Here is a 56,717-nt window from a genome sequence, read left to right as displayed (position 1 = left end):
CCGAAGTAGGTCCGCCAGATGGAGGTCGGGCGTAAAGGGTGTCCTGCCATGTTTTCTAGTTATTCAGGTGCGAGCGCCCTGAGCGGAAGTGCGGGGCACTGCTGACGCAAGCGTAATGGAAAAAGTGGCTCCCTGGCCCTTTTCGCTGCGAACGGCGACCTGGCCGCCCATGCGCTCGACCAGTTGCTTGACGATGTACAGCCCCAGTCCAGTGCCTTCCATGCATCCGGCCGTGGCGTTGACGCGTTTGAACGGTTTGAAAATCTGGGCGACTTCGTTGGCGCTGAGGCCCGGGCCTTCGTCGGTGAACTCGATGACCACCTGATGGCCCTCGGTGTGGGCCGACACGCTCAGATTGCCGCCTGGGCGGTTGTACTTGCAACCATTGCTCAGCAAATTGATGAACACCTGTTGCAAGCGTTGCGGGTCAGCCATGACCCACAGGGACGGGGTGGGCAAACGGTCAACAAAGTGCACCCCCAGCAGTTGCCGCGCGCTCTCGGTCATGGTCATGCTGGTGTGCATGGCCTGGGTGACATCGACGGGCTGAGGGCTCATGCGAATCTCACCGGCTTCCACTTTGGTCAAGTCCAGTACGTCTTCGATCAATGCCAGCAGCTGTTGCCCGGCCGTCAGAATCATGGCGACCTGTTGTGCCTGATGAGGGGGCAGCGGGGTGTGGCGGTCGAGTTCCAGTAGCTGGGCAAAACCGAGAATGGCATTGAGGGGGGTGCGCAGCTCGTGACTCAACCGCGAGAGAAACTCCCGTTGGGCGGCCGCAACCTGCTCGGCGGCATCGCGCTGCATCACCGATTGCGCTTGCCGCAGTTCATCGGTGATGTCTCTCACCACGCCGACCAGATTGGGTTCTCCCCTGTGTGTGTAGACTTCCTGCCGTCCGATCAGTTCGATGTCGCGCGCTTGACCGTCAGGTCGCAACACGCGATGGATGTCCCGGATGGTTTGGCCGGTTTCCGTCGCCCTGTTCAGCGCTGCTTCGACTTTGGGGCGGTCCTCTGCCAGCAGGCAGCGTTCCAGCTCATCGTGGGTGGTCACGCAGGCACTGGGCCCCATGCCGTACATCTGCGCCGCTTTTTCGTCCAGCGTGATGCGGTCTTGGCGAGTGGCCCGCTCAAACAGGCCCAGCCCGGCGATCTGGGCAGCCAGTTCCCAGCGGCGGGTGGCAGTGGCCAGGGCGCGTTCGTGGCGCACTTGCTTGCGCAGGGTTCTGCGAACCAGTACCAGACTGCCAGCCGTGAGGACCGCCGCCGACAGCAAGATGGCCGCAATCAACATCATTTCCGTGAAGCGTCCGGCTTCATCCAGGTGGAGCCGAAAGCGTTGCTCCGCTTGATTGAACTGCAGGTTCAGTTCACGCAATTGAGTCAGGTGGGCTGCCAGGGTCTGGCCATCGGCGCCACGCTCGACTTGCTTGTGAATGTCTTGGCCCAGGGCGCGCAGGCGATCGATCAGTTGATCGCCCTCCATCCAGGCGCTGATGGTGCGCTGAAACAGCGGCATGCTGCCGAAGTGTCGGAACAAGATGATCATGCCGGTGATGTCGTCAGGGTGGCTGCCGCCGGCTATGAACAGTTGGCGAATCAGATCCGTGTCCGGGTGGGGTTTGTAGAGCTCTTCACGCGCGCGTCGGCTGCCCAGTGGTGCCTGCAGCGAGGCTTCGAATCGTTGGAAGTCAGCCTGATCGCGTGACAAGGCGTAATGGCCGAGGTGGGTCAGGGCATTGCTGCATGATTTTGACCAGGCGCTCTCGCCCGTGCCATAACCTCGAATGGATCCCAGCACTTTCACGCTGATGGCAGCCAGCGCGGCCACCACACACGCCATCACCAGCGTGGGCGCCAGAACGCTCCAGTAAAGTCGTCTCGGATGGGGCCGAGCCTTCTCGGTCAACATGTATGGGTTTTCCCGGGGCAACGAATCGGAGGGGATCACAGCACCATTTAGGCACAGCTTTGGTGCTTTGCCACTGATGGGCAACCCGGGGTGAGCCTGCGCAGCTGACTCAAGTCAACACGGCGTGGGGGCAGTCGGGGGCAGTGGGGCCGGGCTGTTGGCGTGCGGCTCGAATGGCGGCTTGCAAGGGGGGAATCAGCTCGGCCATTTCCTCTGAGTCATGCCCCAGGCCGCGGACCACGCACACCGCAGCCGGCCGACACCTTGCGGCTTCGGCTACATCGGCTGGGGTCAGCAAGCCGCCAATCGCCACCACCGGGCTCGGGCTGTGCTCGACCCACCACAGCAGATTGTGGGTGCCTTGCGGGCGCCAGGGCATGTCTTTCGTGCTGGTGGGTTTGATGGGGCCGCAAGCGATCAAACTGGCGCCACAACCTGCGGCTCGGGCCAGCTCCCACAGACTGTGGGAGCTCAATCCGAGCACCAGCTGCGGGCCGGCTGCCTGCAGACGATCAAGTTGCTGGGGTGTCAAACCGAGCAAATCTTCTTGCCCCAGGTGCAGTCCGTTATGGGGGGGCGTGGCGTTGGCCAGGGCTGATTCCCAGTGGTCGTTGACGAACAGCAAGGCGCCATGCTTTTGTGCGGCTTGTTGGCTGCGCATCAGGTGTTCGGCCAGCGTAGCGGCAGGCTTGTGCCGCAATTGAATGCAGCGCAAGCCCAGTTCCAGGGCCGCCTCCAACTGGTCTGCTGTCGACACAATGCCGTAGAGGCCATCTTCCGGCGGGACAAAGGGCAGGAATGGTTGAGAGTGGGTCATCCGCCAGGGCCAACGCGAGCCGATGCCTAGCCACGGCAGGGGGGCACCAGGCTGATCCGGTGTGCCCGCCCAGCCGCGTTGCGCCAGCACGGGGCCTCGCCCCTGGCCGGCCGCCCGGGCGCAGGTCAGTGCATGGTGGGTCACCATGCGGGCCAGTACGGCAGCATCGGCTTCCACGTGATGGCAGGCCAGCGCTGCCGCCATGGCCGCGGCAAAGGTGCAACCGCTGCCGTGCGTGTGACGGGTGTTGACGCGTGGGGCGGTGAGCCAGCCGTGGGCATGCGGTGTGTGCAGCCAATCCACACAATGCAGTTGGGTGGCGCCGGCTTGCACGGGCGCATCGCCGCCAGTGATGACGACGCTGCGGGCACCCATTTCGAGCAGCGACAGCGCCAGAGAAGGCACCTCATCGTCGCCATCGTGGCGGGCGCGATGGCCCAGGAGCCGCCGTGCTTCGGCGCGATTCGGGGTCAGTACCGTGGCGCGAGGAATGAGCCATTGGCGGTAGGCCGCCACAATGGCCTCATCACTGAACGGGGCTCCGCCTGAGGTCGCTCCCAAGACGGGGTCTACCACCAGCGCGAGCTGGCGATGCGGGTCTTGTCCTGCGGGGGTACGAGCCCGCAGTCGGTCTACCCACTCCGCGACCAGCATGATGGCGGCGACACTGCCGAGCAGACCGGTTTTGATGGCACGCGGCGGCAGGTCGTCAGTCAGCGCCTGTAGTTGCGCCTCCAGTTGCGCCACAGGTACCGGGAACACCGAGTCGACCCCCTGAGAGTGCTGGGCCGTCAGGGCGGCGGTGATGGGGCATAGATGCACGCCCAGGGCATCGGCGGCGCGTTGGTCTGCACTCAGGCCGGCACCTCCGGCGGTATCGAGTCCGGCAATGCTCCAGACGATGGGGGGCGAGCGACGCATGGGGTGGCTTGGCATGAAGACGGGGTTACAACAAGACGAAAGGTTGGCCTGACACCGGTGTGGTGGCAATGGCCACATCGCTGGTGGCCATCAGACCACTGCGGTGACCCAAACGACCGCCTTCAACGGCATGGCGGAAAGCGCTCGCCATGCCGACCGGGTCGCCAGACTGGGATACTGCCGAATTCAACAGCACCGCGTCCATCCCCAACTCCATCGCTGCGGCAGCGTGCGATGGGGCGCCCAGGCCGGCGTCGACGATCAGCGTCAGGCCCGGCAAGCGGGCGCGCAATGTGCGCAAGGCCCACGGGTTCAGCAATCCCAGGCCTGAGCCGATGGGGGCGGCCCAAGGCATCAAAATGCGGCAGCCGGCATCGACCAGTCGTTGGGCGCTGACCAGGTCGTCGGTGCAGTAGGGCAGCACTTCAAAGCCGTCGCGCACCAGCTGGCGTGCGGCATCGACCAGTTCGAAGGGATCTGGCTGCAGGGTTTGTTCATCACCGACCACCTCCAGCTTGATCCAATGGGTGTCGAGCAACTCCCGCGCCATGTGGGCCAAGGTGATGGCCTCGCGCGCGCTGCGGCAGCCTGCGGTGTTCGGTAGCAGATGGCTGCCACATTGGCGCGCGGTGTCTCTGATGATCTGGACAAACCCGTTGTCCCCGCCGCCCGGCACGGCCAGCGTGCGTTTGAGCCCGAGCGTGAGCACCTGACTGCCAGAGGCTTCGATGGCGCGTTGCAGCACCTCCGGAGAGGGGTAGCCTGCCGTGCCCAGCAGAAAGCGGCTGTGCAGCTCCGCGTCACCAATGCGCCAGGTGTCAGACGCAGCGGAGGAGGGGGAGGTGGGATTCATGACATCAGCCTCCGGTAATGGGTGAAAAGCACAGCACGGTGTCCCCGTCGACCAGTCTGTGTTGCGCGCGCGCGTGCCGTGGCACGAATTGGCCGTTCACCGCCGTTGCCACGCTTTGGGCGGAGCCAGTGCTCGTGGCCAGCAAAGCCGCGATCGCCGTCTCCAGGGTGGCCCCGGCCGGTAGCGTCAGCGGGCCGTGGTCGGTTTGAATCGTGATCTTGTCATTCATGGGAAGGTTGCTCGCGATGGGCAAAGAATCCGGTTGCCTTCAGGTCTGCCAGGCGTGACTCGCCAGGGCTTCGTCCAGCAGGGAAGGTGCCAGCAGCCAGCCATGTCGGTACAAGCCATTGATGCGAATCAGTCCACGCTCGGCATGGATTTCGGGGCGGTTGTGTGGCAGCGCCGGTCGCAGATTGACGTCCATTCGCAAAATGCGCGCCTCTGCCAACCCCGGCACGATGCTGTGCGCCGCCGCCATCAGCTCCACGGCGGATCGCAAGGACACGGGGGAACGGTCTTCGCTTTCGATCTCACTGGCGCCCACCATCACCACATCGCCAGGTCGAGGCACCAGGTAGACACGATGGCGTGGGTGGAGCAAGCGAATGGGGCGGTGCAGTTTCACCTCTGGCGCATGCAGCCAGATCACCTCCCCCCGAACGCCTCTGACTGGCGCGTCGGGCCGGGCGCCAGCGCCCCGCAGATCCCACACCCAATCAAATCGGTGTTCGGTGGCGACGTCGCTTTCGTTCACACTGGTCAGCATGCCGGGGGCCACCTGGGTGACCTTCTGCCCCCATTGCCACTGCACTTGGGGGGCGCTGGCTTGCATCGCCTTCATCGTGCCGACGGTGCAAATGGCCCCTTCGCCAGGCAACAGCCAGGCATGCAAGGGGCCTTGGTGTCCATGCAGTGCGGGCTCCAGCTCGCGCAGTTGCGCTGGGTTCAGGGGTTGAGCCTGTTGTGGCCACTGGCGTGCCCCGGCCTCAATGCGTGCGAGCACGCGCTGTGCGGCCCCGAGATCCGATCCATGGGCCACGAGCAAGCTGCCGGCTCGATCGAAATGCGGCTGCCGCGGCCCCTCCTTGGCGAGTGTGGCCACGATGTCTGCCCAGCGTTCGATCGAATGCCAGCCGCGTTGCGCTACATCGGGTTCGGCTGCATCGAGTTCGGCCAGGGGGCTGAGCATGCCAGCGGCGGTGAAGCCGGCGGCGCCTTGTCCATTGAATGGCGGCTGTGCGTCGGCTGCCGGATCGAACACCGTTACCGTGTGGCCTTGACGCGCCAAGGTCCATGCTGCGAGCCGGCCCAGCAAGCCCGCGCCGGCAATGCCCACCCGGCGCGGTGTGCTGGCGAGAGGGGCGCTCATGGCATCAGGCTCCCTTACGGTCAGCGTGAATCGGGATGTAGAGCTCACCGCCTACCTGCTTGAACTCTTGCGACTTGGCGCTCATGCCTCGGGTGAGGGCTTCGCCCTCGCCCACCCCCTGTGAGGCGGCGAAGTCGCGCACCTCCTGCGTGATCTTCATCGAGCAGAACTTCGGGCCGCACATGGAGCAGAAGTGCGCCACCTTGGCGGAGTCCTTGGGCAGCGTCTCATCGTGGAAGTCGCGCGCCGTTTCGGGGTCCAGACCCAGGTTGAACTGGTCTTGCCAGCGGAAGTCAAAACGGGCTTGCGACAAGGCGTCGTCACGCGCACGAGCGCCAGGATGGCCCTTGGCGATGTCAGCGGCATGCGCCGCAATCTTGTAGGCAATGAGGCCTTGCTTCACATCGTCGCGATTCGGCAAGCCCAGGTGTTCCTTGGGTGTCACGTAGCACAGCATGGCCGTGCCCATCCAGCCGATCATGGCTGCACCGATGGCCGACGCAATGTGGTCATAGCCGGGCGCGATGTCAATCGTCAGCGGGCCCAGCGTGTAGAACGGCGCCTCGTGGCAGTGCTTGAGCTGCTCATCCATATTGGCCTGAATCATGTGCATGGGCACATGGCCTGGGCCTTCGATCATGGTCTGCACATCGTGCTTCCACGCGATCTGGGTCAACTCACCGAGGGTCTTCAACTCGGCAAACTGGGCTTCGTCGTTGGCATCGCTCAATGAGCCCGGGCGCAAACCATCGCCCAGCGAGAAGCTCACGTCATACGCCTTCATGATCTCGCAGATCTCTTCGAAGTGCGTGTACAGGAAGTTCTCTTGGTGATGGGCAATGCACCACTTGGCCAGAATGGAGCCGCCCCGTGACACGATGCCTGTGCGGCGATTGGCCGTGAGGTGAATGAAGGGCAAACGCACGCCGGCGTGGATGGTGAAGTAGTCCACGCCTTGCTCGGCTTGTTCAATCAGCGTGTCGCGGAAGATGGCCCAAGTCAGGTCTTCGGCCACACCGCCCACCTTTTCCAGCGCCTGGTAGATGGGCACCGTGCCGATGGGCACGGGGCTGTTGCGCACGATCCAGTCGCGTGTGGTGTGAATGTGCTTGCCGGTCGACAGGTCCATCACCGTGTCGCCGCCCCAGCGGATGGACCACACCAGCTTTTCCACTTCCTCTTCAATGCTGGATGTGACCGCCGAGTTGCCGATGTTGGCGTTGATCTTGACCAGGAAGTTACGGCCAATGGCCATCGGCTCCAACTCGGTGTGGTTGATGTTGGCCGGGATGATGGCGCGGCCGCGAGCCACTTCGTCACGCACAAACTCGGGCGTGATCTCGCGCGGGATCATCGCGCCCATGGGGTTGCCGCGCAGCCGGGCTTCGCGTTCTGCATCGACGCCGTACTTGCTGCGCCAGTCTTCGGCCAGGTCGAGTCGGCGCTGGTTTTCGCGCAGGGCCACGAACTCCATCTCAGGGGTGATGATGCCTTTGCGCGCGTAATGCATCTGCGTCACGTTGTGGCCAGCCTTGGCGCGACGTGGTTGACGTTGCAAGCCTTGGGCGGCTTCCCGCAGCGCGGCCATGCGGGCATCGTGCGCTTCGCCGGCCTTCAGGCCATCATCGACCGCCTGGATGGCGCGCCCCGCGTACAGCTCCGTATCGCCCCGAGCGATCACGGCCGCTTCGCGAACCGGTGGCAAGCCGCGCGTGACATCGATGGCCACGTTGGGGTCGGTGTAGGGGCCCGAGCAGTCATACAGCGTCACGGTTTCGCCATTGGTCAGGGTCACCTCGCGCATGGGCACGCGCACGCCTTCGTGGCTGCCTTGTACATACACCTTGCGCGAGGCGGGTAGGGGCTCGCGGGTCAGGCGGGTGAGCTCATTGAGTGACTGCAAGGCCTGCAGCGACACGGCGGGATCGGGTGCGTTCATGGGTGGCTCTCCTGGGCAGCAAGTGTGAAAACACATGCTCCGAGGGGCGACCCGTGGCCGAGCGAGGGCAACTGAGACGAGGGCAGGGGGTCTTCATGCGGGCGGTGCAGCACGCATGAAGGGCTGCACCTGCCAGAGATGCCACGAGGGGCCAAGACAGGACGGCTCTTCTTTCGCCGGTATGAACCGGATCAAGTTCAACGGGTTCGGAATGATTCCATCTCAGCGTACTGGCCCAAGCATTTCAACTTGGGCAGCCACACCCCGGAGCAGGCTATCAGTGTAGCGCCAAGCGGGGACAGACTCAATCCGATCACATGATCGGGTCAATGGTCGAGCGAGGCGCGTACCGGTGTGGTGCGCACGTCGACTCGCTCCGAGGTGGCCTTGTCACCCAAGTTGAACACGGCCTTAAGCGATTCGAAACTGGTCGAGACTTCGGCTGTGGACGGGCTGAACAAAGCCAGCGCAAAGGCCAGGGGGGCAATGGCAAACAGCGGTCGCATGACAGGGCGGTCTGGCGTCTGAGCCTGAGGTTGGAGTGAATAGACGTCAGTGTAGGGCGGGGCGGCTGTTGCTGGTTATCCCTAGTACGGGGGACGAGTGGCCCTCGTTCGTGGGGGTTAGCCGGGGCGCTTCACCACGTGCACGCGATGGTCTTTCAGTGTGCTTGGGGAGGCTTGACCGCATTGTCCGCATCCGGCACTGCATGATGCTGCCGAGGCCCTGGTGCTGGATGTGCCGCAGGTGGGCGCTTCAGGTGCGCCTTGCACAAGCCCCTTCAGGCTGGGCCACCAGCGGCGGGCCAGATAGGCTGCGGCCAGCAAGCCGATGCCCACAGCGATGAGGTCCTGGGCGAATGCCGACATGGTGAGCCTCCTGCCGAGTCAGCTGGCCCATGCCAGGCGAGCCAGGTGAAAAACCACCCAGCTGGCGGCGTAGGCCAGTACAAACAGATAGCCGGTCATCAACAGCGGCATCTTCCAGCCGTTGGTTTCGCGGCGAACCACAATCAGGGTCGACAGACACTGGGGTGCGAACACATACCAGGTCATCAGCGACAAGGCGGTGGGCAGCGACCACGCTTGCTGGATCAGGGTGCTCAGGGCTCCTGTCAGCTCGTCGCCGGTCTGAGACAGGGCATACACGGTACCCAGGGCGCTCACGGCCACCTCGCGTGCCGCCATGCCTGGCACCAGCGCAATGCAGATCTGCCAGTTGAACCCGATGGGTTCAAAAATGACTTGCAGCGCACGGCCAGCCATGCCCGCCAGGCTGTATTCAATCGCAGCGTGTGTGCTTCCTTCCGGTGGGGCGGGAAAGTTCGACAGGAACCACAACACGATCATCAGAGCCAGGATGATCGTGCCCACGCGTTGCACGAAGGTGCGGGCGCGTTCCCACAGGCCCAAAGCCAGATTGCCCAGGTGGGGCCAATGGTAGTCAGGCAGTTCCATCAGCAAAGGCTGACCACCCTGGTGTTTGAAGAACCGCTTGAGCACCAAGGCCACCAGCATGGCCGACACGATGCCGGCGGCATACAGCGCAAACAGCACCAGCCCTTGCAAATTGAACAGGCCCGCTACAGTGCGATCCGGAATGAAGGCGGCAATCAGCAGCGCGTACACCGGCAGGCGGGCTGAGCAGGTCATCAGTGGCGCGATCAGAATCGTGACCAGTCGGTCGCGTGGGTCTGCAATCGTGCGGGTGGCCATGATGCCGGGCACGGCGCAGGCAAAGCTTGACAGTAAGGGAATGAAGGCGCGGCCCGACAGGCCGACCCCGCCCATGACGCGGTCGAGCAGGAAGGCGGCGCGCGGCAGGTAGCCAGAATCTTCCAGGGCCAGGATGAAGCCGAACAGAATCAGGATCTGGGGCAGGAACACCAGCACGCTGCCGGCACCGCTGATCACCCCATCGACCAGCAGGCTGCGTAGCATGCCGTCAGGCATGTGCGCTTGCACCCAGGCGCCGGCGGCGCTGACGCTGCCATCAATCCAGTCCATGGGGGCTGCCGCCCAACTGAACACCGCCTGGAACACCAGGAACATCAGCACGGCCAGGATGATCGGGCCGAACACCGGGTGCAGAGCGTAACGGTCGAGTCGTGCGGTATGGGTGCGCACATGGTCGGGTGTCTTGACGCAGGTGGCGAGCAAATGGCCCACGCGCTGGTGGGTGGTCTCGACCGGGGTTTGCGCAATGCGCTCCATCGGGCGTGGGGCGGTTGGGGCAGGCAGGTTTGCCCAATCCAACTGGTCGAGTTGCGCCAGCAGGGCTTCTTCGCCGCCTGCTCGAACCGCAATGGCTTCCACCACCGGAATGCCCAGTTCGGCCTGCAGTTTGGGCAGATCAATGTGAATGCCACGCTTGTGGGCCTGGTCCATCATGTTGATGACCAGCACCATGGGGACGCCCAGGGTTTGGATTTCCAGCACCATGCGCAGGTTCAGGCGCAGGTTGGTGGCATCGACCACACAGACCAAGCCAACCGGGGCGCTCTCGCCTGGTCGAGTTCCTGCGATCACATCTCGGGTGATCGCCTCGTCGGGTGTGGCGGCCAGCAGGCTGTAGGCGCCAGGCAAATCCAGCACGCGCCAGGCTTGGCCAGCGGGCGAAATGAATTGGCCTTCTTTGCGCTCAACGGTCACGCCTGCGTAGTTGCCCACCTTCTGGCGAGCCCCTGTGAGGCGATTGAACAGGGCTGTCTTGCCGCAGTTGGGGTTGCCCACCAAGGCGATCAGAGGGGGATTCGACACAGTGGGGGTCGCGACCGACATGGCGCGCTCCTTGGAATGCTGGGTAAGGCGGGCGGTCAGGCGGGAATCACTTCGATCAGGGAGGATTCGAGTTTGCGCATGGCGAAGGTGCTGGTGCCCACGCGAACAGCCAGGGGGCCCTTGCCGGCGAAGATGCGGCGCAAGACCTGCACCTTCTCGCCGGGCACGAAGCCCAGCTCCATCAGACGCCGCCGCAGGGCGCCACCATCGTGGGCGCCAGGGCGAATGCCCTGAATCGTGGCCAGGGTGCGCACGGGCAGCTTGTCCAGCGTGGTGGACGAGGCCGAGGCTGGAGCGTGATGGGCGTGGTGCGATTTCATGAGCCCATTCTAAGACTAAATGCGAATAATTCGCAATGAGGCTCCTTTGACATATGTCACGAATCGTCCAGCCTGTCCCGCAAGTGTGGGGAGGGGGCCTGAGCTTGGGAAGAACCCTCCTCTTGTGGGGGAGGACTTCTCAACATTCACTTTTAGACCCCTCTGCAAGTGCTTATTTTTGAACGACTTTTTGTCGCAGATTTGGCTTCGGAAACGCGTCTAAGTCCTTGATTTCATTGAAGATTTTTTCACTTTGAAGCTTGTTTTGGGGGTGTAGTTCGGTTAAAGTGGGAATTAGTGCACTTTCGTGGAGTTTTGTGGTGAATCTGGTCTTTCAAGGGGCTTCAGCGCTGACGCTGGACGCAAAGGGGCGGATGGCCGTTCCTGCGCGCCATCGCGACGCTTTGCAGGCTCTTTGTGAGGGGCAGCTCACCATCACCAAGCATCCCGACGGCTGCCTCATGGTGTTCCCGCGTCCGTCGTGGGAGGCGTTCCGTGACAAGGTCGCGGCGCTGCCCATGTCGGCTTCTGGTTGGAAGCGGATCTTTCTGGGTAACGCCATGGATGTCGAAATCGATGGCTCGGCTCGTGTGCTGGTCTCGCCGGAGTTGCGTGCCGCAGCGGGTATTTCCAAAGATGTGATGCTGCTCGGGATGGGCAGTCACTTCGAGTTGTGGGATGCAGAGCGCTATGCGGCGCACGAGGCCGAGGTCATGGCGCAGGCCATGCCCGACGCGCTGCAGGACTTCACTTTCTGACGCCATGGAGTCCACATGCACACCTTGGCAGCATCGAACTGTCCTGCTGCACGAGGCAGTCGATGCCCTGTGGGATCCGGAGACGGGGCCGGCGCCTGCGGGTGTCTATGTGGACGCTACCTTTGGTCGCGGCGGGCATTCCCGTCTGATTTTGTCCAAACTGGGCCCTCAGGCCAGGTTGTTGGCTTTGGATCGGGATCCGGAAGCCATTGCCCATGCCACCCAGGGGCCGCAAGCCATTCTCGATCCTCGTTTTCAGATCAAGCATGCGGCGTTCTCGTCTTGGGCGCAGGTGGTGTCCGATCTGGGTTGGGGGCCGGTGCAGGGCCTGTTGATGGACATCGGGGTGTCGTCGCCTCAGATCGACAACCCTCAGCGGGGCTTCAGCTTCCGCTTCGATGCGCCTCTGGACATGCGGATGGACACGACGCAGGGCGAGAGTGCGGCGGACTTTCTGGCGCGAGCAACACAAGATGAATTGGCAGACGTCATCCAGACCTATGGCGAGGAGCGGTTTGCTCGCCCCATTGCAAAGGCGCTTGTCGCTCGCCGCGATGCCGGACAACCAGTACGCACCACTGGCGAGTTGTCAGAAGTCGTGGCTCGTTCAGTCAAGACACGCGAAGCTGGTCAGGATCCCGCAACCCGCACCTTTCAGGCTCTTCGGATTCACGTCAACCGCGAGTTGGGCGAGCTCGAAGATGCCCTCGAGGCGGCCCTGAAAATGCTCGCGCCCGGCGGTCGTCTGGCGGTCATCAGTTTCCACTCGCTGGAAGACCGCATCGTCAAAACTTTCATCGCGCGCCACAGCCGCGAGGAATTTGACCGCCGTGTGCCGTTTGCTGCGCCCAAGCCTTTGCTGTTGAAGTCCATTGGGCGCATCAAGCCTTCCGACGAAGAGGTGGCGGGCAACCCTCGTTCACGTTCTGCTGTGCTGCGCGTGGCCGAGCGCACCGATGTGCCTTGGTCTGCCGAGTTGGCGCGTGCAGCCGAGCCTGCCCGCAAGGGCAAGGGGGGGCGTCGCTGATGTCTCGCCTCAATGTGTTCCTGGCCATCATCCTCCTGCTGAGCAGCTTCTGGCTGATTCGCTCCAGCAACGAGGCGCGGCATCTTTTTGTCGACCTCGAAAAGGCTCAGTCGCACTCGCATGAGTTGCAGATTGAGTACGAGCGCCTGCAGGTTGAAAAGCGCGCTCAGGCCACACCTTTGCGTGTAGAGAAGCTGGCGCGCGAAAAGCTGCGCATGTTCAGCAACACCCCCTCGGTGACGCATTACGTCACCGGGGCATCGGCGCCTGGGGTGGGCGCGTCTGAGGTGGCGCCATGAGCCGCGTGGGAGACTTCGTGCGGCGCCTGCGCGGCAAGCCCCGCCGTCAGGCGCCGGGTGCCATGCCCACGGTGCGCTATGCGACCAGCCCGTTGCTGGCCTCGCGCACGCCACCCTGGCGAGTGAAGTTCCTGATCGGCATGATCGGCCTGGGCTTTGCTGTGCTCATCGGGCGGGCGGCCTGGATTCAGATCATCCACAACGACTTCTACCTCAAACAGGGGGCCAGTCGTTATGAGCGTCGCATCGAGCTGCCTGCTGCTCGGGGGCGCATCACCGATCGCCATGGCGAATTGCTCGCGTCCAGTGTGCCTGCACCGTCGCTGTGGGCCATTCCCAAGGACATGGATGCCTCTGATGCCGAGCTGCGCAAGCTGGCCAAGCTGTTGGCCATGCCGTTGTCTGATCTGAAGAAGCGTCTGGCCAGCAACCCGAACTTCGTCTGGCTGCGTCGTCAGGTTGATGATGATGTGGCTCAGCAAGTGGCTGCCCTCAAGATCGATGGGGTCTACGAGCTGCGCGAGTCCAAGCGCCAGTATCCCGAAGGGGAAGCCGCGGCTCACGTGGTGGGTTTCACCAACATCGAAGACCAGGGGCAAGAGGGCATTGAGTTGGCTTATCAAAAGCAGCTGGCTGGTCACGATGGCGTGCGCCACGTCATCAAGGACCGCCTGGGTCGCGTGGTGGAATCGGTGGGCGACCTGGTGCCGGCCGAAGATGGGCAGCCCGTCAACCTGTCCATTGACGCCAAGATTCAGTTCTATGCATACCAGTGCATTCGCGATGCCGTGGCTGAGCACAAGGCCAAGGCTGGCAGTGTTGTGGTGCTGGATGCCTTGACGGGTGAAGTGCTGGCGCTGGCCAATGTGCCCAGCTACACACCAGCTGACCGTCGCAACTTGACCGGCGCGCAGTTGCGCAACCGGGCGCTGACGGACACCTTCGAGCCTGGTTCCACCATGAAACCGCTGGTGGTGTCGATTGCCTTGGAAACCGGGCGAGTCAAGCCCAGCACCATCATCTCGACGGCGCCGGGCCGTCTGACTGTGGATGGCTCCACCATCACCGATTCGCACCCGCATGGCGACCTGACAGTGGAAGAGGTCATTCAGAAGTCCAGCAACGTGGGCACCGCCAAGCTGGCCTTGCAGATGCAGCCTCGCGAAATGTGGGACATGTTCACGGCCGTGGGCTTGGGGCAGAAGCCCCAGTTGGGTTTTCCGGGTGTCGTGACGGGCCGCCTGCGTCCCTACAAGAGCTGGCGCCGCATTGAGCAGGTCACCATGAGCTATGGCTACGGCTTGTCCGCCAGCTTGTTCCAATTGGCCCAGGCTTACACCATCTTTGCCACGGATGGCACCCTCACGCCGGTGACCATGCTCAAGCGAGGTGGGCTGGAAGAGCTCGATGGCGGTTCGCCCAATGTGAAGGCAACCAAGGCCGCGCTGCGTGCGGCTGAGTCGGGCGAGGCCAATCGCTATGCAGCAGGTGACCCTGTGCCAGTTCTGGGGCACCGAGTGATTTCGCCTGAAACAGCGCGCGCGGTTCGCAAGATGTTATCGATGGTCACAGGCCCTGGCGGCACCGCTCCCAAGGCGCAGGCCGTGGGTTATAGCGTCGGCGGCAAAACCGGCACGGCCCACAAGCAAGAGGGGCGTGGCTATTCCGGCAACAAGTACCGTGCTTGGTTCGTGGGCATCGCCCCCATCAACAAGCCACGCATCGTCGTGGCCGTGATGGTCGACGAGCCTGGCAACGGCGTGTACTACGGCGGTGAGGTGGCAGCGCCCGTGTTCAGCAAAGTCGTGCAGCAGACGCTCAATCGTCTGGGGGTGCTGCCCGACCTGGCTGTGCAGCCCAAGATCGTTCAAGCCGAGTTGGAGAGCTTCTGATGTCGCATCCTGCTCGCACCCCCCTCATGTTGAACTCAGTGGCTGAGGCCTTGGCCTGGTTGCGTCAACAAGGTGTGTCCACCCTGACCGTAGACAGCCGAGCCATTGCCTCCCGTGCGGCAGAGGGCGTGGGTTTCATTGCCTGGCCAGGTGCGGCCCGTGATGGCCGTGGCTATGTGCAGCAAGCCCTGCATGATGGCGCGCGAGCCTGTCTGGTCGAGGCCGATGGCGTGGAGGCGTTTGGCTTCACCGATGCGCGCATCGCGGCGCTCAAGGGCTTGAAGGCGGCCAGCGCCGAAATCGCTCATGGCTTTTTTGAGGAGCCCAGCGCGGCGCTGCAAGTGGTGGCCGTCACGGGGACCAATGGCAAGACATCCACCTCATGGTGGACAGCCCAGGCCCTGACAGCCTTGGGTCGTCCTTGTGGGGTGATTGGCACCCTCGGGGTGGGGCGTGTCGACCACGGCGAGGTTCAGTCCACCGGTTTGACCACGCCCGATCCGGTCACCTTGCACGCCACATTCCGCCAGTTTGTGAACCAGGGGTTGCAGGCTGCGGCCATCGAGGCGTCGTCGATTGGCATTGAAGAAATGCGTCTGCATGCCACCCATCTGGCTGTGGCTCAGTTCACCAACTTCACGCAAGATCACCTCGATTACCACGGTGACATGGAGTCTTACTGGCTGGCCAAGCGTGAACTGTTCAACTGGCCCGGTTTGCGCGCCGCGGTCATCAATCTGGATGACCCCATGGGGGCAGTCTTGCGCGACCATGTGCAAGCCCGCGGGCTCGATGTCTGGACCTATGGCGTGGCCCAAACTGGGCGCCTGCAGGCCGTTCAGGTGCGGTATGAAGGCCATGGTGTCGCGTTCACCGTGGTTGAGCGCGATCTGGCTGGTCAGGTTGATTTGGCGCGGGCCAATATGGTGGCCCCGGTGATTGGCACATTCAACGTGTCGAACCTGTTGGGCGTTGTCGGTGCCTTGCGTGCGCTGGGCGTGTCGTTGGCCGACGCGGCTCACGCCTGTCGAAGCCTCACAGCCGTTCCGGGACGCATGGAAGTCGTGGTGGCCAAAGCGGTTGAGGCTGATGCGCCGTTGGTGGTGGTCGATTACGCACACACGCCCGATGCCCTGCAAAAAGCGTTGGAAGCCCTGCGCCCGGTGGTGCTGTCGCGTCAAGGTCGCTTGTGGTGCGTGTTTGGCTGTGGTGGCAACCGCGATCCCATCAAGCGTCCGCTCATGGGCGCGGTGGCCGATCAGTATGCCGATCAGGTGGTGCTGACCAGTGACAACCCCCGCGACGAAGTGCCGGCCTACATTCTTTCGCAAATTCTGGCGGGCGTGGCTCGTCGAGATGGTGTGGATGTGTTTGAAGACCGCCGGGCGGCCATCGAGCACGCCCTGCAAGACGCCGATGCCTGCGACGTGGTTCTGATTGCTGGCAAGGGCCACGAGTCGAACCAGGAAGTCTCTGGTGTGAAGTATCCGTTCTCTGACATCGAAGAAGCCCGCCGGGTGCTGGCTCTGCGTGCCGCGGCCAGCGGTTCTGTATCGCAAGGGGAGTCCGCATGAGCGCCCAGACCATGATGACCTTGGGCCTGGCCCGTGATCTGCTGGCGGGCTCGCAACTGCAGGGCGATGCGTCAACGCCCGTGATGCGCGTGCATACCGACACCCGCACCCTGCAGGCGGGCGACTTGTTCCTGGCTTTGCGTGGTGAGCGCTTTGACGCTCACGATTTCCTGCCCCAAGCGGCTCAAGCTGGTGCCGTGGCCGTGCTGATTGAAAACGGTGCCGAGTGCGATGGCCTGCCTGTCATCCGTGTCAGTGACACCCGCGCCGCACTTGGCCGACTGGCTGCGGGCTGGCGCGCTCGTTTCGATCTGCCATTGATTGCCGTGACGGGTAGCAATGGCAAGACGACGGTGACGCAGATGATCGCCGCCATCTTGCGGGCCTGGCAAGCCAGCCTGAACCGCCCGGACGGCGCCTTGGCCACCCAGGGCAATTTCAACAACGACATCGGCGTGCCCTTGACCCTGTTGCGCTTGCGCGAGGGGGTGCACCACTGCGCGGTGGTGGAGTTGGGCATGAACCACCCGGGTGAAATTGCCGAGCTGGCCGCGCTGGCTGCACCCACTGTGGCACTGGTCAACAACGCACAGCGCGAGCATCAGGAATTCATGCACACGGTCGAAGCCGTCGCGCGCGAGAACGGCGCGGTGTTGCAAGCCTTGTCACGCGAGGGCACCGCGGTGTTTCCTGCCGATGATGAATACACCCCGGTCTGGCGCGAAATGGCGCAAGGTTGCCGTGTGATGGACTTTGGTCTCGATGCCTCTGCCGCCGTGACCGCGTCGGCGCAATGGCAGGCCCAGCCGCAACCCCATTGGGCGCTGGCTTTGCGCACCCCCGTGGGCGAGGCGCAAGTCAATCTGCACATGGCGGGCATGCACAACGTGCGCAATGCCTTGGCGGCCACAGCCAGCGCCTTGGCTGCCGGCGTGCCACTGGATGCCGTGGTGGCGGGGCTGAATGCGTTCGAGCCGGTGAAGGGGCGGTCGCAGTTGCGCGCCATCGAGCGCGCAGGCCGTGCGGTCACCCTGGTCGACGACAGCTACAACGCCAACCCCGATTCCGTGCGCGCCGCCATCGACATGCTGGCGGGCTTGCCTGGGCCGCGCTGGCTGATCCTGGGGGACATGGGCGAAGTGGGCAACCAAGGTCCCGCCTTCCATGCGGAGGTTGGCGCCTACGCCCGTGAGCGTGGGGTCGAACACGTCTGGACCGCGGGCAGCCTGTGCCGTCACACCGCTGCCGCTTATGGCGCTGACGCGCACGCATTCGACAGTGCGGCCGACATCGTGGCCGCTCTACAGCATCAAGCCGGGCCTGACGCGGTCGCGTCGATCCTGGTCAAAGGTTCTCGATTCATGAAGATGGAACAAGTCGTCAACGTACTGGCCGGAGGCGCGCATGCTGCTTAGTCTGGCGCAATGGCTTCAGGCCATGAACCCCGAGTGGGGCTTCCTGCGGGTCTTTCAATACCTGACCTTCCGTTCGGTCATGGCCGCCATGACGGCTTTGCTGATCGGCTTGGCCTTGGGGCCCTATGTGATTCGCCGCCTGACCGAGTTGAAGATTGGTCAACCCATTCGCGAGTACGCGATGCAGTCGCACTTGACCAAGCGCGGCACGCCCACCATGGGCGGCGCCTTGATTCTGCTGGCCATTGCCATATCGACTCTGTTGTGGTTTGACTGGTCCAACCGTTTCGTCTGGATCGTCATGATCGTGACCACTGGTTTTGGTGCCATTGGTTGGGTGGATGACTGGCGCAAGGTCGTCAACAAAGACCCCGAGGGCATGCCCTCGCGCGAGAAGTACTTCTGGCAATCGGTCATTGGCCTGCTGGCTGCGCTGTACCTCGCGTTCAGCGTGTCCGAAACCAACAACCTGCGTGTGCTGGAGTTGTTCTTCCGCTGGATTGCCTCGGGCTTCTCGAACGACCTGCCGCCCAAGGCGGACTTGATCGTGCCCTTCTTCAAGACCGTGAGCTACCCATTGGGTGTGTGGGGCTTCATTGCCTTGAGCTACATCGTCATCGTGGGCACCAGCAATGCGGTGAACCTGACCGATGGTCTCGATGGCCTGGCCATCATGCCGGTGGTGATGGTGGGGGCAGTCATGGGCCTGTTCTGCTACGTGACGGGCAACGCCATCTTTGCCAAGTACCTGATCCTGCCCCACATCCCGGGTGCGGGTGAGTTGATGGTGTTCTGTGCTGCGATGTGCGGAGCCGGACTCGCCTTCCTGTGGTTCAACGCCTACCCCGCTGAAGTGTTCATGGGCGACGTCGGCGCCTTGGCTTTGGGTGGGGCGCTGGGCACCATTGCGGTCATCGTGCGTCAGGAAATCGTGCTGTCGATCATGGGCGGTGTGTTCGTGCTCGAAGCCCTGTCGGTGATGCTGCAGGTGAGCTACTTCAAGTACACGAAGAAGAAGTTCGGCGAGGGCCGTCGCATCCTGTTGATGGCGCCGCTGCACCACCACTTTGAAAAGTCGGGCTGGAAGGAAACGCAGGTCGTGGTTCGCTTTTGGATCATCACCATGCTGCTGTGCCTGATTGGTTTGTCGTCTCTCAAGTTGCGTTGATCGACCATGCATTACCTACGTGACCTCACCGTGCTGATCCTGGGTCTGGGCGACTCGGGTCTGGCCATGGCGCGCTGGAGCGCGCGCTGTGGGGCACAGGTACGCGTGGCCGATACCCGTGAACAGCCGCCTCAGGCCGCCACACTGAAGCAGGATGTACCTGCGGCCACCTTGCATCACGGACTGGAAGTGGCCTTGCTCGATGGCGTGAACCTGGTGCTCAAGAGCCCGGGCCTGATGCCCAATGCGCCTGATGTGGCCGCCTTGCTGGAGGCTGCCGCCGAACGGGGCATTCCTGTGCGCGGCGAGTTGTCGCTGTTCGCCACTGCGCTGGTCGACCTGAAGGCCGATCTGCGCTATGCCCCCAAAGTGCTCGCCATCACCGGCACCAATGGCAAGACCACGACCACCTCGCTGACCGCGCAACTGGTGGAACGCTGCGGCAAGCGCGTTGGCTTGGCTGGCAACATCGGGCCCACTTTGCTCGACACCTTGCGCATCGCGCTGGAACAAGAGCCAGAGCCCGAGCTCAGCGATGAGTCGCGTGAGCCAGAGCAGTTGCCCCTGCCGAATCTGGACGCATCGACGTATGTGGCGGGCGAGCCTGCGGCAGCGGCAGCCGAAGCCGGTCCAGCCGGGGGCGCAGTGGCCGCTGATGCGGACACGCCGAGCGAGGTGTCGCCCGAAAGCTCAGCGGAGTCTGTTGACGCAGCTGTGCCTGCCGCCGAGGTCGTCTTGGCCGATGATGCCGATGCCCCTCTGGTCGTGTTGGCTCCGCCCCCTCCCAAGGAACCCGTTTTCCAGGTCCTGCCTGAGGTCTGGGTCTTGGAGTTGTCCAGCTTCCAGCTCGATGGGGTCACCAACTTCGAGCCCGATGCGGCGGTGGTGCTCAATGTCACCCAGGACCACCTGGACTGGCACGGCAGCATGCAAGCCTACGCCGAGGCCAAGGCCCGCATCTACGGCAAGCAGGCCGTCATGGTCATCAACCGCGATGAGCCCATGGTCGAAGCCATGGTGCCTCCTCCTGTGGTGATCAAGTCGTCGGTGCGGGGGCGCCCGGCGCGCACGGAACACCGCAATGTGGTTCGCTTTGGCTTGGACGCGCCGCAGAACCCAGGCGATTTTGGCCTGGTGAACGAAGCGGGCATGGCGTGGCTGGTTCGCGCTCGTGAAGTCGATCCCACAGTCAAGCTCAAGAAGGGCGAGACCCATGAGATCGTGTTGCAGCGCCTGATGCCGGCTGATGCTTTGCGCATCCGTGGTCGACATAACGCTTCGAACGCGCTGGCCGCCTTGGCGTTGGCCACCGCGATTGACTGCCCGCTGGCCCCCATGCTGCATGGTCTGCGCGAGTACCGGGGTGAGCCCCATCGGGTTGAGCATGTGGGCACCGTAGCGGGTGTGGATGCGATTGACGACAGCAAGGGCACTAACGTAGGCGCCACCGTGGCCGCCTTGACGGGCTTGGGTGCCGACCTGTCGGGTGGCAAGCTGGTGGTGATCTTGGGTGGTGACGGCAAGGGGCAGGCGTTCGAGCCGCTGGCCGAGCCGGTCGCGCGGTACTGCCGTGCGGTGGCCTTGATTGGGCGCGATGCTCAAGCCATTGGGGGCGTGCTGAGCGGCGCCACCATGCCCAATGGGGACGCGCTGGCGATCGAGTCTCATGCCAGTCTGGAAGACGCGACCCGTTGGGCCTTTGCGCAGGCCCGTGCCGGCGATGCCGTGCTGTTGAGCCCGGCGTGCGCCAGCCTGGACATGTTCCGTAACTATGCTCATCGCGCCCAGGTGTTCATCGACACCGTGCGCGAACTGGGCGCTGACCAAGGAGAGCTGGTATGAGCGACGCCGCCGCCCGCCCATTCTGGTCAGCCTGGCTTGAGTCCTTGCGTCAGCGCCGTCAGGCGCGAGCAGAAACTGTCACAGGCCCGCTGCCCGTGCGCGATTACGTCAATGTGACGGCTCAACCCTCTACCGTGATGGGCTTTGATCAAGCATTGGTGTGGGTGGTTCTGGCCTTGATGGCCCTGGGGTTGGTGATGGTCTACTCGGCCTCGATCGCCTTGCCCGACAGCCCCAAGTTTGCGAACTACGCTCCCACGCACTTCTTTAGCCGCCACCTGTTTTCCATCGTTCTGGCCATCTGTGCTGCCGCAGTGGTCACCCAGATTCCTTTGGCCGTGTGGGAGCGCTGGGCCCCGTGGTTGTTCGTGACCTCGCTGGTGTTGCTGATCCTGGTGTTGATTCCGCACGTGGGCAAGGGCGTCAATGGTGCACGTCGCTGGTTGCCTCTGGGCGTGATGAACTTCCAGCCATCCGAGTTGGCCAAGCTGGCCATCACTCTGTATGCCGCCGACTACATGGTCCGCAAGATGGACGTGAAGGAGCGTTTCTTCCGCGCGGTGGCCCCTATGGCGGTGGCTGTGGGTGTGGTCGGTCTGTTGTTGCTTGCCGAGCCTGACATGGGCGCTTTCATGGTGATCGCCGCCATCGCGATGTCCATCCTGTTCCTGGGCGGCGTCAACGGCAAGATGTTTGCACTCATCACCGGCGTGCTGATTGGTGCCTTCGTGTTGATGGTCAGTCTCAGCCCCTGGCGCCGTGAGCGGATCTTCGCCTACCTCGATCCCTGGAGCGAAAAGAACGCACTGGGTAAGGCGTATCAGCTGACCCACTCCCTGATTGCCTTTGGCCGGGGCGAAATCTTCGGCGAGGGCTTGGGCTCGAGTCTGGAAAAGCTGCACTACCTGCCCGAAGCGCACACCGACTTCCTGTTGGCTGTCATTGGTGAAGAGTTCGGATTTGTCGGCGTGGCAGCTGTGGTCGTGGCCTTCTTCTGGCTGATCGTGCGCTTGTTCAACATCGGGCGCCAAGCGATTGCCCTGGATCGCGTGTTCTCAGGTCTGGTGGCGCAGGGCGTGGCGGTGTGGATGGGTGGCCAGGCCTTCATCAACATGGGTGTGAATCTGGGCGTGTTGCCCACCAAGGGCTTGACTCTGCCCCTGATGAGTTACGGTGGATCGGGTGTGATGTTGAACTGTGTGGCCTTGGCCATCTGCCTGCGCGTGGACATTGAGAATCGCCAACTCATGCGAGGAGGCCGAGCATGAGTAAGCACCTCGTCATCATGGCGGCTGGCACGGGTGGGCACATCATGCCTGGCCTGGCTGTGGCCGATGAAATGAAAAAGCGCGGCTGGACCGTGAGCTGGTTGGGTACCGAGCATGGCATGGAAACCCGTCTGGTGCCGCCTGCCGGCATCGAACTCGACAAGCTGCAGTTCAGTGGTCTGCGTGGCAAGGGCTTGCTGCACACCCTCACGGGTGGCGTGCGCATGCTCAAGGCCTTTGCTGACTGCTTCAAGATTTTGAAGACGCGCCAAGCCAGCGCGGTACTGGGTATGGGGGGGTATGTCTGCTTCCCGGGTGGCGTGATGGCTGCCGCACGAGGCTTGCCGCTGGTGCTGGTCAATGCCGACGCGGCCTTGCTTATGAGCAACCGCGCCCTGTTGCCGATTGCCGATGTGCTGGCGTGTGGCTTCGATGGCCCAGCTGCCAGCCGCTCGCGCATAGCGAAGGTCACGGGCAACCCTGTGCGGGCCGACATCGAAGCCATTGTTGAGCCCGATGCGCGCTTTGCCAATCGCCAGGGGCCGCTGCGGGTGTTGGTGGTTGGGGGCAGCCTGGGCGCCAAGGTGCTGAATGAGACGGTGCCTCAGGCGCTGGCCATGATGCCGATCGAGCAACGCCCGCTGATCACGCATCAAACCGGTACCGCCAACCTCGACGAGGTGAAGGCTGCCTATGTGGCCGCAGGCCTCGATCCCGCGAAGGATGCCGAAGTGCTGCCCTTCATCAACAACATGTCCAAGCGCCTGGCGGAGTGCGATGTGATTCTGTGCCGTGCCGGGGCGATCACCGTCAGTGAACTGTGCTCTGCGGGCGTGCCCAGCATCCTGGTGCCCTTGATCGTTTCGACTACCGATCACCAGCGCGCCAACGCCGAATACATGGATCAGCATGGTGCGGCCGTGCACCTGCCTCAGTCGGAACTCTCGCCTCAACGTCTGGCGCAAGAGTTCGGCAAGCTACAGCGCAAGGACCTGCTGGTCATGGCCCGTCGGGCGCGTGGTCTGGGGCGGCCGAAGTCGGCTGCTGCCGTGGCGGATGCCATCGAAGCCCTGGTCAAACCTCAAAGCAAGAAAGAGGCGTCAGCATGAAGCACGCCGTCAAACACATCCATTTCGTGGGCATTGGTGGTGCTGGCATGAGCGGCATTGCCGAGATCCTGCACAACCTGGGCTACACCGTGTCTGGCTCGGACCAGTCCGACAGCGCCACCTCGCGCCGGCTGGCCTCGCTGGGCATTCAGGTGCATGTGGGCCACGACGCGACGCACATCGATGGCGCCGAGGCCGTGGTGACTTCTACCGCCGTGAAGGGTGACAACCCCGAAGTGATCGCAGCCCGTGCCAAGCGCATTCCGGTGGTGCCGCGTGCCGTGATGCTGGCCGAGCTGATGCGCTTGCGCAAAGGCATTGCGATTGCCGGCACCCACGGGAAGACCACCACCACCTCGCTGGTGACCTCCATCCTGGCAGAGGCCGGGGTGGACCCGACCTTCGTGATTGGCGGCAAGCTCAACAGTGCTGGCGCCAACTCGGCGCTGGGCAAGGGCGACTACATCGTGGTCGAGGCCGACGAGTCGGACGCCTCGTTCCTGAATCTGCTGCCCGTGTTGTCGGTGGTGACCAACATCGACGCCGACCACATGGACACCTATGGCCATGATTTCGCACGGCTGAAGCAGGCCTTTGTCGAGTTCCTGCACCGCATGCCGTTCTATGGCGCGGCCATTCTGTGCGGTGATGACCCTGGTGTGAAGTCCATCGTGCCGCTGATCTCTCGCCCCGTCATCAGCTACGGCTTCAGCGAAGACGTGCAGGTGCGTGCGGTCAATGTGAAGGCGCAACCCGGTGGTCAGATGACCTTCACGGTGCAGCGACGCAATGGCACCGTCATGCCTGATCTGGATGTCACGCTGAACCTGCCAGGCGAGCACAACGTGCTCAATGCCTTGGCTGCCATCGCCGTGGCGACCGAGCTTGAATTGCCTGATGCGCCCATGGTCAAGGCGCTGGCCGAATTCACGGGCGTGGGCCGCCGCTTCCAGCGCTACGGCGAGTTGCGCGCGGGCGATGGCGGTCGTTTCACCTTGATCGACGACTACGGGCATCACCCAGTCGAGATGGCCGCGGTCATCGCTGCCGCACGTGGGGCCTTCCCGGGTCAGCGCCTGGTGCTGGCCTTCCAGCCGCATCGCTACACCCGTACCCGCGACTGCTTTGAAGACTTTGTGAAGGTGTTGGGCAGCGCCGATGCCGTTGTGTTGACCGAGGTCTATGCCGCGGGGGAAGCCCCGATTGTTGCGGCCGACGGCCGAGCACTGACCCGCGCCGTGCGCGTGGCCGGCAAGATCGAACCCCTGTTTGTGGACGACATCAACGAACTGCCGCAGACCCTGGCCAGCATCACGCGCGATGGCGATGTCGTGATCTCGATGGGCGCCGGTTCGATTGGCGGGGTGCCTGCCAAGGTCGTCGAGCTGTTGAAGGATTGAGTGTCATGAGTCTGATTCAACTGTCTGCCCCCTCCATCGCGCCGGCCTCCTTGGGCAAGGTCGCGGTGCTGTTCGGTGGCACCTCGGCTGAGCGCGATGTGTCCTTGATGTCGGGTTCGGGCGTGCTCAAGGCTTTGCAATCGCAGGGCGTGGATGCCCACGCCTTTGATCCGGCAGAGCGCCCCTTGAGCGATCTGAAGAGCGAAGGTTTTGATCGCTGCTTCATCGCCCTGCATGGCCGTGGTGGCGAAGACGGTACCGTACAAGGCGCGCTGGAGTTGTTGGGCATTCCTTACACCGGCTCGGGTGTCATGGCTTCAAGCATTGCGATGGACAAGATCATGACCAAGCGCATCTGGCGCTTTGAAGGCTTGCCTACGCCTGACTGGCGCATGGTGTCGAGCGCAGAAGAGTGCGCGCATGCCTTGTCGGTGCTGGGTGCGCCCATGATCGTCAAGCCAGCCCGCGAAGGCTCGTCCATCGGTCTGACCAAGGTCACCGACCCTGCGCAATGCGCCGCGGCTTATGCCGCTGCTGCCCAGCACGACCCCGAAGTGCTGTGCGAGCAGTTCATCGATGGCGACGAAACGACCTGCCCGGTGTTGATCGTGAACGGACAAGCCCAGGCGTTGCCGCTCATTCGCATCGTGGCGCCCGATGGCAATTACGACTACCAGAACAAGTACTTCACCGATGACGTGAAGTACCTGTGCCCCAGTCAGCTTGATCCAGACGAAGAGGCTGAGATCGCTCGCCAGGTGGTGCGCGCGTTCAAGACCTTGGGTTGCCGTGGCTGGGCTCGTGCGGACGTGATGATTCGTCGCAGCGATCGCCAGCCCTTCCTGCTGGAGATCAACACAGCGCCGGGCATGACCAGCCACTCTTTGGTGCCGATGTCTGCCCGTGTGGCAGGCCTGAGCTATGAGCAACTGTGCGTGCACCTGCTGGCGTCGGCCAGTCTGGATGCCTCGACACGCTGAAAGGCCGATGAACACGGACTGAACCATGCAAGCCGCCGCCGCCCTCAACTCCTACCGCGCCGCGCCACAGACGCCTGATGACGTCAAGTGGATGAACGCCGCCTCTGCCTTGATGGCATGGGTGGTGCTGGCCATGGTGGTGGGCTCGGTGCTGCTGATGATTTCGCGTCAGCCCTACTTCAATCTCACGCGTGTCGAACTGGCTGGCGACCTGCAGCGCAACAACCTGGCCACTGTTCGTGCCAACGTCGTTTCGCGTTTGGCAGGGGGCTTCTTTTCGGTGGACTTGTCGAAAACCCGAGAGGTTTTCGAGTCGGTGCCATGGGTTCGCAAAGCGATTGTTCGTCGAGTGTGGCCAAATGAACTACGGGTCACTTTGGAAGAGCACAAGCCTGCGGCATACTGGGAACACGACGACCGAGACGACCAACTCGTGAACACCTTTGGCGAAGTGTTTGACGCGAATGTGGGTGACGTAGAGGACGAGCATTTGCCGACCCTACAAGCACCGGTCAACGCGACGGCGTCTGATGCCCGAACCATGCTTGACATGTTGCGCAAGCTGCAGCCCGTGATGGCGCCGCTGGGGGCACAGATCGAAACCTTGCGTCTGACCGATCGGGGTTCCTGGAGCGTGGTGCTCGATGACGATGCCCGCATTGAATTGGGTCGCGGCACGCCTGAAGAGGTTCTGGCCCGCACCGAGCGCTTCGTGCGCACCTTGCCTGAATTCAAGCGCCAGTATCCGGCGCCGCTTCAATACGCAGATTTACGTTATCCCGAAGGCTACGCCGTTCGGTTGAAGGGTTTGACGACCTGGCAAGACGGCAGCAAGCCGCCAGTGATTCGCAAGCCTGTCAAGCCAACGGCGCAGCCTTCTCATTGAATTAACCTGACTCACCCACACAAACCATGGCTAAGGAATACAAAGATCTGGTCGTCGGGCTGGACATCGGCACTGCCAAAGTGATGGCAGTCGTGGCCGAGGTCATGCCCGGTGGCGACCTGCGTCTGGCTGGCCTCGGCGTGGCGCCCAGTCATGGCCTCAAGCGCGGCGTCGTGGTCAACATCGATGCCACCGTGCAGTCCATCCAGCAGGCGCTCAAAGAGGCCGAACTGATGGCCGATTGCAAGATCAGCCGCGTCTGGACCGGCATCACCGGCAGCCACATCCGTGGTCAGAACAGCACGGGCATGGTCATCGTGCGGGACAAGGAAGTCGCGCCCATCGATGTGCAGCGCGTGGTGGAGACCGCCAAGGCCATCAACATTCCCAACGACCAGCGCTTGCTGTTGGTCGAACCGCAAGAGTTCATCATCGATGGCCATGAGGTCAAAGAGCCCATCGGCATGAGCGGTGGTCGTCTCGAGGTCAAGGTCCACATCGTGACCGGTGCTCAAAGCGCTGCCGAGAACATCGTCAAGTGCGTGCGCCGCTGCGGCCTGGAAGCCGAACAGCTGGTGTTGAACCCCAGCGCATCGAGCATGGCCGTGTTGACTGAAGACGAAAAGTCTTTGGGCGTGGCCATGGTCGACATTGGCGCTGGCACGACTGACGTGTCGATCTTCACCGATGGCGCCGTACGCCACACCGCCGTGATTCCGATTGCCGGTGACCTGATCACCAGCGACATCGCCATGGCTTTGCGCACCCCCACCAAAGACGCTGAAGACATCAAGGTGGACTGGGGCGTGGCCAAGCAATTGCTGGCCGATCCCAATGAGCAGGTCGAAGTGCCTGGCCTGGGCGATCGCGCGCCTCGCATGCTCTCGCGTCAGGCTTTGGCCGGCGTGATCGAGCCGCGCGTGGAAGAAATTTTCTCGCTGGTTCACCAGGTGATCCGCGAGTCCGGCTACGAAGAATTGTTGTCCTCCGGCATTGTGCTGACCGGCGGCTCGGCGGTGATGCCGGGCATGGTCGAGCTGGCCGAAGACATCTTTTTAAAGCCCGTTCGCAAGGGGACGCCCTTGTATTCGGGCGCCCTCCACGACATGGTGGCCAGTCCGCGCTCGGCCACCGTCATGGGATTGCTCGAAGAAGCAAGACTCGCGCGCACACGCGGGATGAAAGCAGCGCAACAGGCCGGGTCGGTACAGACCTTGTTTGGACGCGTTCGCGATTGGTTCGTTGGTAATTTTTAAAACAACACTGGCACGTTTTTAACTGGCAACTGCATATAAAAGAGGTACGACATGGCAATCGAGATGATTGAAAGCTTCGACATGGGAACCCAGATCAAGGTGATCGGGGTGGGCGGTGGTGGCGGCAACGCCGTGGACCACATGATTGCGCAAGGGGTGCAAGGCGTGCAGTTCATCTGCGCCAACACCGACGCGCAAGCCCTGAACCGTTCGGCCGCTGAAGTTCAACTGCAACTGGGCTCCACCGGCCTGGGCGCTGGCTCGAAACCTGAAGCCGGTCGTGCCGCCGCCGAAGAGGCCGTGGACCAGATCCGCGACACGCTGGAAGGCGCCAACATGGTGTTCATCACCGCGGGCATGGGCGGCGGTACCGGTACCGGTGCGGCGCCTGTGATCGCGCGTGTCGCCAAGGAAATGGGCATCCTGACCGTGGGCGTGGTGACCAAGCCTTTCGAATTCGAAGGCAACCGCCGCCTGAAGCAAGCCGATGCCGGCCTGGCCGAGCTCGAAGCCAATGTCGACTCCCTGATCGTGGTCCTGAACGAGAAGCTGCTGGAAGTGCTGGGTGATGACATCACCCAGGAAGAGGCTTTCGGCCAAGCCAACGACGTGTTGAAGAACGCCGTGGGTGGCATCTCCGACATCATCCACATCCCTGGTCTGGTGAACGTTGACTTTGAAGACGTCAAGACCGTGATGAGCGAGCCTGGCAAGGCCATGATGGGCACCGCCACAGCGGGCGGCCCTGACCGTGCCACCAAGGCAGCTGAAGCCGCTGTGGCTTGCCCGCTGCTGGAAGGCATCGACCTGTCGGGCGCGCGTGGCGTGCTGGTGCTGATCGCCGCTTCGAAGTCGACCTTCAAGCTGAGCGAGTCGCGCAATGCCATGAACACCATCCGTCGCTACGCCGCTGAAGATGCTCACGTCATCTACGGTACGGCTTACGACGAAAGCCTGGGCGACCAGCTGCGCGTGACCGTGATCGCCACCGGCCTGAGCGCTGGCAAGCGTCAGCAAGCGCCGATGACCGTGGTGCACAGCGCTGCGGCTGCGCCTGCGCAAATGTTCGCCCGCACCGGCACCGACAACATTCCCGTGCTGAACCACGCCGTCGGCGCAGGCCATCATGGCCTGGGCATGGGCGCTGCAGCCAGCGACTTCAGCGGCTTGAACACCCCCAGCGTGTGGCGTTCGGGTCGTACCCAGGCGGCTGCCAAGGTCGACGCGCTGGCCAGCAATGGCATGGACGAAATCGAGATTCCAGCTTTCCTGCGCAAGCAGGCTGACTGATCTCGTCGCGGGGCGACAGCCGCCCCGCGTGTGAGTTTGAGTACCTCTGCCAGTTCGTGGCCCCTACCTGTGCCGGGTGGGGGCCTTTTGGCGTTTCCATCTTGGCGTTTCTTCTCTCTGTCAGAGAAGGCGGGGGCAGGCGGATCACTCTGCCACGGTAGTCCAGAAGGGCAATTGGGCCAACAGGGCCTGCTCGCGTGCTTGCGCAATGGCGCGGCCAATGGCGGGGCCCCGATGTCCCTCGGCCATGGCTTGAGCGGAGACCTCTGCCGTGTTGACCGCTTGGGTGAGTTTCAGTGCCAGCGCCAGCCGCTCCTTTTGCGGGTAGGGCCTGGATTCGAAAGTCAGGCGGCCGCGTGCATCGCATTCGCAGGCTTGCAGAATCTGAATGAAGCGATCGGGCTTGCGAAAGGCATCGCAGCGGTCCAGCAGCCGAACCAGCGCGGCGGCACTCAGACCGTCACTGCGGTGAATGTTGCCGTGCTCGCGTGCCACCACTTCAGCCAGTTCCTTGCACTCCACCGGCACGCGCAGTCGTGTGCTGACCTCACGTAGCAGCGTCACGCTGCGCCCCTCGTGCCCCAGATGCCGAGGCAGCACATCGGCGGGCGTGGTGCCCTTGCCCAGGTCATGGCACAGCGCGGCGTAGCGGACCGGCAGGCTGGTGTCCAGGTAGGCCGCCATGTCCAACACCATGTTCAGGTGCACGCCAGTGTCAACCTCGGGGTGGTAATCCGCCCGTTGGGGTACGCCCCACAGCCGGTCAACCTCTGGCAGCAGCCGAGCCAGGGCGCCGCAATCGCGCAGCACATCCAACATGCGCGAGGGGCGCGCTTCCATCAATCCTCGCGACAACTCTTGCCAGACCCGTTCGGGGACCAAGTGATCGACCTCGCCTTGCTCGACCATTTTGCGCATCAGCCGGCGCGTGTCATCGGCCACATCGAAATCGGTGAAGCGGGCGGCAAAGCGGGCCAGGCGCAGGATGCGAACGGGGTCTTCTTCGAAGGCCTCTGATACGTGGCGCAGCAGCTTGTTGGCGAGGTCTTGCTGGCCACCATAGGGGTCGACGATGTGGCCGTGCTCGTCTTGCGCCATGGCGTTGATGGTGAGGTCGCGGCGAGCGAGGTCTTCTTCCAGCGTCACGCTGGGGGCGGCATGCACCGTGAACCCGTGGTAGCCGTGCCCACTCTTACGCTCGGTGCGCGCGAGGGCGTATTCCTCTTTGCTGTGCGGGTGCAGGAAAACCGGAAAGTCTTTGCCGACCGGGGTGTAGCCCTGGGCCACCATGGCTTCAGGCGTGCCGCCTACCACCACCCAGTCTCGGTCGCCGCAGGGTCTCCCGAGCAGGGCATCGCGCACAGCCCCACCGACCAGATAAATCTTCATGGGCCAAGTTTAGCGGTGCGGATCTGTTCTGGCACGCTGTATGCATGGGCTCCCTCACTTGCTTGTTGTTGATCGGGAGATTCACCATGACAGTGCGTGCGGTACAGGGCGGGGCGCTTAAGCCCTTGGTTGCAGCCGTGATGGCTTTCGCGTCGGTGGGGGCGGCCCAGGCCGCCAGTACCAGCTTGGGGCCGCTGGCACCGCTGGGCAGCGTTTACGAGGTCGGGTTCGGGTTCCCTGCGCCCGGATTCACTGACACGCTGACGTTTTCCTTGGCGGCGCCGATGGAAGGCAGTTTCACGGTGAAGGGGCAGGGTCTGGTCATCCCCGGCTTCTTCTCGCTGGCGCCTGCTACGGATCTCAGCTTCGCGATTTACAAGGGGGGCGCTGCGCTAACCGCCTGGGGCACAGCCTTCAACGGGCTGGACTTGGCTGCCGGCACCGACTACAGCTTTGTTGTCAAAGGCAAGTCTGGGGGCTACCTGGTGACCTGGTCCCTGAGCCCGGTGCCTGAACCTGAGTCCATCGCCTTGGCGTTGGCTGGTGTGGCCGTGGTGGGCGCGACAGCCCGCCGTCGTTGGACCCAAGGTTGAGCCAGGGCCCGCCCCGACGGGGTCAGGCGGATTGCGCTGCGAGTTGCGCGAGTTGAACGTAGTCGGCCACCGGCACTTCTTCCGCGCGGCGTTGCAGATCGAAGTCGGTCTCCAGTCCCTTTTGTTCGATCCATTGCCCCAAGGTGTTGCGCAAGATCTTGCGGCGCTGTGAGAAGGCCACGGCCACGAGTTCTTCCAGAATAGCTGGGTTGACGTCGGCGGGTTGAGCCCATGGCACCATGCGCACCACGGCCGAGTCCACCTTGGGGGGCGGGGTGAAGGATTCGGGTGGCACGTCGACGACCGATTCCATGTCGTAGCGCCACTGCAGCATCACGCTGAGGCGTCCGTACTCCTTGTTGCCCGGTTCAGCCACCATGCGGTCGACCACTTCCTTTTGCAGCATGAAGTGCTGGTCTTCCACCAAGGCAGCCCAGGGCAGCAGGTGGAACAGGATGGGGCTGGAGATGTTGTAGGGCAGGTTGCCGATGATGCGCAACCGGCCTTGTCGCTCGCGACTGATCTCGCCGAAATCGACCTTCAGGACGTCAGATTCGATCACCGTCAGTTCCTCGCGCTTACGCAAGCGGGCCGCGAGGTCGCGATCGAGTTCGATGACGGTGAGGTGCTGGCTGAGTGCCACGACCGGGTTGGTCAGTGCGCCCAGACCCGGACCAATTTCAACCAGGTGTTGACCCGGTCGGGGATCGATGGCGCGCACGATGTCGTCAATGACCGCCATGTCATTGAGGAAGTTCTGTCCAAAGCGCTTGCGTGCAACGTGCCCTTGGGTGGTGCGCTGCGACAGCCCGGAGGGGCGCTTGTTGGGGCGATCAGGGCGCATCACGCAATTCCACCCAGGTTGAGGCGCGCAGTTCGCGAGCCCAGTCGGCATAGGTGGCCTCAAAGCGCTGTTCGCGAATCAGGGCACGGGCGCTTTCGCGTTTTTGTTCCGGAGTCAGTTCAACCTCACGGCGTTCGAGCAGCTGAATCAGGTGGATGCCGAAGCGGCTCACGACCGGCTCAGACACTTGGCCCGGTTGCAACTGCGCCAAGGCTTTTTCGAACTCGGGCACGAACTGGCCCGGCGAGGACCAGCCGAGATCCCCTCCTCGTACCGCACTGCCGTCTTCCGAGTACTGCCGGGCCATTTGCGGGAAGCTAGCCTGACCGTCGAGGATCTGGCGGCGGATGTCGAGCATGCGCTCCATCACCGATTTGGCATCTTGCTGAGGTCCGGTGCGCAGCAGAATGTGGCGCACCCGTTGTTGGGTGAACGACGCCTTCGAAGCGTTTTCCCGCTCAATCAGTTTGATGATGTGAAAGCCCGCACCGGATCGCACCACGGGTGAGACCTGGCCCACTTTCAGATCAGCCACGGCCTGAATGAACAGCTCGGGCAATTTGCTGACAGGGCGAGAGCCAAACACGCCCCCGTTCTCAGCGGTGTTCTTGTCGTCAGAGTTCTGCTTGGCCAATTGGGCGAAGTTGACGCCACCCGCTGCCTGCTTCTGAATGGCTTCGGCCTTGGCTTGCAGTTGGGCCACGTCCTTTTCAGATGCCTGCTCTGGCACCCGGATCAGGATGTGTGCGAGGTTCATCGACACCTCGACGTCGGTGTCCTGGTCCTTGCGGATGACTTCCTGAATTTCGTCTTCGGAGATGCGAATGCGGGCCGTGACCTCGCGTTCACGCACGCGTTGCAGCAGCAATTGCTCGCGCAGGCTGTTGCGATACCGCGCAAAGTCCATGCCTTCTTTCTGCATGCGGGCACGCATTTGCTGCACGGTCATCTGGTTCTGGGCGGCAATGCCTTCAATGGTGCCGTCGACTTCCGCGTCAGACACGTCCATGCCCAACACCTTGGCCTGGTTGACCTGTACCTTTTCATCGATGAGGAGGTCGAGCACCTGTTTGCGCAGCTCAGGCATCGGCGGCAGATTCTGGCCTTGGGCCGACTGCACAATGCGCGCCACGCGACGATCCACATCGGTGCGGGTCACCACTTCCTGGTTGATGACGGCGACGATGTAGTCGGCCGTGGTCTTGCGGCTGGCGAAGTCACTGGCCTTGGAGTCGAGCTCTTGATTGCTCTGGATGCGAGGCGTGACCGTCGAAGGCGTGTTGAGCTTGAACTGGGCATGAGCAGGCGCTGCTGCCATCAACGCCAAGGACAAAGCCAGGGCTGCAGACAGTGCGGCACGCAGTCGGCTCGGCGAGCGGGCAGTCAGGAGGCGAGCGGAAATAGGATTCAACACATCAATCATCGGTGAAGGCGGGCTGTGAGCCCTGAGGTGACAGCAGGCTATTGGGTTCGCGCAGCAGTCGGTATCCGGGCACATTCTCTCTCAAGGCGCGCAGCGGGCTGGAGCCAATGCGAGACAGCCCCACCAGTTCCAGCTGGAACATGATGCGGGAGTTGGTCTTGCGGCCCACGGACACCCGTTCGGAGACCACGCGGCCAATCCAGCAGCCGGCATCGTATTCGATGCCCAGCAGCGAGTTGGGCACCTTCTTGTCGAGCATGCTGTAGTTCACGCGCCCGACGGCGTACCAGGTGCCGCCGCAGGATGAGCCTGGGGTCGAGGCCTCGGTCGAGCTGCCAGGGGACGCCGCCAGGGCATCCTTGAGCATTTGCGTCAATGATGTGGACGTGCCGGCAATCGGCCACTGCCACCCCAGGGAAACGAGCTCACTGCTGTTGCGGGCGTACAGATAAGACAGGCCGATCGTTTTGAACGGGCCCGGCGAATAACGTGCGCCGAACACGCCTCGCTCAGTGCGGTGTTTCATGGCACTGAGTTGCAGTGCCCCGTCCAGCGCCCAGTTCGGAATCACGTAGGTGGCGCCTTGCAACTGGATGTCAGACAGGCGCTGGGTGATGGGGTCGGGCCCATCTGGGTTGATGCGCTGGTCCGAGAAAAGAACCTTCTGTACCACAGCCACGTTCATCAGCTCGGCGCCATTGTCTGGGTTGAGCATGCGGCTGTTCACCCCCAGGGTGACCTGGTTGGCGTCCGAGATGCGGTCGACGCCGGTGAACGCGTTCTCGTTGTACATCGAGTACTGGTTGAACGAGCGCGGGGCGCTGTCAAACAGCGGGTTGTCGGATTGGTCCACATAGGGGGTGCGGACGTAGCGAATGCGCGGCTCCAGTGTCTGAATCAGGTCCTGCTTGAAGAGGTGCACAGGGCGCTCGAAAACAGCAGACGAGTCCAGGCTGAACGTGGGAATGACTTTTGACAGGCGTCTGGCTGCCGTTGAAGGGCTGGCGTTGAGATCGTAGCTGGCAGCGTTCACGCTCAAGCGCGGTTGCAGCATCACGCCCATGGGCGAGCCAAACATCTTGTCCACGCTGCCCGTCAGGTGCAGGCGATTGCCAGTGATTTTGGCCGGGTCGGGGTTGGTGAACTGGCTGAGTTCGGTTTGGGCATGCCATGCCACACCAGCGGTGTCGCTCAGGCGACTGTTGAATCCGACGCGTCGGCGGCCATACGGAGCCGTGACCTCGCTGAGCGCTGCGTCTGCTTCGGGGTCCAGGTCTTTCAGGGTCTGCCAATCCTGCACGTTCGCATAGAGCGTGTTCTGGCTGGCACCCAGCCCCCAGCTGCGAGAGTTGAGCTGATGTTCGACATTCAGGTGGCTGTCATAAAGCCGAGGGGTCGTCGAGGGCAGGTTGCGTGGGAAATCTTTCCAGAAATCGTCATCCGAGGCCCTTCGCCAACGCAGGTCGTAGCTCGTGATGAACTGGCCTGACGGGTTCCAGTTCACCTTGCCTGTGTGGCGCAAATCGATCATGCCGCGGTTCTTGCCGGTCAATTGATCGTCGGGCAGCGCATAGGTGTGAACGGTACCAGTGTCGGTCGGCAGCAAATAGCGGAACTCGGTGTCCAGCCCCGTGCCGCGTCGTACCGCCAAGGTGGGCGTCAGCGTGGCATCGTAGTTGGGGGCGATATTCCAGTAGTACGGAATGGAAAACTCGAAACCGCTGCGGTTGTCCACATCGAAGCTGGGCGGCAGCCACCCGGATTTGCGCTGGTCATTGAGCGGGAAGGTCAGAACCGGCGCAGCCAGAATCGGCACGTTCTTGAACCAGACGACCGCGTTTTCGGCTCGCCCTTCGTTGGTCTCGAAGTTGAGGTCGACCTTGCTGGTCACCAGCTCCCAGGCCGGGTCAAATTGGGCCGGGTCGAGCGTGTTTTCGGGGGTGCAGCTTGTGTAGGTGGCGCGGTTGGCGACCAGGTGGTTGGAGCCATGGAACTCGATCAGATCGGCGCGCCCACCGGCTTTGACACGAGAGAACCAGTAAGTAGGCCGCACGAATTCACCCTCGAGCGTGTCCAGGGCCAGCCGCAGTTGAGGGCCTTCGAACCGGTTGCCCTGACGCAAGACTTTGACGTTGCCGGTTGCCTTGGCGGTGTTGTCGCTTTGGGTGTGCACCAGTTCGTCGGCCCGCAAGGTCATGTCGCCTTGCTTGAGCCGAACCGAGCCCGACGCGCGGGTCTGGTCGCCCGTGGCGCCTTCGAGCTTGTCTGCCTCGAAATACAGCGGCAGCCCGCCATTGTGGGATGGCGTCGGGACGGTGAAGCCCGGGCGAGTGCCCCCCTGGTCCTGCCCATGGGTCGGCAACGAGGTCGACAAAGCCAGCACGAGCAGGCCTGCGGCCTTGGCGGTTGGGGTCCAGTCAACTAAGGGGCGGTGAGGGGTGCGGATCACGGTGGCAGAGAGCGTCACGGAGGGGCCTGGCGACAAATTCGAAGAACGCGCTCAGCCTTGCCTAAAATCGCCGCATTATTTCATGCGGCTTCGCGGGCCGCTCATTCCGGTTTTGCCCATGTCATCTGACTCGACCTCTTCTTCCAGCGCCCCCGCTTCCATTGTCTGGGCCGATCCTGCACGCGAGCGTGCCTTCCACGCGTGGTTGCAAGCGCAGGCCAGCGAGCACGGGCTGCAGCCTGACACCGTTCGATCGGCGAGCGCCGATGCCAGTTTCCGCCGCTATTTCCGCGTGGAAGGGGGAGACAAGGGCTCACTCATCATCATGGATGCCCCCCCTCAGCATGAAGATTGCCGGCCTTTCGTGTCGGTGGCCCGCCTGCTCGAGTCGGGCGGTGTGGCCGTGCCACACATCCTGTCCTGGGATGATGCCCAAGGATTCATGCTGATCAGCGACCTGGGCGCCAGTACCTTGCTGTCGACCTTGAACGTCGAGGCGCCCTACGATGCCGGCAACCGGGCTCGCTACAACGCCGCCTTGGACGAGTTGATCCGCATTCAGCAAGTCGCCGCTCAGGGTCAGGTGCCGCCGTATGACGACGCCTTGCTGCAGCGGGAAATGGACTTGCTGCCCCAGTGGTACTTGACGCAATTGCGAGGGCTCACTCTGAGCGACCAGGATCAGGTCATGCTGGCGCAAACTTTTGCCCTGATCAAAGCCCAGGTGCTCGGCCAGCCGCAAGTGCTGGTGCACCGTGACTATCACAGCCGCAACTTGATGGTCGACCCGGCTGATCCGACTGCGCGGCCCGGTGTGATTGATTTTCAGGATGCGGTATTTGGGGCGGCCACTTATGACCTCGTCTCGCTGCTGCGCGACGCCTATGTGATGTGGGACGAAGAGGTTCAGATCGATTACGCCGTTCGGTTCTGGGAGAAGGCTCGCAAGGCGGGGTTGCCCGTGCCGGAGGACTTTGGCGAGTTCTGGCGTGATTTCGAGTGGATGGGCTTGCAGCGCCACCTGAAGGTGTTGGGCATCTTTGCTCGCCTGGCGTTGCGCGATGGCAAGCGTGGCTATCTGGATGACATCCCACGTGTCTGGACCTATGCCCATCGGGTTTGCTCGCGCTACCAGGGGCTGGGCCCTCTGGCGCGTTTGCTGGAGCGAGCCGAGGCGGAACATGGGGGTATCCGGACGCAAGTCGGTTACACCTTCTGAAAAGACCCTGAATAAATCTGCGCAAAAATGCAGCAACGAGCGGATAATCCGCAACCGATGAATTCAAATACCTCTGAGGCGGCCATTTCTTCCGCCAACACGCCGGCCACTCTGGCTGACCCTGTTGCGTCCGCAGACGCTCCTGCACCGGCCCCGGCCCGGTTCGACACGCTGCCCCTGGATCCCAAGATCCTCAGCGCCATCACTTACCCCACGATGACGCCGATCCAGGCCAAGGCCATCCCCTTGGTTCTAGCGGGGCGCGACGTCATGGGCGCGGCTCAGACCGGCACCGGCAAGACCGCAGCCTTCTCGATTCCGTTGCTTCAGAAAATGATGAAGCACGAGAACGCCAGCATGTCGCCGGCGCGACACCCGGTGCGTGCCATTGTCCTGGCGCCCACGCGCGAGTTGGCCATTCAGGTGGCCGACAACGTCAAAACCTACGCCAGCAAGTGCAATTTGCGCTCGGCGGTGGTGTTTGGCGGCATGAACATGAAAGAGCAGACGGTCGAGTTGAAGGCCGGCGTCGAGGTGTTGATTGCCACGCCAGGCCGCTTGCTGGACCATATCGAAGCGAAGAACTGCAATCTCTCGCAGGTCGAGTACGTGGTGCTCGACGAAGCCGACCGCATGCTCGACATCGGCTTCCTGCCGGATCTGCAGCGCATCCTGAGCTACCTGCCCAAGACGCGCCAGACCCTGCTGTTTTCGGCGACCTTCTCGCCCGAGATCAAGAAGCTGGCGCAAAGCTACCTGCAAGACCCGGTGTTGGTCGAGGTGGCTCGTCCGAACCAGACGGCGACCAACGTCGAGCAGCGCTTCTATCGTGTCGAAGACGATGATAAGCGCCATGTGATCCGCCAGATCCTGCGCGACCGTGACATCAAGCAGTCCATTGTTTTTGTGAACTCCAAGCTGGGTGCCTCGCGCCTGGCCCGCACTTTCGAGCGTGACGGCCTGCGTACCGCCGCCCTGCATGGCGACAAGTCGCAAGATGAGCGCATCAAGGCCCTGGATGCCTTCAAGCGCGGCGAAGTGGACCTGCTGGTGGCCACCGACGTGGCGGCGCGCGGTATCGATATCGCGGCGCTGCCGGCGGTGTTCAACTACGACATCCCCTTCAATGCGGAAGACTACGTGCACCGCATCGGCCGTACCGGCCGCGCGGGTGCCAGCGGCCTGGCCGTGTCCCTGGTCACGGGCGCCGATGCGCGCCTGATGGGCGACATCGAAAAGCTGATCAAGAAAAAGCCCGATGTCGAGACCTTTGAGCTGGAGCGACGTCAGCGCAGTGACCGTGGCGAGCGCGGTGAGCGCGACAGCTACCGACGTGAGTCCCGGGATTTGGCTGGTGTCGAAGAGCGCGGCGAACGCGCAGAACGCCCGGCCCGCGCTGCGGCGCCTCGCCGCAGTCAGCCCGCTGACCCCTTCTTTGACAAGCCTTACGAGGCCGACCCCAACGCCGAGCCGACTTGGGAGAAGAAGGAAAGCGCCGCCACAAACACGCCCACATCGACTGGCGCGGGCTTGTCCCGCTTCATCAAGCCCAAACGCAAAGTCGCGACCCTGCTGGGTGGGTCGGGGACGGTTCGTCGGTGACCTGGGTCACCCGGCGGTGCGGTAGCCAAAGGCGGCCGCATCGTTGAGCGTTAATGCGTTGATATGTTTGCCAGATCGCAAAATGGATTCGTGATGGGGTGCGCTGCACTGGTTGCGGCGTATTTCTTGTTTCTGTATGGATTTACCGTCCAGCATGGTCATTTCATTTCCGATGATTTTGACCATGTCAGCGAGGCGTTCACGCGGGGGGCCTGGGCCATGGCCCTCACCCCCATTGACGTGCATCTGGCACCGCTTCACCAGTTATCCAGCTACCTGTTTTTTCATGCCTTTGGCTTGAATTTCAATTTGGCGGTGACTCTTCTGCTGCTGGTGCTGGCCGCGGCTGGGGGCGTCCTCTTTGCCGGTTTGCGGCCCTTGGTTGGGGCCAACGTCGCTGCCATGACGGTCGCGCTGGTGCTGCTCAATCAGGCTTGGGTGAACGTCACGATGTGGTGGAGTGCCGCATTGCATCGGGTTCCCTTCATGTTCTGGTGCGCACTCTGTTTTTACGGGTATGTGAAATACAGAGAGTCTCCCCGATGGCGATATGGCGCCATCTTTCTGGTGTCGCTGGTTTTGAGCTTCGGGTTCTATTCCAAGGCCATTTTGATCCTGTTGATGGTGTTGGGCTGCGAGGTGGTGCTTTGTGCGCGAGAGTCACGCATCAAGCGCGAGATGATCCCGGTGCTATTGCCTGCAGTTGTGATCGTTCTGGGGGCCGTGGTTTATTACCAGTTGGCCAGCTCAGGGGTGTTGCGGCCAGATTTCGGGCTGAGTCGCCTGGACTTTGCCAAGATCGCGTGGCTCTCGGTTGAACGATTTTTCCTGGCCCTGTTTTTTGTCAATTTCGGTGTGTGGGCCAAGCACTATTGGTTTGGGCTGCTGGCGTTGGTCCTTGGTTGGGTGGTCTGGCGTCATCCCAAGACCTGGCTGCCACTGCTCATTGCGGTCGTGCTTGCCTATTTTTCCAACCTGCTTCTGGTCAAGGGGCGGGGGCCGTGGGTGCTGGTGGAGGCCGCCGGGCGCTATTTGGTCGACGATCTTTTCCTGCTGGCGCCTTTCGTTGCGTTCCTGTTTTTCTACGCCAGCCGCAGCATGCGTGCGATCGAGGGGCCCCGCGCTGTCATGGCCTGGTCGCTCGTCGCTGTCTATGCGCTGGGGTCTGCCTGGGTGGTTGCCGAGCGTGCGCCAGCCCGCTTCCCTAACAGCCTGCAAGCCCGCGTGTTCATGACCAACATCTCCAGCGAGTTAGAGAAAGCCGGGTCGCACAATGCGCCGATCTACATCGAGGACGCCCCTTTCCCTCCGGCTTTGTATGGCTTTCTGGGGTCCAAGCGTGATCTGTCCACCGTTTTTGCTCATGTGAGCAAAAACACCGTCTGGCTCCGATCTGGCGAGAGGGCTCCGTCTGGCGCGACCGTGGTGCGCATCGACGATTCCGGACGATTGGTTCCGAGCCATCAAGTCGACTGAACGCTGTCATGGAGGCGGTTCTGCTGCCGCCACACCGACGGCGCCTCCCCATACTCCCGCTTGAACGCATGGCTGAACGCAGCCTCTGAAGAGTAGCCGACTTGTTCGGCGATCTTGCTCAAAGACAGGGGGCTGCAGCGCAGCTGGCGTGCTGCCAGGCGCATTCGGTGTCGTGTCAGGTAAGTCAGCGGCGGTTCGCCCAAGGTCTGGCTGAAGCGATCGGCAAAGGCAGAGCGCGACAAGCAGGCCAGTTGCGCCAGTTCTGGCACGGTCCAGTTGTGATCGGGGCGCTGGTGTATGCCAGCCAGCGCCGAGGACAGGGCCTTGTCCTTCAGTGCGGCCAGCCAGTTGCCCGTGCCTTCGGGAACCGATTCGACGTGATCGCGCAGGCACTCCATCAGCATGATGTCGCCCACGCGGTTGAGGATGGCCTGTTGGGCGGGGCGCACCGAGGCAATTTCCTGTTCGAGAAACTGGATGCCCAGCGCCAGCCACAGCGGCGGGGCGTTGCCGCTGGCTCGCACCACCATGATGGATGGCAGCGCGGCAATCAAGGGGGCGGCCATGTCGATGTCGAAGCGCGCATGCCCACTGATCAACTTGCAAGCGGTTCCCCCGCCTTGTTGCCGCACGGGCGTGGTTTCGGTCAGGTCCATGAACGGCAACAGGTCGATCGGGGTGGCCGTGCTTTGCGGTTTGTCTTTGACCTGGTGGGGCGTGCCCGCTGGCAGCACCACCAGATCACCGGCTTCGATCAGCAGAGGGGGCTCTTGCTCACGCATCAGCCAGGCTCTGCCATGCGTGACGATGTGAAAGCAGGCCAGCCCAGGCGTGGCCAGTTGCCAGCACCAGGGTGCGGTCATGTCCGTGTAGGTGAACACGACGCCGTTGAAATGCATCCCATCCAGGATGAGGCTGAGACTGTCCATGGAGGCCAAGCTTCGCACGGCAGGCGGGTGTCCGAATAGCTGAGCTGTACCTAGGGTTGAACCCGAATCAGCTTCGGCGTTTGGCGCAAGTGGTGCGGTTTCGCGGCGATTCTCAAAAAGGGGTGATGGGCCGACACTGAGTGCATCGAGTCGCGCGCATTCGAAGGAGCGTGCGGACTGGTTGTATTGAAGAAGAAATTGGAGACCTGAAATGAGTCAAAACTTGGTGAGCACCCCGCCCTGGACCGACAACAAGCGCTATGTCTGGCAGTTGGGCATGGCGGTGCCGGCTCTGGCTGCCGTGGGTCTGTGGTCGATCTGGCAGTTCCAGTCGGCGGCAGGCATGTGGGCGCTGTTCGTGTTCTTCTACGGCGTCATTCCTTTGATGGACTGGCTGCTGGGTGAGGACAAGGAGAACCCGCCAGAGAGTCTGGTGCCCGATCTCGAGAACGATCGTTACTACAGCTGGATCTTGTATGCGTTCGCGCCGATTCAGTATGCGGTGTTTGTGGGGGGCTGCTACCTGGCGGGCACCATGGATCTGGCCTGGCACGACATGCTGGGGCTGATGATCGGGGTGGGCATTGTGGGCGGCTTTGGTATCAATACCGGGCACGAACTGGGCCACAAGAAGGCCAAGTTCGACCGTTGGTTGGCGCGCGTGTGTCTGGCCCAGACGGGGTATGGGCACTTCTATGTCGAGCACAACCGCGGCCACCACAAGAACGTGTCGACGCCGCTGGACCCGGCCACCTCTCGCATGGGGGAATGGTTCTGGACCTTCTTGCCTCGTTCGGTGCTGGGTGGCATTCGCTCGGCCTGGCAGCTGGAGGCTGAGCGTCTGGCGCGGCAGGGGCGTTCAGTCTGGAGCGTGCACAACGAGAACCTGCAGTCGTGGGCGATGACGGCGGTCTTGTTCGGGGGCATGGTCGCCTGGATGGGGCCGAAGGTGCTGCCCTTCCTGGTGGTGCAGGCGGTGTACGGCTTTTCTTTGCTGGAGGTGGTGAACTACCTTGAGCACTATGGCCTCTTGCGACGCCAGGTGGCTGCCGGTCGCTATGAGCGCTGCCTGCCTGAGCACTCGTGGAACAGCAATCACATCGTCACCAATGTGTTCCTGTATCACCTGCAGCGGCATTCCGATCACCACGCGCATCCGGCGCGCAAATATCAGGCCTTGCGCCACTTTGAAGAGGCGCCACAACTGCCCTCAGGCTATGCCGCCATGGTGCTGTTGGCGTACGTGCCGCCCCTGTGGTTCAAGGTGATGGACAAGCGTTTGATTCAGCACTACCGCGGCGACTTTTCGCGCATCCATGTGTATGAGCCACGCCGCCAGGCCTTGCTGCGTCAGTACGGCGACTATGCCAAACAGGTGCAGCAGTCGTTTGTCGAGCAAGCGGGCGTCTCAGCTCGTGCAGCTTGAGTCGGTTCAAGGAATCTCGGCGCCGCCCATGCGAGCCGCGATGGTGGCGGCACGGCCTGTCAGGTAGCCTGAGCCCGGGGTTTTCTCAAACCGTTTGGGGGCGGGCAGCATGACAGCCAGACGGGCGGCCTGATAGGCCGACAGGCGGCTGGCATCGGTGCGGAAATAGTGCCGAGCGGCCGCCTGCGCACCAAATACACCTTCGCCCCATTCCACGTTGTTGAGGTAGATGGTGAGGATGCGGTCTTTGCTCAGCAGGCCTTCCAGCATGAATGTGATGACCAGTTCCTGCGCCTTGCGGAACATCTGGCGTTCGCTGCTCAGGAACAGGTTCTTGGCCAGTTGTTGCGTGATGGTCGAGCCGCCAATGATTTTCGCGGTGGGTTGCGTCACCGCAGAGGGCGGAGGCGGAACAGGGCGACCGCGCTTCTTGGCGCGTTCGACGACGCGCTCATAGCGGGCTTGGGCTTGGGCCTTGATTTTGTCGGCCTTCGCTTGCGCGGCGCTGTTCTTGCGCCAGGCATTCTGCAGGGCATCCCACTCCACCCCGTTGTGATCGACAAAGTTGGCGTCTTCGCTGGCAATCACGGCGCGGCGCAGGTTGTCGGAGATCTGATCGCCCGCGACCCATTCCTGGCTCCAGAGAATGCGGCCTTGCTCGCCGACCAGTCGACGCGCTTCGCTGCGCTGGAAGGTCGTCGATTGCGGGTCCAGCACGTTCATCAAGGCGATTCGCCCAGCAAAGTACAACTGCAGGGACAGGGCACTGACGGCGATGGCGCCGACCAGGCGCCAGGGGTGTCGAACGGCGGAGGCCATCAGGCTGCAGGCGAGGCTTTGGGTTGATCGACCAGGGCGCGCATGTGGGCCAGCACCGGGGCGGTGTCTGGGCGCACGCCGCGCCAGATGAAAAAGCTTTCAGCGGCTTGTTCCACCAACATGCCCAGACCATCGCGACCGACGGCACCGTGTTCGCGTGCCCATTGCAGAAAGGCTTCGGCGGCAGGGCCGTACATCATGTCGAGCGCGAGGGTGCCGGGGCGCAGCACCTGCGGGCCCACGGGAATGCCGCTACCCGACAGGCTGGCGGCTGTGCCATTGATGAACACGTCAAAGCCTTGCCCTGGGTTGTCCAGGGGGCGGGCACTGAGCGCGACGCCGTGCTGGCGCGCCCATGGGGTGTGGCGCTCGACAATCGCCTGAGCCTTTTCCATGGTGCGGTTGGCCATGACGATTTCAGCCGGACGCGCTTCGATCAAGGGGCCCAGCACGCCCGCACTGGCCCCACCCGCACCCAGCAACAGCACCCGCTGACCCGCCAAGGGCACGCCGGCATGCACGGTGATGTCGCGCACCAGACCCACGCCGTCGGTGTTGTCGGCGAACCAGCCCTGCGCGTCAAAGCGCAGGGTGTTGGCGGCTTGGGCCAGCTCCGCGCGAGCGGAGCGGTGGGGCGCCATCTCGAAGGCTTCGAACTTGAAGGGCACGGTCACATTGCAGCCTTTGGCCCCTTCGGCGGCAAAGGCTTGTACCGTGGCCTTGAACGCATCGAGCGGGCACAGCAGTCGGCCATAGTCGATGGCTTGGCCGGTGGACTGAGCGAACAGGCTGTGAATGACGGGCGAACGGCTGTGTTCAACCGGGTTGCCGGCAACGGCGTAGCGGTCTGCTTGCATGGGGCGGAAATCTAGAGCGAGCCGAAGGTCAGGGCTGGGTGCTGGGGGCGGTGGCCTCGGTGGAGGCCGAGACGCCTGCCTCGCGCGTGAACTTGAAGCGAGAGGAAATCAGCAACACGTCCTTACCGGCCATGACATCCGTCGGCACGGGTGGGAAGGGGCCAGAGTTCTTCACGATGGCCTGGGCGCGCTTGTCGAGTGTCGGGTTGCGCGAAGGCACCGTCACGATCGCGTCCAGGATCTGGCCCATCTGGTTGATCCACACTTCCATCACGAGTTCGCCATAGAGCTTTTGCCCGCGGTTGTCGGTGGGAAAGTGGGTGGTGCCGGCGCGTTCCACCACGGTGCGGAACTGGTTGTAGTACAGCGCGTCAACCGATTTCAGTGTGGCGGGGCTGAGATAGCGCTTCTTGGGCCGCGAGTTCTGGTCGTTGATGCGTTTGTCGATTTCGCCAATCAGCTTGGTCAATTGGCGACGACGCTCTTCTTCGGCCTGGGCTTGCTGCGTCTCGGCTTTCTGGCGAGGGTCAGGCGGAGGCAGCGCAGAGAGTTCCTTCTTCAGTTGAGCCAGCATCTGTTGCTGCTCTTGCTGCATCTCTTCAATCATGCGGGCGGTCTGCTCCAGGGCATCGCCCACTTCGGTTTCGTCAGAGGGTTTGAAGGGCGAGGTGGCGCGCTCGTTCTTCTTGTCTGACTCGCCCCCGCCGGCCAGGTTCTGCTGCGCCAGAGCCTGCGGCTTTTCTGGCGCCTGATCGCCCCCGGAGTTGACCAGAATCACCTCGAGAGGGGTGTCTTTGAAGGTGCGGTTGAAGCCTTCGGGGTCCACGAACCGGAACCCCAGCAAGGCAGCGTGGATGCCCACGGAGATGGCCAGGGTTTTGTGCAGCAGGGTCAGCTTGCTGAAGGTGGTTCGCAGTTTTTGCAGCATGGGTGCGGCGGCTTCAGGATGAGGCGGTATCGGGGGCCGGGGCGTCGGCGTCTTTCACGTCGATGGCCAGCGTCAATGGTCCTGCATTGTCCAGCACCTCATCGTCTTCGGCGCCTTCTGAATCACCCTGATCTGCGGGTGTGGCTTCATCCAGGCGGGCGACCAGGCTGGCATGGACGTCCAGGGTCAGTTCATCGATGCCCGTGATGCGCACCCGCACCTTGGTGTGGCGAGGCAGGCTGTCGCAGCCCAGGGCTTTGAAGACCAGGGGCAGGGTGTCGGCGCGGACCAGGCCATTCATCATGACGGCACAGTCGAGTTCGGTGATGGCTTGCTGGCTCAGGTAGCGCAAGGTCCAGTAACGCTCCATGCTCGACTGGAAGGCGTTGTACGCGCTGTAGGCCCCATCGAAATTCGAGATGATGGAAAACAGGTCGGCGTCTTTGGGCTTGAAGTGCGCTGCCAGGGCGGCGGTGCGGCCATTCTTGATGCAGGCCACGATTTGCCACTGGTTGACCAGATCCACATAGCGGCGCAGCGGCGACGTGGCCCAGGTGTATTGCGCCACGCCCATGCCGGCATGGGGCAGGGCCTTGGTGCCCATGCGCACCTTGATGCCCGGTTGCAGGCTGGCCTGGCTGCGGTAAATGCCGGGCACACCCAGCTCGGCCAGCCAGCCACCCCAGGTGCTGTTGGCCAGAATCATGGCTTCGGCCACGATCAGGTCAAGCGGGGCGCCGCGCTGGCGGGTGCCGATGAGCACCTGCTCCGCGCCCTTGGGCTCGATGCCGTCGCTCATGGTGTTCTCACCATTGGGGCCCAGCAGCTTGAAGGTGTAGTCGGGGCGATTGAACGTTTCGGGTTTGCCGCGGACCTCTTCGCGTTTGGCCTTCAGGTGTTTGGCCAGGCGGAACGCGAAAGCCAGTTCGGTGGCGAAGGGGTAGTCGGCCGGTGCGCCGCCGGTCAGGCTGGCTTCGGTGATGACGCCATCGAGCTGGTCGTGACGCAGGTTGGCGGCAATGGGCACACGCTCGACGCGCGACTCGGTGGCCTTGACTTCCAGGGTGGCTTCATCGAAGGTCACGTACAGCGACACCGCTGGGCAGTCACGCCCTTCCAGCAGGGTGTAGGTCTGCACCACCTCGTCGGGCAGCATGGTGATCTTGTGGCCAGGCATGTAGACGGTCGACATGCGCGCACGGCCCACAGCGTCCACCGGCGAGCCGGGTTGAATGGCCAGGCCGGGTGCGGCAATGTGCACACCAAACACCACGGTGCCGGTGCCCAGTCCTTGCACCGACAGGGCGTCGTCGATTTCCGTGGTCATGGAATCGTCGATCGAGAAGGCCCGCACAGCGGCCACACTGAGCTCGTCTTTGATCGGAGGGGCTTCCAGCGCCGGGAAGCCGGTGCCCTTGGGGAAGTGCTCGAACAGGAAGCGCTTGAAGTGGAACTGGTAGGGGCTGTCGATGGCGCCTGCGTCTTTCAGCAGGTCCAGCGGGGCGCGTTGCGACACCTTGGCGGCCTCGACCACGGCCTTGTACTCGGGCCCGTTCTTGTCGGGCTTGAACAGGATCTTGTAGAGCTGTTCCTTGATGGGGGCGGGGCAGGTGCCGGCCGCCAGTTCCTGTGCCCACTGGGCAATTTGCAAGGCCTGCTGTTTCTTGCGCTCAATGGCCACCAGGGCCTGCTTGAGAATGTCTTCGGGGGCCTTCTTGAAGCGACCCTTGCCCCGGCGGTGGAAGTAGTGCGGGGTGTCGAACAGGCGCATCAGCATGGCGGCCTGTTGAATGGCATCGGCGTTGGCGCTGAAGTATTCACGCGCCAGTTCGTCGAAGCTGAATTCTTCTTCGGGGGCCACTTCCCAGATCAGATCCAGATCGATGTCGGCCGCCTGGGCCGCGCCTTGGGCCAGCACCTCGGCAGGGGCGGGCTTGGCGAACTTGATCAGCACGTTGGCGGCTTTCACCTTGACGCGCTTGCCCGAGTCCAGTTCGATCTGCATCGAACTATCGGCTTCAGACATCACGCGGCCGGCGAGGAACTTGCCAGCATCATCGAACAGAGCAAACATCAATCAGGAGCGGTTGGATTCGTCAGACCGCGATTGTCCCATCAGCGGGCCGTTTCACCATCCGGATTTGTGGGCAAGCCCAAAAAATGCAGCAGCCGGTCTTGATGCTGCTCGAAATCGCTCACGGCATGGTCGCTGCCTTCCAGCAGGTGCAGTTCAACGCCGGGGTAGTGGGCCACCATTTCCTCCCAGTTCAGAACCTCGTCGCCTTTGGCGATCAGGGCCCAGTAGCGCTGCGGCTGGGTGATCGGGTAGGGCGCCATGGCCTCGAATTCGCCAATGAACTCGGGGCGGAAGAAAAAGCGGTCGGCCGGGTCGTGGTAACTGGTTTGTTCGCCAATGTAGCGAGCCAGGTCGCGCGCCGGTTGCACGGCAGGGTTGATGACGGCGACACGGCAGCCTAGCTTTTCGCCCAGCACGGTGGCGTAGAAGCCGCCGAGCGACGAGCCAATTACCGCCATCTGGTCGTGCGGCCAATCGGCTGTCAGTGCCAGCAGTTCCGTCAAGGTTTGCTGGGGTGACGGGGGCAGTTGCGGGCAGGCCCATTGAATGGGGCGATCGGGCGTTTGCAGACGGGCAATGGTTCGGGCCATTTGCTGCGCCTTGTTCGATCGCGGCGATGAGCGAAAGCCGTGCAGATACAGGAGGTGCGTGAGCGGGGATTGCGACGGGGTCATGACAGTGCGAAGCAACATGCAGATGAGGGCATTGTCTGTGAAGCGTTGACCTTGTCACAAAGCTGTCAGCAATAGCCCAATAGGATCATGGCTGTCGTGTCGGGCAGGTGCTGCGGCACAAGAAGGATCTCCCAAGATGAACATGGTCTCAGCGCCCCGAAACAGGGTGCGGGTTGAACTCGTCCCTCAAAAAGGCTTTACCTTGCTGGAACTGCTGGTGGTGCTGGTCATCATCGGCTTGCTGGCGGGCTATGTCGGGCCTCGCTTCTTCTCGCAAATTGGCAAGTCGGAAGTGAAGGCCGCGGCCGCACAGATCGATGCCCTGTCGAAAGCGCTGGATCAGTACCGACTCGATACCGGTCATTACCCTGGTAACGAGCAAGGCTTGATGGCCCTGTGGACCAAGCCAGCTGACGAAACCCGTTGGTGGGGGCCCTACTTGCGCAAAGCGCCGCCCAAAGACCCATGGGGGCGCGACTACGTCTACAAGTCGCCCGGCGAGCATGGCGACTTCGATCTGTATTCCCTGGGCAAGGATGGCCGAGAAGGGGGCGATGGTGAAGACCAGGACATCACCAACTGGTAAGGCCTTCCCGCGTCGGCTGTTCTGTCAGGAGCTGGCGGTGCTGCTGGATGCCGGCATCCCTCTGTACGAGTCCCTGCAGACCTTGCGCGAGAAAGAGGCTTCTGCCGACACCGCTGCGGTGCTGGCCTGCCTGACCCAGGCCTTGTCGGAAGGCAAGACGCTGTCGCAGGCCATGCGCATGGTGCCGGCGGCGTTCAGCCCCTTGCTGGTGGCTTCGATTGAAGCCAGTCAGCGTACCGGGCAGACAGCCTTGGCGCTGCGCCAGCATGCAGCCTATCTGGCCTGGTTGGGCGGCCTGCGCGACAAACTCGTCAGTGCCGCCATCTATCCTGCCATCTTGATCGGGGCCAGTTTCCTGGTCATCAGTTTCCTGACGGTGTTCGTGGTGCCACGCTTTGCCGACATTTACGAAGGCATGGGTGGCGAGCTGCCATGGCTGTCAGGCTTGCTGCTGAAAGTGGGCAAGGGCGTGGGCGATCACCCGTGGTGGGTGCTGGCTGCCATGGGGCTGATCGTGGCCGCGCTGGTGGGCGCTTGGCGCACGCCTGCGGTGCGTTCGGCGGTGCTGGCGCGGTTGTGGACCCTGCCCGTGCTGGGGCCTCGCTTGCGCCTGGTTGAGTTGGCCGCCTTGTATCGCACCCTGGGCTTGTTGTTGCAGGCGGGGGTGGCGGTGGTGCCTGCCCTGGAGGCCTCGTTTGAACTGGTGGGCGCCAGCTTGCGCCCCGGTTTGACACGCGCCACGAGCCTGGTGCGAGAAGGCTCGCGCCTGTCTGACAGCTTGCAACAGCAAGCGCTCACCACGCCGGTGTCGCTGCGCATGATCCGCGTGGGTGAGCAAACGGGCGAGCTGGGCCCCATGCTGGAGCGCGCCTCCACGTTCTATGACGAGGAAGTCGCCCGCTTCACCGAGTGGATCGGCAAGGTCATCAGCCCGGCGCTGATGTTGATCATGGGCGTGCTCATTGGCGGCATTGTGGTGCTGATGTACCTGCCCATCTTTCAGGTGGCGGAGCAGATTCAATGAGCGCGGTGCTGCAACCTGTCGCCCTGCCTGATGCCATGCAGGATGGGGCTGAGGCCTGGGCGCCTGACTGGCGACGCTGGCCGCTGGATCAGGCCATGCGCCTGCGCGTGGTCGTGGCGGGCAATGCCTTGGGCCAACTGGCGGGGCTGACGCCGGCGGTTGACGATGTCCGCTTGCGCGAAGCAGTGGAGCGCCGCTTGGGCCGGGCCCTGCTGTGGCAGGCGGTCTCGGAGGCCGAGCTGCAGACCTGGTTGGCCCGTGGGGAGCAGTCTTTCGAAGCGCGTGGCGCCTTGGTGCAGCTGGCTTCAGTGGGCGAGGACGAGGCCGATGCCGCTGTGGCGCAGGCCTTGTCGGTGGACACCATCAGCCGTCAAAGCAGCCCGGTGGTCAAGTTGCTGGACGCCACCTTGTTTGATGCACTCAAAGCGCAAGCCAGTGACCTGCACATGGAGTCCACTCCGCAGGGCATGGTGGTGCGCCACCGGCTCGATGGCGTGATGGTGCAAGTCGATGAAATTGGCAGTCGCGAGTTGGCAGAGCAATTGGTGTCGCGCCTGAAAGTCATGGCCGAGCTGGACATTGGCGAGCGACGCCTGCCGCAAGACGGCCGCTTCAAGCTGCGGGTTCAGCAAAGCGCAGACAGTGGCACGCGCGATGTGGACTTCCGCGTCTCCATCATGCCGTCCAGCTACGGCGAAGACGCGGTCCTGCGCATTCTGGATCGCAGCCGCTTGTCGGACGAGGCGCAGGCCTTGAGCCTGGAAGGCCTGGGCTTCGATGCGGAAGACAGCGCCGTGGTGCGGCGACTGGCCGGCAAGCCGTATGGCATGTTGCTGGTCACAGGCCCCACGGGCAGCGGCAAGACCACCACCTTGTATGCGGTGGTGCAGGAGATCAACGATGGTCGCGACAAGATCATCACGATCGAAGATCCGGTGGAGTATCAGTTGCCGGGCGTGGTACAGATTCCCGTGAATGACAAGAAGGGGCTGACCTTTGCGCGCGGCTTGCGCAGCATCTTGCGTCATGACCCAGACCGAGTGATGGTGGGTGAAATTCGCGATGCCGAAACCGCGCAAATTGCTTCGCAGGCAGCGCTGACGGGGCACCTGGTCTTGTCCACCATCCACGCCAACAACGTGTTCGACGTGGTGGGGCGCTTCATGCACATGGGGGTCGACCTGTACAACATGGTGTCGGCGCTCAACGGCGTGGTGGCTCAGCGCCTGATTCGGCGTTTGTGTTCGCATTGCGCACAGCCCTGGCAGCCGCAGCCCCACGATCTCAAGGCCGCGATGTTGTCGCTCGACACCCAAGGGCGCTTCATGCGGCCGGTGGGGTGCACGCATTGCCGTGGCACGGGCTACCGTGGCCGCAAAGCGGTGGCGGAAATCTTGTTGATGGACGACACCCTGCGCGATCTGATCGTGTCGCGCGCCTCGCTCATTCGCATCAAGGCACATGCGCGTGCCAGCGGCACCCGGCTGTTGCGCGAATCGGCGCTGGCTTGTGCCATGCGTGGCGAGACCTCGCTGGAAGAACTCAACCGGGTGACCTTGGCCGAATGACGATGACTGCAATGACGATGGTTCAGACCCTGGCCCGCCGCTGGCAAGTTCGCTTGCGCACGGCCTGGCGGCCCTTGCGTGTCGATCTGCAGCCGGTTCCCGTGGGGGGCCGGGGCGAGCCCGATGGTGGTCAGCCCTCCGAGGTGGTGGCCATGCCAGGGCAATCGGCGGTGGCCATCGAAGCGGCCCTGCAAGGCTGGGCGCAATGGTGTGCCGAGCACGCCGGGGCTTGCGTGGAAGTGGGCCTGTCTGCTCACTGGTTGCTGGTCACGGTTGGCGAAGAGGCGCCTGCGGTCTGGCAGCACTACTACGGCGTCAGCGAAGACGAGCTGCATCAGCACTGGGTGCGTCGTCAGGTGGACATGGGGGCAGGGCAGGCCTTGCACTGCGCCATGCCCCGAGCTTTGCTCGATGGGGTGCAGGCCGCCGCGCGTGCCCATGCGATCAAACTGGTGTGGATGGGGCCCTGGTGGATTCGCCAACTGGCGCAGCATGTGCGTGCTCAGTGCGATCTGGGCGAGAGCCTGCAACCCTGGTCGGCTTGTGAACCGGGCCTGACGGTACGAGCCTCCCTGGCGTGGGAAGAGCATGCGGGGCAGCCCGTTCAAGTGCGGCAGCTCTGGTGCGAAGCGGAGGCGGCATGATCCGACGCTCGGCGATGGCTCACGACTGGGCCCGTGAACTTGATTTTGTGGGCCCGCGGGTTCGCACCTCGGTATGGGGGTGGGCGCTGCTCGTGATCGGCTTGTGTCTGGCCTTGATGGCCGCTGACCAGGTGCAGTCGGTGGCGCAACAGCAGGCGCAAGAGGAGGCCAGCCTGCATCGACTGCAACGCGCGGAACACCAGCAGAAGTTGGCTCAGGCGCCCATGCGGCCGGCCTCCGGGGCCTCAGGTGCGGCCGGGGGTGCCGCCTGGTCGGCTGAAGCCTTGCGTTCCGCGCAGGGCGTGGTCAGCAAGCTGGCCTATCCCTGGGCAAAGGTGCTGGACCAGGTCGAGCTGGCCGCCTTGCACGAGCAGGCGCTGCTGCTGGCTTTGAGCGTCGATCTCGATGCGGCTGCAGTGGATGCCACCGCTGCGACCGTGAGGTTGAGTGCGGCGGTGCTGTCCGATGAGGACGCCTTGCGTTGGGCTGATGCCCATGGGGCCGGGGCGCAGTTGCTCGCGCGTGAACGCTTGCCCTCGCCTGCGCCGTCGCCGCAGGGCGATTACCCCTGGCGAGCCGAGATCAGCTGGCAAAGGGGGCGGCCATGAAGACGCAGGTCCTATGGCGCTGGGCGCGTTCACTGGGGCTGCCTGGGCTGGTCGGGCTGGCCCTGCTGCTGGGCGCAGCGTGGGTGGAGCGGCAATGGCTGCCGGCGCAACAGGCCGAGGTCGAGGCCAAGGCCTCACGTGTGCGGCAGTTGCGAAACAGCTTGCGAGAGCATGCGGCCGGGCAGGCTGAGCAGGAGGCCCAGCCTGGTGCAGTTGATTGGGCCCGCTTGTCACCTGATGTGGCCTGGCAGTCGGTGTGGGACACCTTGCCCGACGCGTCCCAGCGGGTCAGCTTGTTGAAGGCCATCAGTCACTCGGCCACTCAGTTGGGGGTCAACAGCCAGTCGATTCAATACCGCGGGGGCATCGAGGCTTGGTCGTCGCATCAAGGGCAAGCGCTGTGGCGACAGCGCGTGGCCATGCCCATCGAAGGGCGATACGCCGATGTGCGCGCCTGGTTGGGCACCCTGCTGGGGCAGTCGGCACTGAGCCTGGACATGCTGGAGCTCAGTCGCAGTGACACCAGTACCGATTCGGTCAAGGGGCGAGTCAGTCTGTCGGTGTGGTGGCGCGTCAGTCAGACGTCGGGTGGCACGCCATGAGAAAGGCTGGGCAATGAGAAAGCCGTTGTGGTTGGCTTTGGCGCTGGCCTTGGGCGCGACCTTGTGGGTGGCCTTGCAAGACGATGAGGGCACGGTGGAAGCCGTGAAGTCGTCGGGGGCATCGGCCTCTCCCGCGGCAGCGCGGGCCGGGGTGGCCGCTCCAGTTCGGGCTTCTGCCTTGGCGGCTTCCACTGCTTCTGCGGCCATTCGCCCCGCACGAGACCTGGCGCGAGACATCGCTGCATGGAAGCAGCGCGAGCCCATCGGTCTCAAGCCGGAGTCGGAGCTGCGAGCGTGGGGCGCGTCGCGACCCCCGCCACCGCCGGAGGTGAAGGTGGTGCAGCTTGCCCCGCCGCCGCCCCAGGCCCCGCGCTTTCCGCATGCCTGGGTGGGCCGCTTCAACGACATGGCCGTGGTGACTGGGCCGCAAACGACCTGGGTGCTCGCCGAGGGCCAGGTCATCGAAGGCCAGTGGCGCGTTGAACACATCCGCGATCGACAGATGCAATTGATTTACCTGCCTCTCAACCAGGCACAAACCGTGGCGATGCAAACCCCATGAAGTTCCGTTTCCACCCCACCCGCTGGGCCGCATTGCTTGCTTCTGTCATGTTGGCCGCGTGCGCCAACACCGCCTTGCGTGATGCCGACAAGCTGGCGCAACTGGGCCAGCACGAAGCCGCCTTGGCGCGCCTGCAGCAAAGCATCGAGGCCCATGAGGACGACCAAGCCGTTCGCACGGCGTGGATCAAGCAGCGCGACACCACCGTGGCGCATTTGCTGTACCAGGCCGATGCAGCGCGAGCCGCTGGCAATCTCGCCGATGTCGAAGGCGTGTTGAGCCGATTGGAAAAAGCGGCGCCGGGACATCCTCGCACGGTGTGGATGCGATCCGAGGTGGATCGCATCAAGCGACATCAGCGCCTCATGGTGGAGGCTCGCCAGGCCTTGGCCGAACAGGCTTATGCCAAAGCCGAGCCCGTGCTGCGCACGGTGTTGAGCGAAGACCCCGGGCATGCTGAAGCGAAGGCCTTGCTGGCCCAAGTCGATGAGGCTCGGGAATCGCAGTCCCGCCAGCGTAGCAACCTGCAATTGGCCACGGCGGCGCAGCCGGTCAACCTGGAGTTCCGCGAAGCGCCCATTCGCACCGTGTTCGAGGCCTTGGCCCGCGCCGCCAATGTGAACTTCGTGTTCGACAAGGATGTGCGCGGTGAAGCCAAGATCACACTCTTCCTGCGCCAGACCACGGTGGACGAGGCCTTGCGCGTCATTCTCAACACCCAGCAGTTGGGCTACAAGCTGCTCAATGCCAACACGGTGCTGGTGTTCCCCAACACGCAGCAAAAGCAGCGCGACCTGCTCGACACCGTCACCCGCAGCTTCTATCTGACCAATGCCGATCCGAAGCAGGTGCAATCGCTGGTGCGCACCGTGGCCAAGTCGCGCGACATCTTTGTCGACGAACGCCTGAACCTGCTGGTCGTGCGGGACACCCCCGAAGTCATGCGCCTGGTCGAGCGCCTGGTGCAGAACGTCGACCTGCCGGACCCAGAGGTCATGCTGGATCTGCAAGTCATGGAGGTATCGAGCAACAAGCTCGATCAGCTGGGGCTGAGCTGGCCCACCACCGTCAACTACGGCTTGCCTGCGGCCTCTACGGCCACCTTGGTCGATTCGCGCCAAGGCCTGCGCTGGAGTGCGGCCAACCCCTTGGTGGTGGCCACCCTGAAGGGCTCGGCCGATGCCACCAACCTGTTGGCCAACCCCAAGATTCGTGCCCGCAACAAGGAAAGGGCCAAGGTGCTGCTGGGCGAGAAGCTGCCCGTGTTCACCACCACCTCAACCGCCAACGTCGGTGTATCGGCCTCGGTCAGCTATCTGGATGTAGGCTTGAAACTCGATATCGAGCCCCGCGTTCAGCTTGACAACGATGTCAGCATCAAGGTGGAGCTGGAGGTCAGCAGCATCACGGGCAAAGTGAATGGGCCCAGTGGCTCGCTAGCCTATCAGGTCGGCACCCGCCAGGCGTCCACCACTTTGCGCCTCAAAGATGGCGAAACCCAGATTCTGGCTGGCCTCATCAACGACCAGGAAAGCCGCAGCTCGGTGGGCATTCCTGGCCTGCACGACATGCCCGTGGCCGGACGCTTGTTTGGCACTACCACCGACAGCCATAACAAGACCGAAGTGGTGTTGCTGATCACGCCTCATATCGTGCGCAACCTCACGCAGCCCGCCGCTGCCGGATCAGCCATGCCCTCGGGCACCGAGGCGCAACCGGGCGCGCCCGCCTTGTTCATTCAACGTGGCCAGGCCTCATCCAGCCCTGGCGTGGGTGGCGCAGCGGCAGCGCGGCCGCAGGCACTGACCGGTGGCGTGCCGGGCGGGGCAGCCAACACCCAGGCGGTCCGTGTCAGTGGGCCTGATGAGGTCTTGTCTGGCGCCTCGTTCCAGGTCACCGTCTACAACCCCGCCGCCGAACCGCTCAACACCACGGTGGTGTACGACGCCGGCGTGCTGGATGCGGCCGACGCCAAGGCGTCGGGAGGGCGGGTGCCAGTCGAGGTGCCGCCACGTGGCAGCAAGGCGGTGACCTTGTCCGTGCGCGCTGGCCAGCCCAGTACCGAGACGGCGGTGTCGATTGACGCGGGGGGCTCGCCCTGGTTGATCCGCATTCGCGACCCACGCGCGGCCCAGCCGGCGGACACGCCGAGCGAGGAAACGAATGAGCTACCCGACCGTTGATCAGCGAGGCTTCACTTTGATCGAGATGGTCATTGTGGTGATGATGGTGGGCATTCTGGCCAGCGCAGCCATGCCGCTGGCCGCCATGAGCAAGAAGCGCGCTCAGGAAGCCGAGTTGCGCCAGGCCCTGCGCACCTTGCGCACGGCGATAGACGACTACAAGCACGCCTGGGACCAAGGGCGCATTGAGCGCAAGGCCGAGCAAAGTGGCTACCCCCCCAATCTGCTGGTGCTGGTCAATGGGGTGCCCGATGCGTCATCGCCCAAGGCCGGACGCATTTACTTTTTGCGGCGCCTGCCGCGCGACCCTTTTGCCCCGGCCGATGTGCCGGCCGCGCTGACCTGGGGGCTGCGCAGCTATGCCAGCCCGCCTGATGCACCAGCGCCAGGAGCGGATGTGTTCGACGTCTATTCCCTCACGGAGGGGGTGAGCCTGGACGGCACACCCTATCGGCGATGGTGAGTCATCGGTGTCAGCGCCAGGGCTTCACCCTGATCGAGCTGATCGTGGTGTTGGCCATCATTGCGCTGCTGGCCAGCCTGGTCGCGCCACGCTATCAGCGCTCGGTGGACAACGCCCGCGAAGCCACCTTGCGCACCTCGCTCAACACCATGCGAGACGCCATCGACAAGTACGCCGCCGACAAAGGGCGCTACCCGGATTCGCTGGAAGACATGGTCAAGGCCGGCTATCTGCGCCAGATTCCGCAAGACCCCATCACGGGTCGCAGCGACAGCTGGCTGATGTTGCCGCCCCCGCCTGACAGTGCCGTGACGGGGCGCATGGCCGACGTGCGCAGTGGCGCGTCGATGCGGGCGCAAGACGGCACCGCCTTCAATACCTGGTGAGGGGCATGACCGCACGCACAGAGCCAGGCCGTCAACACGGCTTCACCTATCTGATGATCTTGTGGTGGGTGGCCATCAGCTCGATCGTGCTGGCTGCGCTCGGTCAGCATTGGATGATGGAGTCGCGGCGTCAGCGCGAGATGGAGTTGGTCTTTCGGGGTGAGCAGATCCGTCGGGCCATTGATGCCTTCTACGACCAGGCGCCAGACGGCCAGCCCAAACGCTTGCCCACCAGCTGGGCCGAGTTGCTGGACGATCGCCGCCGAGGGCACACGGTGCGGCACTTGCGGCGCCTGTGGCCCGACCCCA

53 protein-coding genes and 1 riboswitch (2 of these 54 only partly in view) are annotated in these 56,717 nt (G+C 63.2%); of the genes, 31 read left to right on the top strand and 22 right to left on the bottom strand.

The window, feature by feature from the left end:
- The 11 genes from VFW72_RS09995 to VFW72_RS09945 all read right to left on the bottom strand — a co-directional run.
- A protein-coding gene (locus VFW72_RS09995) for a PAS domain-containing sensor histidine kinase (protein ID WP_329674143.1) crosses the window boundary here: on the bottom strand, positions 1–50 show its beginning. It extends 1,798 nt beyond the left edge of the window; the window shows 50 of its 1,848 coding nt (coding positions 1–50); it begins with the start codon at positions 48–50; the stop codon falls past the left edge of the window.
- 13 nt (positions 51–63) lie between these two features.
- Positions 64–1,914 (bottom strand): sensor histidine kinase, encoded by a 1,851-nt coding sequence (locus VFW72_RS09990; protein WP_329674142.1) that lies wholly within the window; start codon positions 1,912–1,914, stop codon positions 64–66.
- Between the two features lie 109 nt (positions 1,915–2,023).
- Positions 2,024–3,652, bottom strand: a complete 1,629-nt coding sequence (locus VFW72_RS09985) for a PfkB family carbohydrate kinase (protein ID WP_329674141.1) — start codon at positions 3,650–3,652, stop codon at positions 2,024–2,026.
- A 25-nt stretch (positions 3,653–3,677) separates the two neighbouring features.
- On the bottom strand, positions 3,678–4,505 hold the full coding sequence (locus VFW72_RS09980) for a thiazole synthase (protein WP_329674140.1): 828 nt from the start codon (positions 4,503–4,505) through the stop codon (positions 3,678–3,680).
- 4 nt (positions 4,506–4,509) lie between these two features.
- Positions 4,510–4,734, bottom strand: a complete 225-nt coding sequence (gene thiS / locus VFW72_RS09975; protein WP_329674139.1) for a MoaD/ThiS family protein — start codon at positions 4,732–4,734, stop codon at positions 4,510–4,512.
- 39 nt (positions 4,735–4,773) lie between these two features.
- Positions 4,774–5,874: an FAD-dependent oxidoreductase gene (locus tag VFW72_RS09970; protein WP_329674138.1), complete on the bottom strand. Its 1,101-nt coding sequence runs from the start codon at positions 5,872–5,874 to the stop codon at positions 4,774–4,776.
- 4 nt (positions 5,875–5,878) lie between these two features.
- Positions 5,879–7,813, bottom strand: coding sequence for a phosphomethylpyrimidine synthase ThiC (gene thiC, locus VFW72_RS09965; protein ID WP_329674137.1), 1,935 nt, complete (start codon positions 7,811–7,813; stop codon positions 5,879–5,881).
- A gap of 151 nt (positions 7,814–7,964) precedes the next feature.
- Positions 7,965–8,090: riboswitch (TPP riboswitch) on the bottom strand.
- Between the two features lie 49 nt (positions 8,091–8,139).
- A complete protein-coding gene (locus VFW72_RS09960; protein ID WP_329674136.1) occupies positions 8,140–8,319 on the bottom strand; it encodes a hypothetical protein in 180 nt (59 codons plus the stop codon).
- 117 nt (positions 8,320–8,436) lie between these two features.
- A complete protein-coding gene (locus VFW72_RS09955) occupies positions 8,437–8,682 on the bottom strand; it encodes a hypothetical protein (RefSeq protein ID WP_329674135.1) in 246 nt (81 codons plus the stop codon).
- Between the two features lie 18 nt (positions 8,683–8,700).
- A complete protein-coding gene (gene feoB / locus VFW72_RS09950; protein WP_329674134.1) occupies positions 8,701–10,593 on the bottom strand; it encodes a ferrous iron transporter B in 1,893 nt (630 codons plus the stop codon).
- Positions 10,594–10,628: 35 nt separating this feature from the next.
- A complete protein-coding gene (locus VFW72_RS09945; protein WP_329674133.1) occupies positions 10,629–10,913 on the bottom strand; it encodes a FeoA family protein in 285 nt (94 codons plus the stop codon).
- A 326-nt stretch (positions 10,914–11,239) separates the two neighbouring features.
- Here VFW72_RS09945 and mraZ point away from each other — a divergent pair, with 326 nt between their 5' ends.
- The 15 genes from mraZ to ftsZ are packed head-to-tail and all read left to right on the top strand — an operon-like array spanning position 11,240 to position 29,077.
- Entirely contained in the window at positions 11,240–11,671 is a 432-nt protein-coding gene (gene mraZ, locus VFW72_RS09940) for a division/cell wall cluster transcriptional repressor MraZ (RefSeq protein ID WP_329674185.1), read from the top strand.
- A gap of 4 nt (positions 11,672–11,675) precedes the next feature.
- Positions 11,676–12,698, top strand: a complete 1,023-nt coding sequence (rsmH, locus tag VFW72_RS09935; protein ID WP_329674132.1) for a 16S rRNA (cytosine(1402)-N(4))-methyltransferase RsmH — start codon at positions 11,676–11,678, stop codon at positions 12,696–12,698.
- Positions 12,698–12,997: a cell division protein FtsL gene (ftsL, locus tag VFW72_RS09930; RefSeq protein ID WP_329674131.1), complete on the top strand. Its 300-nt coding sequence runs from the start codon at positions 12,698–12,700 to the stop codon at positions 12,995–12,997. Before rsmH ends, ftsL begins: the two co-directional genes overlap by 1 nt.
- Positions 12,994–14,889, top strand: coding sequence for a penicillin-binding protein 2 (locus VFW72_RS09925; protein WP_329674130.1), 1,896 nt, complete (start codon positions 12,994–12,996; stop codon positions 14,887–14,889). Before ftsL ends, VFW72_RS09925 begins: the two co-directional genes overlap by 4 nt.
- Positions 14,889–16,463 carry a UDP-N-acetylmuramoyl-L-alanyl-D-glutamate--2,6-diaminopimelate ligase gene (locus VFW72_RS09920; RefSeq protein WP_329674129.1) on the top strand — a complete coding sequence of 525 codons (1,575 nt, stop codon included), beginning with the start codon at positions 14,889–14,891 and terminating at the stop codon, positions 16,461–16,463. The genes VFW72_RS09925 and VFW72_RS09920 overlap by 1 nt, the downstream gene beginning before the upstream one ends.
- Positions 16,460–17,878, top strand: a complete 1,419-nt coding sequence (locus tag VFW72_RS09915; RefSeq protein ID WP_329674128.1) for a UDP-N-acetylmuramoyl-tripeptide--D-alanyl-D-alanine ligase — start codon at positions 16,460–16,462, stop codon at positions 17,876–17,878. Before VFW72_RS09920 ends, VFW72_RS09915 begins: the two co-directional genes overlap by 4 nt.
- Positions 17,868–19,046 (top strand): phospho-N-acetylmuramoyl-pentapeptide-transferase, encoded by a 1,179-nt coding sequence (mraY, locus tag VFW72_RS09910; protein ID WP_329674127.1) that lies wholly within the window; start codon positions 17,868–17,870, stop codon positions 19,044–19,046. The genes VFW72_RS09915 and mraY overlap by 11 nt, the downstream gene beginning before the upstream one ends.
- Positions 19,047–19,052: 6 nt before the next feature.
- Positions 19,053–20,888, top strand: a complete 1,836-nt coding sequence (gene murD, locus VFW72_RS09905) for a UDP-N-acetylmuramoyl-L-alanine--D-glutamate ligase (RefSeq protein ID WP_329674126.1) — start codon at positions 19,053–19,055, stop codon at positions 20,886–20,888.
- On the top strand, positions 20,885–22,156 hold the full coding sequence (gene ftsW, locus VFW72_RS09900; protein WP_329674125.1) for a putative lipid II flippase FtsW: 1,272 nt from the start codon (positions 20,885–20,887) through the stop codon (positions 22,154–22,156). Before murD ends, ftsW begins: the two co-directional genes overlap by 4 nt.
- Positions 22,153–23,265: an undecaprenyldiphospho-muramoylpentapeptide beta-N-acetylglucosaminyltransferase gene (gene murG / locus VFW72_RS09895; protein ID WP_329674124.1), complete on the top strand. Its 1,113-nt coding sequence runs from the start codon at positions 22,153–22,155 to the stop codon at positions 23,263–23,265. Before ftsW ends, murG begins: the two co-directional genes overlap by 4 nt.
- Entirely contained in the window at positions 23,262–24,665 is a 1,404-nt protein-coding gene (murC, locus tag VFW72_RS09890) for a UDP-N-acetylmuramate--L-alanine ligase (RefSeq protein WP_329674123.1), read from the top strand. Before murG ends, murC begins: the two co-directional genes overlap by 4 nt.
- A gap of 5 nt (positions 24,666–24,670) precedes the next feature.
- Positions 24,671–25,645 carry a D-alanine--D-alanine ligase gene (locus VFW72_RS09885; protein ID WP_329674122.1) on the top strand — a complete coding sequence of 325 codons (975 nt, stop codon included), beginning with the start codon at positions 24,671–24,673 and terminating at the stop codon, positions 25,643–25,645.
- 25 nt (positions 25,646–25,670) lie between these two features.
- A complete protein-coding gene (locus tag VFW72_RS09880) occupies positions 25,671–26,531 on the top strand; it encodes a cell division protein FtsQ/DivIB (protein WP_329674121.1) in 861 nt (286 codons plus the stop codon).
- A gap of 26 nt (positions 26,532–26,557) precedes the next feature.
- Positions 26,558–27,787: a cell division protein FtsA gene (ftsA, locus tag VFW72_RS09875; protein ID WP_329674120.1), complete on the top strand. Its 1,230-nt coding sequence runs from the start codon at positions 26,558–26,560 to the stop codon at positions 27,785–27,787.
- 51 nt (positions 27,788–27,838) lie between these two features.
- Positions 27,839–29,077 (top strand): cell division protein FtsZ, encoded by a 1,239-nt coding sequence (ftsZ, locus tag VFW72_RS09870; protein ID WP_329674119.1) that lies wholly within the window; start codon positions 27,839–27,841, stop codon positions 29,075–29,077.
- Positions 29,078–29,221: 144 nt separating this feature from the next.
- On the opposite strand, the gene VFW72_RS09865 is transcribed toward ftsZ, so the two are convergent.
- On the bottom strand, positions 29,222–30,466 hold the full coding sequence (locus VFW72_RS09865) for a multifunctional CCA addition/repair protein (RefSeq protein ID WP_329674118.1): 1,245 nt from the start codon (positions 30,464–30,466) through the stop codon (positions 29,222–29,224).
- An 86-nt stretch (positions 30,467–30,552) separates the two neighbouring features.
- On the opposite strand from VFW72_RS09865, the gene VFW72_RS09860 reads away from it, so the two are divergent.
- A complete protein-coding gene (locus tag VFW72_RS09860) occupies positions 30,553–31,059 on the top strand; it encodes an FxDxF family PEP-CTERM protein (protein ID WP_329674117.1) in 507 nt (168 codons plus the stop codon).
- Between the two features lie 22 nt (positions 31,060–31,081).
- On the opposite strand, the gene rsmA is transcribed toward VFW72_RS09860, so the two are convergent.
- Genes rsmA through VFW72_RS09845 form a run of 3 tightly spaced genes read right to left on the bottom strand, consistent with a single transcriptional unit; the run spans position 31,082 to position 35,793 of the window.
- A complete protein-coding gene (gene rsmA / locus VFW72_RS09855) occupies positions 31,082–31,903 on the bottom strand; it encodes a 16S rRNA (adenine(1518)-N(6)/adenine(1519)-N(6))-dimethyltransferase RsmA (protein ID WP_329674116.1) in 822 nt (273 codons plus the stop codon).
- Entirely contained in the window at positions 31,893–33,314 is a 1,422-nt protein-coding gene (locus VFW72_RS09850) for a peptidylprolyl isomerase (RefSeq protein ID WP_329674115.1), read from the bottom strand. Before VFW72_RS09850 ends, rsmA begins: the two co-directional genes overlap by 11 nt.
- 4 nt (positions 33,315–33,318) lie before the next feature.
- On the bottom strand, positions 33,319–35,793 hold the full coding sequence (locus VFW72_RS09845) for an LPS-assembly protein LptD (protein WP_329674114.1): 2,475 nt from the start codon (positions 35,791–35,793) through the stop codon (positions 33,319–33,321).
- A 100-nt stretch (positions 35,794–35,893) separates the two neighbouring features.
- Here VFW72_RS09845 and VFW72_RS09840 point away from each other — a divergent pair, with 100 nt between their 5' ends.
- Positions 35,894–36,994, top strand: coding sequence for an aminoglycoside phosphotransferase family protein (locus VFW72_RS09840; RefSeq protein WP_329674113.1), 1,101 nt, complete (start codon positions 35,894–35,896; stop codon positions 36,992–36,994).
- Between the two features lie 57 nt (positions 36,995–37,051).
- On the top strand, positions 37,052–38,596 hold the full coding sequence (locus VFW72_RS09835; protein ID WP_329674112.1) for a DEAD/DEAH box helicase: 1,545 nt from the start codon (positions 37,052–37,054) through the stop codon (positions 38,594–38,596).
- Between the two features lie 6 nt (positions 38,597–38,602).
- Here VFW72_RS09835 and VFW72_RS09830 read toward each other — a convergent pair whose 3' ends face one another.
- Positions 38,603–38,782 carry a hypothetical protein gene (locus VFW72_RS09830; protein ID WP_329674111.1) on the bottom strand — a complete coding sequence of 60 codons (180 nt, stop codon included), beginning with the start codon at positions 38,780–38,782 and terminating at the stop codon, positions 38,603–38,605.
- A 33-nt stretch (positions 38,783–38,815) separates the two neighbouring features.
- On the opposite strand from VFW72_RS09830, the gene VFW72_RS09825 reads away from it, so the two are divergent.
- Complete coding sequence (locus tag VFW72_RS09825) at positions 38,816–40,072, top strand: hypothetical protein (protein ID WP_329674110.1); 1,257 nt, start codon at positions 38,816–38,818, stop codon at positions 40,070–40,072.
- On the opposite strand, the gene VFW72_RS09820 is transcribed toward VFW72_RS09825, so the two are convergent.
- Positions 40,060–41,001: an AraC family transcriptional regulator gene (locus tag VFW72_RS09820; protein WP_329674109.1), complete on the bottom strand. Its 942-nt coding sequence runs from the start codon at positions 40,999–41,001 to the stop codon at positions 40,060–40,062. The two genes, VFW72_RS09825 and VFW72_RS09820, sit on opposite strands and share 13 nt — an antisense overlap.
- A gap of 211 nt (positions 41,002–41,212) precedes the next feature.
- On the opposite strand from VFW72_RS09820, the gene VFW72_RS09815 reads away from it, so the two are divergent.
- Positions 41,213–42,427, top strand: coding sequence for an alkane 1-monooxygenase (locus VFW72_RS09815; RefSeq protein ID WP_329674108.1), 1,215 nt, complete (start codon positions 41,213–41,215; stop codon positions 42,425–42,427).
- A gap of 6 nt (positions 42,428–42,433) precedes the next feature.
- On the opposite strand, the gene VFW72_RS09810 is transcribed toward VFW72_RS09815, so the two are convergent.
- From VFW72_RS09810 to VFW72_RS09790, 5 genes are read right to left on the bottom strand one after another with little or no spacing between them, the layout of a single operon-like run.
- A complete protein-coding gene (locus tag VFW72_RS09810) occupies positions 42,434–43,246 on the bottom strand; it encodes a transglycosylase domain-containing protein (RefSeq protein ID WP_329674107.1) in 813 nt (270 codons plus the stop codon).
- Positions 43,246–44,103, bottom strand: a complete 858-nt coding sequence (gene aroE / locus VFW72_RS09805) for a shikimate dehydrogenase (RefSeq protein WP_329674106.1) — start codon at positions 44,101–44,103, stop codon at positions 43,246–43,248. Before aroE ends, VFW72_RS09810 begins: the two co-directional genes overlap by 1 nt.
- Positions 44,104–44,131: 28 nt before the next feature.
- Positions 44,132–45,031, bottom strand: a complete 900-nt coding sequence (locus VFW72_RS09800; RefSeq protein ID WP_329674105.1) for an energy transducer TonB — start codon at positions 45,029–45,031, stop codon at positions 44,132–44,134.
- 13 nt (positions 45,032–45,044) lie between these two features.
- On the bottom strand, positions 45,045–47,105 hold the full coding sequence (locus VFW72_RS09795; protein WP_329674104.1) for a ribonuclease catalytic domain-containing protein: 2,061 nt from the start codon (positions 47,103–47,105) through the stop codon (positions 45,045–45,047).
- A gap of 41 nt (positions 47,106–47,146) precedes the next feature.
- Entirely contained in the window at positions 47,147–47,782 is a 636-nt protein-coding gene (locus tag VFW72_RS09790; RefSeq protein WP_329674103.1) for a YqiA/YcfP family alpha/beta fold hydrolase, read from the bottom strand.
- Positions 47,783–47,918: 136 nt separating this feature from the next.
- Here VFW72_RS09790 and gspG point away from each other — a divergent pair, with 136 nt between their 5' ends.
- The 11 genes in view from gspG to VFW72_RS09735 are tightly spaced (at most 13 nt apart) and all read left to right on the top strand, a layout consistent with a single transcriptional unit that may run on beyond the window.
- Positions 47,919–48,368: a type II secretion system major pseudopilin GspG gene (gene gspG / locus VFW72_RS09785; protein ID WP_329674102.1), complete on the top strand. Its 450-nt coding sequence runs from the start codon at positions 47,919–47,921 to the stop codon at positions 48,366–48,368.
- Positions 48,337–49,392 carry a type II secretion system F family protein gene (locus VFW72_RS09780; RefSeq protein WP_329674101.1) on the top strand — a complete coding sequence of 352 codons (1,056 nt, stop codon included), beginning with the start codon at positions 48,337–48,339 and terminating at the stop codon, positions 49,390–49,392. Before gspG ends, VFW72_RS09780 begins: the two co-directional genes overlap by 32 nt.
- Positions 49,389–50,960 carry a GspE/PulE family protein gene (locus VFW72_RS09775; protein WP_329674100.1) on the top strand — a complete coding sequence of 524 codons (1,572 nt, stop codon included), beginning with the start codon at positions 49,389–49,391 and terminating at the stop codon, positions 50,958–50,960. The genes VFW72_RS09780 and VFW72_RS09775 overlap by 4 nt, the downstream gene beginning before the upstream one ends.
- A gap of 11 nt (positions 50,961–50,971) precedes the next feature.
- Positions 50,972–51,604, top strand: a complete 633-nt coding sequence (locus VFW72_RS09770; protein WP_329674099.1) for a hypothetical protein — start codon at positions 50,972–50,974, stop codon at positions 51,602–51,604.
- Entirely contained in the window at positions 51,601–52,212 is a 612-nt protein-coding gene (locus VFW72_RS09765; RefSeq protein ID WP_329674098.1) for a hypothetical protein, read from the top strand. Before VFW72_RS09770 ends, VFW72_RS09765 begins: the two co-directional genes overlap by 4 nt.
- Positions 52,209–52,814, top strand: a complete 606-nt coding sequence (locus VFW72_RS09760) for a hypothetical protein (protein WP_329674097.1) — start codon at positions 52,209–52,211, stop codon at positions 52,812–52,814. The genes VFW72_RS09765 and VFW72_RS09760 overlap by 4 nt, the downstream gene beginning before the upstream one ends.
- A 13-nt stretch (positions 52,815–52,827) precedes the next feature.
- Complete coding sequence (locus VFW72_RS09755; protein WP_329674096.1) at positions 52,828–53,376, top strand: hypothetical protein; 549 nt, start codon at positions 52,828–52,830, stop codon at positions 53,374–53,376.
- Positions 53,373–55,559, top strand: coding sequence for a secretin N-terminal domain-containing protein (locus tag VFW72_RS09750; protein WP_329674095.1), 2,187 nt, complete (start codon positions 53,373–53,375; stop codon positions 55,557–55,559). The genes VFW72_RS09755 and VFW72_RS09750 overlap by 4 nt, the downstream gene beginning before the upstream one ends.
- Positions 55,540–56,022 carry a type II secretion system protein gene (locus VFW72_RS09745; RefSeq protein WP_329674094.1) on the top strand — a complete coding sequence of 161 codons (483 nt, stop codon included), beginning with the start codon at positions 55,540–55,542 and terminating at the stop codon, positions 56,020–56,022. Before VFW72_RS09750 ends, VFW72_RS09745 begins: the two co-directional genes overlap by 20 nt.
- Positions 56,016–56,408: a type II secretion system protein gene (locus tag VFW72_RS09740; protein ID WP_329674093.1), complete on the top strand. Its 393-nt coding sequence runs from the start codon at positions 56,016–56,018 to the stop codon at positions 56,406–56,408. Before VFW72_RS09745 ends, VFW72_RS09740 begins: the two co-directional genes overlap by 7 nt.
- 5 nt (positions 56,409–56,413) lie before the next feature.
- Positions 56,414–56,717, top strand: partial view of a type II secretion system protein gene (locus VFW72_RS09735; RefSeq protein WP_329674092.1) — the 5' portion only. It continues 155 nt past the right edge of the window; only the first 304 of its 459 coding nucleotides appear in the window; the start codon lies at positions 56,414–56,416; its stop codon lies beyond the right edge, outside the window.

This window comes from Aquabacterium sp. (assembly GCF_036273115.1).
Taxonomy (GTDB): Bacteria; Pseudomonadota; Gammaproteobacteria; order Burkholderiales; family Burkholderiaceae_C; genus Aquabacterium.
This window is presented reverse-complemented; position numbering and strand designations above follow the sequence as displayed.

Coding starts and splice junctions, on each gene's coding strand:
- VFW72_RS09740 (WP_329674093.1), top strand. CDS start 56,016: ATGGTGAGTCATCGGTGTCAGCGCCAGGGCTTCACCCTGATCGAGCTG.
- VFW72_RS09810 (WP_329674107.1), bottom strand. CDS start 43,246: ATGGCCTCCGCCGTTCGACACCCCTGGCGCCTGGTCGGCGCCATCGCC.
- VFW72_RS09745 (WP_329674094.1), top strand. CDS start 55,540: ATGAGCTACCCGACCGTTGATCAGCGAGGCTTCACTTTGATCGAGATG.
- VFW72_RS09835 (WP_329674112.1), top strand. CDS start 37,052: ATGAATTCAAATACCTCTGAGGCGGCCATTTCTTCCGCCAACACGCCG.
- murC (WP_329674123.1), top strand. CDS start 23,262: ATGAAGCACGCCGTCAAACACATCCATTTCGTGGGCATTGGTGGTGCT.
- VFW72_RS09860 (WP_329674117.1), top strand. CDS start 30,553: ATGACAGTGCGTGCGGTACAGGGCGGGGCGCTTAAGCCCTTGGTTGCA.
- thiS (WP_329674139.1), bottom strand. CDS start 4,734: ATGAATGACAAGATCACGATTCAAACCGACCACGGCCCGCTGACGCTA.
- VFW72_RS09780 (WP_329674101.1), top strand. CDS start 48,337: ATGGTGAAGACCAGGACATCACCAACTGGTAAGGCCTTCCCGCGTCGG.
- VFW72_RS09815 (WP_329674108.1), top strand. CDS start 41,213: ATGAGTCAAAACTTGGTGAGCACCCCGCCCTGGACCGACAACAAGCGC.
- VFW72_RS09840 (WP_329674113.1), top strand. CDS start 35,894: ATGTCATCTGACTCGACCTCTTCTTCCAGCGCCCCCGCTTCCATTGTC.
- VFW72_RS09770 (WP_329674099.1), top strand. CDS start 50,972: ATGACGATGGTTCAGACCCTGGCCCGCCGCTGGCAAGTTCGCTTGCGC.
- rsmA (WP_329674116.1), bottom strand. CDS start 31,903: ATGCGCCCTGATCGCCCCAACAAGCGCCCCTCCGGGCTGTCGCAGCGC.
- VFW72_RS09865 (WP_329674118.1), bottom strand. CDS start 30,466: ATGAAGATTTATCTGGTCGGTGGGGCTGTGCGCGATGCCCTGCTCGGG.
- VFW72_RS09945 (WP_329674133.1), bottom strand. CDS start 10,913: ATGAAATCGCACCACGCCCATCACGCTCCAGCCTCGGCCTCGTCCACC.
- VFW72_RS09760 (WP_329674097.1), top strand. CDS start 52,209: ATGAAGACGCAGGTCCTATGGCGCTGGGCGCGTTCACTGGGGCTGCCT.
- VFW72_RS09765 (WP_329674098.1), top strand. CDS start 51,601: ATGATCCGACGCTCGGCGATGGCTCACGACTGGGCCCGTGAACTTGAT.
- VFW72_RS09830 (WP_329674111.1), bottom strand. CDS start 38,782: ATGGTCAAAATCATCGGAAATGAAATGACCATGCTGGACGGTAAATCC.
- VFW72_RS09820 (WP_329674109.1), bottom strand. CDS start 41,001: ATGGACAGTCTCAGCCTCATCCTGGATGGGATGCATTTCAACGGCGTC.
- murG (WP_329674124.1), top strand. CDS start 22,153: ATGAGTAAGCACCTCGTCATCATGGCGGCTGGCACGGGTGGGCACATC.
- VFW72_RS09980 (WP_329674140.1), bottom strand. CDS start 4,505: ATGAATCCCACCTCCCCCTCCTCCGCTGCGTCTGACACCTGGCGCATT.
- ftsZ (WP_329674119.1), top strand. CDS start 27,839: ATGGCAATCGAGATGATTGAAAGCTTCGACATGGGAACCCAGATCAAG.
- gspG (WP_329674102.1), top strand. CDS start 47,919: ATGAACATGGTCTCAGCGCCCCGAAACAGGGTGCGGGTTGAACTCGTC.
- VFW72_RS09755 (WP_329674096.1), top strand. CDS start 52,828: ATGAGAAAGCCGTTGTGGTTGGCTTTGGCGCTGGCCTTGGGCGCGACC.
- VFW72_RS09825 (WP_329674110.1), top strand. CDS start 38,816: ATGGCCCTCACCCCCATTGACGTGCATCTGGCACCGCTTCACCAGTTA.
- VFW72_RS09775 (WP_329674100.1), top strand. CDS start 49,389: ATGAGCGCGGTGCTGCAACCTGTCGCCCTGCCTGATGCCATGCAGGAT.
- VFW72_RS09925 (WP_329674130.1), top strand. CDS start 12,994: ATGAGCCGCGTGGGAGACTTCGTGCGGCGCCTGCGCGGCAAGCCCCGC.
- VFW72_RS09800 (WP_329674105.1), bottom strand. CDS start 45,031: ATGCTGCAAAAACTGCGAACCACCTTCAGCAAGCTGACCCTGCTGCAC.
- VFW72_RS09960 (WP_329674136.1), bottom strand. CDS start 8,319: ATGCGACCGCTGTTTGCCATTGCCCCCCTGGCCTTTGCGCTGGCTTTG.
- VFW72_RS09795 (WP_329674104.1), bottom strand. CDS start 47,105: ATGTTTGCTCTGTTCGATGATGCTGGCAAGTTCCTCGCCGGCCGCGTG.
- ftsW (WP_329674125.1), top strand. CDS start 20,885: ATGAGCGACGCCGCCGCCCGCCCATTCTGGTCAGCCTGGCTTGAGTCC.
- VFW72_RS09970 (WP_329674138.1), bottom strand. CDS start 5,874: ATGAGCGCCCCTCTCGCCAGCACACCGCGCCGGGTGGGCATTGCCGGC.
- VFW72_RS09915 (WP_329674128.1), top strand. CDS start 16,460: ATGAGCGCCCAGACCATGATGACCTTGGGCCTGGCCCGTGATCTGCTG.
- thiC (WP_329674137.1), bottom strand. CDS start 7,813: ATGAACGCACCCGATCCCGCCGTGTCGCTGCAGGCCTTGCAGTCACTC.
- VFW72_RS09955 (WP_329674135.1), bottom strand. CDS start 8,682: ATGTCGGCATTCGCCCAGGACCTCATCGCTGTGGGCATCGGCTTGCTG.
- VFW72_RS09750 (WP_329674095.1), top strand. CDS start 53,373: ATGAAGTTCCGTTTCCACCCCACCCGCTGGGCCGCATTGCTTGCTTCT.
- ftsL (WP_329674131.1), top strand. CDS start 12,698: ATGTCTCGCCTCAATGTGTTCCTGGCCATCATCCTCCTGCTGAGCAGC.
- aroE (WP_329674106.1), bottom strand. CDS start 44,103: ATGCAAGCAGACCGCTACGCCGTTGCCGGCAACCCGGTTGAACACAGC.
- VFW72_RS09885 (WP_329674122.1), top strand. CDS start 24,671: ATGAGTCTGATTCAACTGTCTGCCCCCTCCATCGCGCCGGCCTCCTTG.
- rsmH (WP_329674132.1), top strand. CDS start 11,676: ATGGAGTCCACATGCACACCTTGGCAGCATCGAACTGTCCTGCTGCAC.
- VFW72_RS09985 (WP_329674141.1), bottom strand. CDS start 3,652: ATGCGTCGCTCGCCCCCCATCGTCTGGAGCATTGCCGGACTCGATACC.
- ftsA (WP_329674120.1), top strand. CDS start 26,558: ATGGCTAAGGAATACAAAGATCTGGTCGTCGGGCTGGACATCGGCACT.
- VFW72_RS09920 (WP_329674129.1), top strand. CDS start 14,889: ATGTCGCATCCTGCTCGCACCCCCCTCATGTTGAACTCAGTGGCTGAG.
- feoB (WP_329674134.1), bottom strand. CDS start 10,593: ATGTCGGTCGCGACCCCCACTGTGTCGAATCCCCCTCTGATCGCCTTG.
- VFW72_RS09990 (WP_329674142.1), bottom strand. CDS start 1,914: ATGTTGACCGAGAAGGCTCGGCCCCATCCGAGACGACTTTACTGGAGC.
- mraY (WP_329674127.1), top strand. CDS start 17,868: ATGCTGCTTAGTCTGGCGCAATGGCTTCAGGCCATGAACCCCGAGTGG.
- murD (WP_329674126.1), top strand. CDS start 19,053: ATGCATTACCTACGTGACCTCACCGTGCTGATCCTGGGTCTGGGCGAC.
- VFW72_RS09790 (WP_329674103.1), bottom strand. CDS start 47,782: ATGACCCCGTCGCAATCCCCGCTCACGCACCTCCTGTATCTGCACGGC.
- VFW72_RS09880 (WP_329674121.1), top strand. CDS start 25,671: ATGCAAGCCGCCGCCGCCCTCAACTCCTACCGCGCCGCGCCACAGACG.